Source organism: Lutaonella thermophila (genome assembly GCF_055387725.1).
The window spans coordinates 2,304,818-2,362,488 of record NZ_AP043783.1; the positions used below are offsets into that span (position 1 = coordinate 2,304,818).

Consider the following 57,671-nt stretch of genomic DNA (forward strand, 5'->3'; position numbering starts at 1 on the left):
GATTTATTTATTGTTTATAACGATAATTACTTTACTAACACTATTATGCCTAAAAATCGTTCTATAAACCTAAAATTAACCTATTGGTTAAACATATAAATAGCACAAATTTTACTGTTTGGGTGTAGGCCATTTTTTGTATTTTGGCAAAAACTTTTTTCTATGGATAAAACTACACCTTTATTTACTCAAGATACAATTACCCTTGGTGTACTTATGCTAACCTTGGGTTTTGTTTTTTACACATCGTCAATAAAAAGTGGATTTTGGCAAAAGTTTTACAACATTGTACCAGCACTTTTAATGTGTTACTTACTTCCGGCCATCTTTACATCTCTTGGAATAATTTCAGATGAGCATTCGCAACTTTATTATGTAGCAAGTAGATTTTTGTTACCGGCATCGTTGGTTTTAATGACTTTAAGCATAGATTTAAAAGCGGTTTTTAATTTAGGTCCGAAAGCATTAATCATGTTTTTTACCGGTACTGTAGGCATTATAATTGGTGGGCCCCTTGCAATTTTATTAATTTCTTTAGTTTCTCCTGAAACCGTTGGTGGTGTTGGTTTTGACGCTGTCTGGAGAGGATTGGCAACGCTTGCAGGAAGTTGGATTGGTGGCGGAGCAAACCAGGCCGCCATGTTAGAAATTTTTCAATATAATCCACAAAAATACGGAGGAATGGTATTAGTAGATATTGTAGTTGCTAACTTATGGATGGCCATAATTTTACTCGGAATTGGCAAAAACAAACGAATAGATAATTGGTTAAAAGCAGACACAAGCGCAATCGAAGAGCTTAGAATAAAAGTTTCTGAATTTGCAGAAAAGGTTTCAAGAAATCCTTCCTTAAATGATTTAATGATTATTCTATCAATTGCATTTGTAGCTGTTGGAATAGCCCATTGGGGTGCTAACAATATTTCAGAATGGTTGGCTCAAACATTCGAAGCGGTAAGAGATAAACAAAGTGCGCTATCTTCTTTTGGGTCTCAATTTTTCTGGATGATAACTATAGCTACTGCTATTGGCATTGCGCTTTCTTTTACCAAAGCCAAAAACTATGAAGGAGCAGGTGCAGGTAAAATTGGGAGCGTTTTTATTTATGTACTTGTTGCCACAATTGGTATGAAAATGGATTTAGGTAAAATTTTAGAAAATCCGGGGTTAATTGCCATTGGTTTAGTATGGATGACCATTCATGCCGTATTACTAATTGTTGTAGCCAAGCTAATTAAAGCTCCGTACTTTTTCTTGGCTGTTGGAAGTCAGGCAAACGTAGGTGGTGCTGCTTCTGCACCAATTGTAGCAGCTGCTTTTCATCCTTCTCTTGCTACAGTTGGAGTACTTTTAGCTGTATTTGGATATGTAGTTGGAACCTACGGAGCAATGTTTTGTGCTTATTTAATGGAAATTGCTTCTAAAGTTTAATTTTTAATTAAGATTCTTGATATTTGCCACCCTTAACAAATAAGTAAACATGAGAAACTTTATTGCGTATTTTATTGTATTAGTTACGTTGCTATCTTGTGGAAATGATGCCACCACAATGAATGTAAAGGGCACTATTAAAGGACTAAAAAAAGGAACGCTTTACTTACAGAAAATAGAGGATACTGCTCTTGTGGTTGTAGATTCTATTGTTATTAATGGTAAAAGTGATTTTGCTTTTTCTACTACTTTAGAAAGTCCAGAGGTGTTTTACCTTTATTTAAATAAAAAAGATGGAAACGAGTTAAATGATCGTATTTTGTTTTTTGGAGAACCTGGAGAAATAACCATTACTACAAGCAGAGAGAATTTTGAAGTAGATGCTAAAATTGAAGGTTCTGAAACCCATAAAGTATGGGAACAATACAGCAAAGGAAAATCTAGATATACTAACCAAAACTTAGATTTAATTAAAGCAACCTTCGAAGCCCAACGTGATAGCAATCTTGTTGCTTTAGACTCTTTAAATAAACTCGCAGAGAAAAACACACTAAGAAGCTACTTATACACAATTAATTTTGCATTAAATAACAGCAACTCTCATGTAGCTCCTTACATTGTTCTGGCAGAAGCGTATGATATGCAAGTAAAGTACTTAGATACCATACACAAAGCATTAACTCCAGAAGTTGCAAATTCTAAGTATGGCAAAATGCTAACAGAGTTTATAAATAAGGTAAAGCAAAAAGAAAGCAACAGCAAGTAAACTTGCTTAATTACCTTGTAAAAAAACAAAAACCCCTCGGCATTACCGAGGAGTTTTTTTAAGTCCATAAAAGTAAAATAAAAAAGCCCCTGATCTTTAAGAAAGGGGCTTTTTATATATGAGCCGGTAGAGGGACTCGAACCCACGACCTGCTGATTACAAATCAGCTGCTCTAGCCAGCTGAGCTATACCGGCAATAAATTTTCCGCAAATATAAATTTCAATTTAAAAACTACAAGGCTTTTTGCGAAAAAAATTATCCTAACTTGTTAATTTTTTCAACAAGCTTGTTTGCTTCTTTCTCTAATTCTACGTTAACTTGCTTTAAATGAGCGCTTCTGTTTTCTACAGTTCTGTCGTTTACTTTGGTAATTAAATCATCAAAAACCTCAATAGCCTTATCTATAATAGCATTACCTTCTTTAGAGTTAGGTTTATTATTAACCATCTCCCATAAATAAACCGCATCTATAATATCACCTAAAACGTAATTAATATCTTTTTTAAGATTTCTTATGCTAGCCATAATTTTAAAATTTTTCGCAAAAATAAAGTATTATTAAATATAAACCTCCAGTAAGGTAGCTTTTTTAGCTTCGATAGTTATATTTGGTAGCACTGCCGGAATTAATACCGTTTGCCCTACAGAAAGCTCTACAGATCCTGATATGCTTTTTATTGTAGCTGAACCCTTAACACACATATAAATGGTAAACGAGTCTCTGTCTTGTAAATTATAATTTATTTCACCGATTACCGGTAAATAATTCGTTATAAAATAAGGTGAGGTTACCATATTATTACTGGTATTTATCTCTTGTTTATAAATTACCTTAAAGTTTTGGTTATTGGTATAATTAATAGCATCTAAAGCTAAATCTGTGTGAAGTTCTCTTAGTTTACCGTTTTTATCCCTTCTATCAAAATCGTAAATTCTGTATGTTATATCTGATGTTTGCTGTATTTCTGCTAATAAAATACCAGAACCTATTGCATGTACTGTGCCGGGTTCTATAAAATAAGTATCACCAGGGTTTACTTTTTCATAATTTAAAATAGTGGTTAATGTTTTGTTCTCTAAATTTTTTAAATATTCTTGTTTAGTAACAGTTTTATTAAATCCAACTATCAAGCGTGCATCTTCATCAGCTTGCATTATATACCACATTTCTGTTTTCCCAAAAGAATTATGTCTTTTTTGTGCGAGAGTATCATCAGGATGCAATTGAATAGATAAATCTAACCTGGCATCTATAAACTTTATTAGTATAGGAAATGTTGTTTTAAATCTATTATAAACGCGTGTACCAAGTAACTCTTGTTTATAGGTATTTATAAGCTCTTGTAGTGTTTTTCCTTTTAAACTACCGTTAGAAACAACAGAAACATCTCCAGGTACAGCAGATATTTCCCAGCTTTCACCAACATTATCTAAATTTATTTGTTTTCTAAGAAGGTCTTTTAATTTATTACCTCCCCAAAGTCTTTCTTTAAATATTGGTGCAAATTTTATTGGATATAAATTGTTATTCTCCATTGTAGGTAACAAAATTTCTTGGTGTTTCATATAATATAACCTCTAGCTCTTTTTCTTCACTAATATGTGGCCTTAATTTATTGTAAATTACTACTGCAATATTTTCTGCAGTAGGGTTAAGCTCCTTAAATTCAGAGACTTCTATATTTAAGTTTTTATGATCAAAAGCTTGTTCTATTTCCGTGTAAATTAAGTTTTTTAAATGCTTCATGTCTATAACAAATCCCGTTTCGTGATCTATTTCCCCATAAACACTTACAATTAACTCATAGTTATGACCATGGTAGTTTGGGTTACTACATTTACCAAAAACTTGTTCATTTTTTTTAGCATCCCAATCCGGCCTATGCAATCTATGTGCTGCGTTAAAATGTGCTTTTCTGCTTACTTTAACCCTCATTTTTTTGGTTTTGAGTGAAATGAGTATAAAATTTATCAAAAATAATTTTAAACCATGCTGTATACCTTTCCGGATACTGCTCAATATCTTCTTTAATTGCCTCTGGACTCATCCATTTCCAATCGGCTACTTCATCTTTATTAATTAAAGGATTTTCATTATAGTAACCAACCAAAACATGGTCAAATTCGTGCTCAGTTAATCCATTATCAAAAGGAGCTTTATATATAAAAGAAAATAGTTCTTTAAGCTCTGTTGTAAACCCCATTTCTTCTTGTAACCTTCTTTTTCCGGCTTCTATATTAGATTCTCCTTCTCTTTGGTGGCTACAGCAGGTGTTTGTCCAAAGCCCTGGTGAATGATATTTACACATAGCTCTTTGTTGGAGCATAATTTTATTTTCGTTATTTATTATAAAAACTGAAAATGCTCTGTGTAATAAAGCTTTTTCGTGCGCCATTAGTTTGGGCATAACGCCAATCTCTTGGTCTTTGTTGTTAACCAGAATAACTTTTTCTTCTAATTGCATATACAAAAATAAGGGAATAAAATAAGCAATAATATAGCTAAAGTGCTAATAAATGGTTAAAGCCATTATTCTATAATTGAGTTTCCTTTTATTTTTCTAACAAAGCAAGGAATACCTCTATTGGTAAGTTGATGCATTTTATTAATTGCCTCTGCCTTTGTTTTAAATTCGCCGGAGTAAACTCTTGTAAAACCATCTTTATAGGTTTTACTAAACACCTCGGCAAAAGTTCTGTATTTTTTTGAAGTATTTGCAGATGCTAAAGCTGCTAATTGCAATGTATAGGTTGCTACATCTACCGATTTAAAATTAGGATCGTTAATTAAATTAGATTCTGGATCTGGATTTTCTTCTATGTAAAGTTTTCTAATAAAGCCTTCTACTCCTTTGTCTTTTAAATCTTTTAAATGTTGCTGTGCCTTGTCTTCAGAGTCAAACATTCCTGAGTAAATACGTGTAAAACCATCATCATATTTGTAACTAAACAAGTTCGGAATATTATTATATGCGTTTAAATTAGGTTCTTTTTTTACTGCTGCAATCTGAACGGTGAATATTTGCTCGTTAGCTATAATAAATTCAGATCGTCTGTTTAATTGATGGTCATGCTTAGAGCATTTAACCCCATTAGAGCATTCGTTAACCAATTGAGTTTCTCCATAGCCTTTAGCAGTAAGCCTGATGGCTGCAACTCCTCTTGCTTTTATGTATTCTAATGTGCTTTGAGCCCTTTTTTCTGATAAAATCATATTATAATCATCAGAGCCACGGCTATCTGTATGTGATTTAATATCTACCAATAAATCCGGATTATTTATTAAAACTTCGGCAATTTTATTAAGCTCTTTTCTTGCACTTAAACGAATGTTATATTTATCAAAATCAAAATAAATAGGATTTAGTTTTATAAGTTTTGCAAGATCGTATCCGCCCACCGGCGATTTAAGTTGCTTTATTAATTCTAAGTTTACTCGTATTGTGTCTGACTTTTTCTTGCCTGATATTAATACGTTTTTCTCTGTAGGAAGGTATCCTATTTTTGTTCCTAACAATCGCTTCTCATCTTCTTCACAACTAACTTCAAAATAGTATTTACCTTCTGCATCTGTTTTTATTTCTTCAATCTCTTTGTTTTCGTGAATTAATGCTACTACTGCATCTTTAATTACTTCATTGGTTTCAATGTTTTTAACAATTCCGGTGATATGTTTTTTACATAAAATGAAACTGTTATCTATTTGAAACACATAAATATCATCGCCACCTTTTCCTCCTCCTCTATTAGAAGCAAAATATCCGGTTTTGGTTTCATCGTTTATAACAAAAGTAAAATCATCATAAGAACTGTTCACCGGTTTTCCTAGATTAACTACCGGACCGAACGAACCATCTTGCCTTATTTCTGAAACAAAAATATCTAATCCGCCAAACCCTAAATGCCCGTCTGAAGCAAAATATAGATTGTTATGATCACTTACATACGGAAATGTTTCTCGGGATTCTGTATTAATCTCAGGTCCTAAATTTCTGGGTTTACCAAAAGTTCCATCCGGCAAAATATCTACTACATAAATGTCAGACATTCCATAGCCTCCGGGCATATCTGATGAAAAATATAATTTGGTCTCATCAGGACTTAATGCTGGATGAGCAACAGAGTAACTATCGTCATTAAACGGAAGTTCTTCAATATCTGTCCAAGTACCATTACTATATTTTGCCCTGTAAATTTTTAATCTTGTGGTGCCTCTTTTGTCTTTTTTGCGCTTTCCGTTTACCACATTATTTCTAGTAAAATAAATGGTTGTTCCATCTTTTGTAAAAACAGATGTAGATTCGTGGTATCTTGTATTTATTGTACTAGAAAAGCGCTTTACGTTATTTTTGGTTAAATCATCTAATGGTGCTTTGTATAAATCTAAAAAAGACTTGTTAGTCCATCTATGAGTAAACTTTTCAAAAACACCTGTGTCTCTTGCAGATGTATATACAAGCGATTTATTTAGTATTGATGGTGCGAAGTCTGACTCTTCAGAATTTATATCTAAGTTTTTAATATTATATAAACTGGTTTGGGTTTTAACAGAATCCAGATAATTTGGAGAGGTTTTTAATAATTGTGATCTAGAATCATTGGGTTTTAAATTTTGAAAGGTCTCTAAAATATTCGAAGCTTGTTCGTAAAGTTTTTGAGACCTTAATGTTTGTGCATATTTAAAATAATACTCAGGTTCTATTTCAGAATTTGTTTTGAAGAGTTTATCGTACCATTCGTAAGCCTCCCTATAGTCTGAATTGTAATAATATGAGTCGCCCAGTTTTTTATATATCTCGGGATTATTATACCCTTTCTTAAGTGCTTTTAAGTAAAACTTAGCCGCTACGGCATAAGCTAAATTATTGAAGTTTTCATCACCTTTTCTTAACTGGCGTTTTTGTGAGAAAGCACTGCTACAAACAAAAAAGCTACATAACAGAATTATAAAAATTCTTAGCCTCATTTAGTGTCTATTTTAATAACTAAAATACTTATTTATACTTCAGTTTTTATGACACTTAAAAGCAGTTTTCAAATAGTTTTTAACAATTTTTAGAAGAATCTTGGAGTAATAATTCTGTCGGCACTACTAAAGAGCTCAAACCTAAGTAAAACCTCAAAAGAGCCATTATTAAACACAGCATTTCCAAGCTCTGTAATCTCTCTGTCGTAGGCCAAGCCAACCATTAATGCCCTTGAAATCTGGAACCCGGCTAATCCACTAACTGCTGCATCCCAACGGTAAGCCGCACCTAAAATAAATTTTTCTTGTATTAAAAAGTTTGCAGATAAATCTACCTGTAAAGGCGCTCCAAATACAGCTTTTGTAAGTAATGCCGGTTTAAATTTAATTGATGGGTTTAAATCAAAGACATATCCTGTGATAAAGTAATAATGTATGTCTTCTTGTACTTCAGATAAACTTGATTCATCAAAGTGTTTTGTTTCTAATAAATTTGGTGCTGATAATCCAACATAAAATTTATCGGTATGAAAATAAATACCAGCACCAATATTTGGTGAAAACCTATTATCAATGTTAGCTTGCGTTAATGGGTCGTCTGAGTATTTTTGGTTGAGTTCATTAAAATCAACATTAAGTAAATGCCCTCCTGCTTTTAACCCAAAAGAAAGTTTAGCTGTTTCTGATGTGTTAATTGTATATGAAAAATCAATATCAAAATAGGTTTCTTGAGTAGGACCAATCTGATCGTTAACAATTGATAGTCCTAAACCCATATTTTTGTACAATCCAATAGGTGAATGAATATTTAATGTTTGAGTAACCGGAGCTCCTTCTAAGCCAACCCATTGTGATCTGTGCAATCCTGTAATACTTGCAACACCTCTTGAGCCGGCATAAGCCGGGTTAATACTTATTGTATTATACATGTACTGTGTATACTGTGCATCTTGCTGGGCAAAACAGAACACCGTTACAAAAACAAATACTATTGATAAGATTTTTTTCTTCATTAACTACTAATTTATTAAGCCTTCTATCTGTTTAAGTATAAATAGTTGGCTAAAGAAACTTTCTTTCCTTCACTATTAACGTATTCTATCACATAATAGTACGTACCCGTTGGTAACATTTCGTCTTGTTTAACTGTAACTCTACCTTTAGACATTCCTCTAAAGTTGTTGTTAATGTTGTTATAAGACTCTGTTTCATAAACCATTACACCCCACCTGTTAAATATCTTCACTGTATTTTCAGGGAAATCTTCTATACCTTCTATTTCTAAGAAATCGTGCTTACCGTCTCCGTTTGGCGTAACAATGTTATACACAATTAACCCTTCTGTTACACCCAATACATCTAAATCATCTCTGTAATCAACATCTCCTGTATTGTTAGTATTTGGTAGCATAGATGCCGGATCTTCTATTTCATCATTAGGATCAGTATCTAAAGCACTTTCCCCTTCGTATCCATCATCTAAACCGTCTCCATCTTTATCAGAGCCTCTAAACGTATTTTCTGGCTCGCCGTCGTTATCAAAATCATGTCCCTCAATATTATCCGGGCTACCATCATTATCACTATCTTCATCCAAATAATCTGGTATAAAATCATCATCAGTATCTTCAGGAAGCAATCCTTCATTTCCACCAAATTCATACACATCTAACAATCCATCTCCATCAGAATCTCCCGGTGTTGGAGGAATATATCCTTCTGTAGGCTGTGCCTCTACATTATCAGGAATACCATCGTTATCAGAGTCTATATCTAAATAATCTGGTACACCATCTCCGTCTGTGTCTGTAGGTGTTGTAGACGGATCATCATCTCCATCCATATTTAAATCTTCATCAACGTCTAAAATACCATCGTTATCATCGTCTATATCAACCGCATCAGGCACACCATCACCGTCTGTATCCATGTTATTAACAGGATTTACTGTAATTACAACTGTTGCAGTATCACAATTAGATGATGTATCACATATTGTATATGTAAAGGTATCTGTACCCGAATAATCAGCATTTGGTGTGTAAGTAACGGTATCATCACTAGGATCGCTAGGCGTACCATTGTCGTTAATAACTACCGTTCCGTTTGCAGGAGCAGTTACTGTTAGTGTTCCATTAGTTGGTACATTTACATCATTTGCTAACACATCTATTGTTACTGCTACATTTTCATCTGTGGTAGCTACATCGTCTTCTGCATTTAATCCAGCGTTAACCGTAACTGTAAATGTTGCAGTTTCTGTTGTAGTGCTACCATCTGCATGAGTTACCTGAACTGTATATGTAAAGCTATCTGTCCCTGTAAAGCCTGCATTTGGGGTATAAGTTACTGTTCCATCTGTCTCTATTGTTACATTTCCGTTTGATGGATTACTTGTACTAATAACAGCTACTGTGCTCGAAGCATTAAAGGTATCATTTGCTAACACATCAATAGTAACCGGCGTACCCTGATCTGTTACGGCTGTATCATCTTGTGCATCTTGTACCGGATTAACCGTTACCGTTACTGTTGATGTCTCTGTTGTTACACTACCGTCACTATGAGTTACTTCTATAGTGTAGGTAAATGTATCCACACCATTAAAGTCAGGATCCGGAACATACGTTATTGTTCCATCTGCTTCTATTGTAACAGTTCCATTAGCCGGATCTGAAGCAGCAACTACAGAAACAGTATCATCGCTTCCATAAGTATCATTAGCCAACACATCTATAGTTACTGATGTATCCTCATCTGTTGATGCTGTATCATCTTGAACATCTGCATCGTTATCTGTTATGGTTCCTATTCCCGTAGCATCGGATATCGTTACACTACTTGGTGTAGTACTGCTTAAGGTAATGGTAAAGTCTTCCGTAGGCTCTACCAAGGTGTCGTCTGTGGTGCTTACCGTTATGGTCTGGGTCTCCCCATCGGTACCCGTAAAGGTTAGCGTGCCGCTTACCGAGGTATAGTCCGATCCGGCTACTGCCGTATTATCTGAACTTACGTAGTCTACCGATACACCGCCCTGTACATCGCCCGTTAGGCTGACCGTAAAGACTAAATCGCCCCCTTCGGTAACCGTTACATCGTCAATCGCCAGTGAGGCGCTATCGTTATCTGTTATGGTTCCTATTCCCGTAGCATCGGATATCGTTACACTACTTGGTGTAGTATTGCTTAAGGTAATGGTAAAGTCTTCCGTAGGCTCTACCAAGGTGTCGTCTGTGGTGCTTACCGTTATGGTCTGGGTCTCCCCATCGGTACCCGTAAAGGTTAGCGTGCCGCTTACCGAGGTATAGTCCGATCCGGCTACTGCCGTATTATCTGAACTTGCATAGTCTACCGATACACCGCCCTGTACATCGCCCGTTAGGCTGACCGTAAAGACTAAATCGCCCCCTTCGGTAACCGTTACATCGTCAATCGCCAGTGAGGCGCTATCGTTATCTGTTATGGTTCCTATTCCTGTAGCATCGGATATCGTTACACTACTTGGTGTAGTATTGCTTAAGGTAATGGTAAAGTCTTCCGTAGGCTCTACCAAGGTGTCGTCTGTGGTGCTTACCGTTATGGTCTGGGTCTCCCCATCGGTACCCGTAAAGGTTAGCGTGCCGCTTACCGAGGTATAGTCCGATCCGGCTACTGCCGTATTATCTGAACTTACGTAGTCTACCGATACACCGCCCTGTACATCGCCCGTTAGGCTGACCGTAAAGACTAAATCGCCCCCTTCGGTAACCGTTACATCGTCAATCGCCAGTGAAGCGCTATCGTTATCTGTTATGGTTCCTATTCCCGTAGCATCCGATATCGTTACACTACTTGGTGTAGTATTGCTTAAGGTAATGGTAAAGTCTTCCGTAGGCTCTACCAAGGTGTCGTCTGTGGTGCTTACCGTTATGGTCTGGGTCTCCCCATCGGTACCCGTAAAGGTTAGCGTGCCGCTTACCGAGGTATAGTCCGATCCGGCTACTGCCGTATTATCTGAACTTGCATAGTCTACCGATACACCGCCCTGTACATCGCCCGTTAGGCTGACCGTAAAGACTAAATCGCCCCCTTCGGTAACCGTTACATCGTCAATCGCCAGTGAAGCGCTATCGTTATCTGTTATGGTTCCTATTCCCGTAGCATCGGATATCGTTACACTACTTGGTGTAGTATTGCTTAAGGTAATGGTAAAGTCTTCCGTAGGCTCTACCAAGGTGTCGTCTGTGGTGCTTACCGTTATGGTCTGGGTCTCCCCATCGGTACCCGTAAAGGTTAGCGTGCCGCTTACCGAGGTATAGTCCGATCCGGCTACTGCCGTATTATCTGAACTTACGTAGTCTACCGATACACCGCCCTGTACATCGCCCGTTAGGCTGACCGTAAAGACTAAATCGCCCCCTTCGCTAACCGTTACATCGTCAATCGCCAGTGAAGCGCTATCGTTATCTGTTATGGTTCCTATTCCCGTAGCATCGGATATCGTTACACTACTTGGTGTAGTATTGCTTAAGGTAATGGTAAAGTCTTCCGTAGGCTCTACCAAGGTGTCGTCTGTGGTGCTTACCGTTATGGTCTGGGTCTCCCCATCGGTACCCGTAAAGGTTAGCGTGCCGCTTACCGAGGTATAGTCCGATCCGGCTACTGCCGTATTATCTGAACTTACGTAGTCTACCGATACACCGCCCTGTACATCGCCCGTTAGGCTGACCGTAAAGACTAAATCGCCCCCTTCGGTAACCGTTACATCGTCAATCGCCAGTGAGGCGCTATCGTTATCTGTTATGGTTCCTATTCCTGTAGCATCGGATATCGTTACACTACTTGGTGTAGTATTGCTTAAGGTAATGGTAAAGTCTTCCGTAGGCTCTACCAAGGTGTCGTCTGTGGTGCTTACCGTTATGGTCTGGGTCTCCCCATCGGTACCCGTAAAGGTTAGCGTGCCGCTTACCGAGGTATAGTCCGATCCGGCTACTGCCGTATTATCTGAACTTACGTAGTCTACCGATACACCGCCCTGTACATCGCCCGTTAGGCTGACCGTAAAGACTAAATCGCCCCCTTCGCTAACCGTTACATCGTCAATCGCCAGTGAAGCGCTATCGTTATCTGTTATGGTTCCTATTCCCGTAGCATCGGATATCGTTACACTACTTGGTGTAGTATTGCTTAAGGTAATGGTAAAGTCTTCCGTAGGCTCTACCAAGGTGTCGTCTGTGGTGCTTACCGTTATGGTCTGGGTCTCCCCATCGGTACCCGTAAAGGTTAGCGTGCCGCTTACCGAGGTATAGTCCGATCCGGCTACTGCCGTATTATCTGAACTTGCATAGTCTACCGATACACCGCCCTGTACATCGCCCGTTAGGCTGACCGTAAAGACTAAATCGCCCCCTTCGGTAACCGTTACATCGTCAATCGCCAGTGAAGCGCTATCGTTATCTGTTATGGTTCCTATTCCTGTAGCATCGGATATCGTTACACTACTTGGTGTAGTACTGCTTAAGGTAATGGTAAAGTCTTCCGTAGGCTCTACCAAGGTGTCGTCTGTGGTGCTTACCGTTATGGTCTGGGTCTCCCCATCGGTACCCGTAAAGGTTAGCGTGCCGCTTACCGAGGTATAGTCCGATCCGGCTACTGCCGTATTATCTGAACTTACGTAGTCTACCGATACACCGCCCTGTACATCGCCCGTTAGGCTGACCGTAAAGACTAAATCGCCCCCTTCGCTAACCGTTACATCGTCAATCGCCAGTGAAGCGCTATCGTTATCTGTTATGGTTCCTATTCCCGTAGCATCGGATATCGTTACACTACTTGGTGTAGTATTGCTTAAGGTAATGGTAAAGTCTTCCGTAGGCTCTACCAAGGTGTCGTCTGTGGTGCTTACCGTTATGGTCTGGGTCTCCCCATCGGTACCCGTAAAGGTTAGCGTGCCGCTTACCGAGGTATAGTCCGATCCGGCTACTGCCGTATTATCTGAACTTACGTAGTCTACCGATACACCGCCCTGTACATCGCCCGTTAGGCTGACCGTAAAGACTAAATCGCCCCCTTCGGTAACCGTTACATCGTCAATCGCCAGTGAAGCGCTATCGTTATCTGTTATGGTTCCTATTCCCGTAGCATCGGATATCGTTACACTACTTGGTGTAGTATTGCTTAAGGTAATGGTAAAGTCTTCCGTAGGCTCTACCAAGGTGTCGTCTGTGGTGCTTACCGTTATGGTCTGGGTCTCCCCATCGGTACCCGTAAAGGTTAGCGTGCCGCTTACCGAGGTATAGTCCGATCCGGCTACTGCCGTATTATCTGAACTTGCATAGTCTACCGATACACCGCCCTGTACATCGCCCGTTAGGCTGACCGTAAAGACTAAATCGCCCCCTTCGGTAACCGTTACATCGTCAATCGCCAGTGAGGCGCTATCGTTATCTGTTATGGTTCCTATTCCTGTAGCATCGGATATCGTTACACTACTTGGTGTAGTATTGCTTAAGGTAATGGTAAAGTCTTCCGTAGGCTCTACCAAGGTGTCGTCTGTGGTGCTTACCGTTATGGTCTGGGTCTCCCCATCGGTACCCGTAAAGGTTAGCGTGCCGCTTACCGAGGTATAGTCCGATCCGGCTACTGCCGTATTATCTGAACTTACGTAGTCTACCGATACACCGCCCTGTACATCGCCCGTTAGGCTGACCGTAAAGACTAAATCGCCCCCTTCGCTAACCGTTACATCGTCAATCGCCAGTGAAGCGCTATCGTTATCTGTTATGGTTCCTATTCCCGTAGCATCGGATATCGTTACACTACTTGGTGTAGTATTGCTTAAGGTAATGGTAAAGTCTTCCGTAGGCTCTACCAAGGTGTCGTCTGTGGTGCTTACCGTTATGGTCTGGGTCTCCCCATCGGTACCCGTAAAGGTTAGCGTGCCGCTTACCGAGGTATAGTCCGATCCGGCTACTGCCGTATTATCTGAACTTGCATAGTCTACCGATACACCGCCCTGTACATCGCCCGTTAGGCTGACCGTAAAGACTAAATCGCCCCCTTCGCTAACCGTTACATCGTCAATCGCCAGTGAAGCGCTATCGTTATCTGTTATGGTTCCTATTCCCGTAGCATCGGATATCGTTACACTACTTGGTGTAGTATTGCTTAAGGTAATGGTAAAGTCTTCCGTAGGCTCTACCAAGGTGTCGTCTGTGGTGCTTACCGTTATGGTCTGGGTCTCCCCATCGGTACCCGTAAAGGTTAGCGTGCCGCTTACCGAGGTATAGTCCGATCCGGCTACTGCCGTATTATCTGAACTTACGTAGTCTACCGATACACCGCCCTGTACATCGCCCGTTAGGCTGACCGTAAAGACTAAATCGCCCCCTTCGCTAACCGTTACATCGTCAATCGCCAGTGAAGCGCTATCGTTATCTGTTATGGTTCCTATTCCCGTAGCATCCGATATCGTTACACTACTTGGTGTAGTATTGCTTAAGGTAATGGTAAAGTCTTCCGTAGGCTCTACCAAGGTGTCGTCTGTGGTGCTTACCGTTATGGTCTGGGTCTCCCCATCGGTACCCGTAAAGGTTAGCGTGCCGCTTACCGAGGTATAGTCCGATCCGGCTACTGCCGTATTATCTGAACTTGCATAGTCTACCGATACACCGCCCTGTACATCGCCCGTTAGGCTGACCGTAAAGACTAAATCGCCCCCTTCGCTAACCGTTACATCGTCAATCGCCAGTGAAGCGCTATCGTTATCTGTTATGGTTCCTATTCCCGTAGCATCGGATATCGTTACACTACTTGGTGTAGTATTGCTTAAGGTAATGGTAAAGTCTTCCGTAGGCTCTACCAAGGTGTCGTCTGTGGTGCTTACCGTTATGGTCTGGGTCTCCCCATCGGTACCCGTAAAGGTTAGCGTGCCGCTTACCGAGGTATAGTCCGATCCGGCTACTGCCGTATTATCTGAACTTACGTAGTCTACCGATACACCGCCCTGTACATCGCCCGTTAGGCTGACCGTAAAGACTAAATCGCCCCCTTCGCTAACCGTTACATCGTCAATCGCCAGTGAAGCGCTATCGTTATCTGTTATGGTTCCTATTCCTGTAGCATCGGATATCGTTACACTACTTGGTGTAGTATTGCTTAAGGTAATGGTAAAGTCTTCCGTAGGCTCTACCAAGGTGTCGTCTGTGGTGCTTACCGTTATGGTCTGGGTCTCCCCATCGGTACCCGTAAAGGTTAGCGTGCCGCTTACCGAGGTATAGTCCGATCCGGCTACTGCCGTATTATCTGAACTTACGTAGTCTACCGATACACCGCCCTGTACATCGCCCGTTAGGCTGACCGTAAAGACTAAATCGCCCCCTTCGCTAACCGTTACATCGTCAATCGCCAGTGAAGCGCTATCGTTATCTGTTATGGTTCCTATTCCTGTAGCATCGGATATCGTTACACTACTTGGTGTAGTATTGCTTAAGGTAATGGTAAAGTCTTCCGTAGGCTCTACCAAGGTGTCGTCTGTGGTGCTTACCGTTATGGTCTGGGTCTCCCCATCGGTACCCGTAAAGGTTAGCGTGCCGCTTACCGAGGTATAGTCCGATCCGGCTACTGCCGTATTATCTGAACTTACGTAGTCTACCGATACCCCGCCCTGTACATCGCCCGTTAGGCTGACCGTAAAGACTAAATCGCCCCCTTCGCTAACCGTTACATCGTCAATCGCCAGTGAAGCGCTATCGTTATCTGTTATGGTTCCTATTCCCGTAGCATCGGATATCGTTACACTACTTGGTGTAGTACTGCTTAAGGTAATGGTAAAGTCTTCCGTAGGCTCTACCAAGGTGTCGTCTGTGGTGCTTACCGTTATGGTCTGGGTCTCCCCATCGGTACCCGTAAAGGTTAGCGTGCCGCTTACCGAGGTATAGTCCGATCCGGCTACTGCCGTATTATCTGAACTTACGTAGTCTACCGATACACCGCCCTGTACATCGCCCGTTAGGCTGACCGTAAAGACTAAATCGCCCCCTTCGCTAACCGTTACATCGTCAATCGCCAGTGAAGCGCTATCGTTATCTGTTATGGTTCCTATTCCCGTAGCATCGGATATCGTTACACTACTTGGTGTAGTATTGCTTAAGGTAATGGTAAAGTCTTCCGTAGGCTCTACCAAGGTGTCGTCTGTGGTGCTTACCGTTATGGTCTGGGTCTCCCCATCAGTACCCGTAAAGGTTAGCGTGCCGCTTACCGAGGTATAGTCCGATCCGGCTACTGCCGTATTATCTGAACTTACGTAGTCTACCGATACACCGCCCTGTACATCGCCCGTTAGGCTGACCGTAAAGACTAAATCGCCCCCTTCGGTAACCGTTACATCGTCAATCGCCAGTGAGGCGCTATCGTTATCTGTTATGGTTCCTATTCCCGTAGCATCGGATATCGTTACACTACTTGGTGTAGTATTGCTTAAGGTAATGGTAAAGTCTTCCGTAGGCTCTACCAAGGTGTCGTCTGTGGTGCTTACCGTTATGGTCTGGGTCTCCCCATCGGTACCCGTAAAGGTTAGCGTGCCGCTTACCGAGGTATAGTCCGATCCGGCTACTGCCGTATTATCTGAACTTACGTAGTCTACCGATACACCGCCCTGTACATCGCCCGTTAGGCTGACCGTAAAGACTAAATCGCCCCCTTCGGTAACCGTTACATCGTCAATCGCCAGTGAGGCGCTATCGTTATCTGTTATGGTTCCTATTCCTGTAGCATCGGATATCGTTACACTACTTGGTGTAGTATTGCTTAAGGTAATGGTAAAGTCTTCCGTAGGCTCTACCAAGGTGTCGTCTGTGGTGCTTACCGTTATGGTCTGGGTCTCCCCATCGGTACCCGTAAAGGTTAGCGTGCCGCTTACCGAGGTATAGTCCGATCCGGCTACTGCCGTATTATCTGAACTTGCGTAGTCTACCGATACACCGCCCTGTACATCGCCCGTTAGGCTGACCGTAAAGACTAAATCGCCCCCTTCGCTAACCGTTACATCGTCAATCGCCAGTGAAGCGCTATCGTTATCTGTTATGGTTCCTATTCCCGTAGCATCGGATATCGTTACACTACTTGGTGTAGTATTGCTTAAGGTAATGGTAAAGTCTTCCGTAGGCTCTACCAAGGTGTCGTCTGTGGTGCTTACCGTTATGGTCTGGGTCTCCCCATCGGTACCCGTAAAGGTTAGCGTGCCGCTTACCGAGGTATAGTCCGATCCGGCTACTGCCGTATTATCTGAACTTGCGTAGTCTACCGATACACCGCCCTGTACATCGCCCGTTAGGCTGACCGTAAAGACTAAATCGCCCCCTTCGCTAACCGTTACATCGTCAATCGCCAGTGAAGCGCTATCGTTATCTGTTATGGTTCCTATTCCCGTAGCATCCGATATCGTTACACTACTTGGTGTAGTATTGCTTAAGGTAATGGTAAAGTCTTCCGTAGGCTCTACCAAGGTGTCGTCTGTGGTGCTTACCGTTATGGTCTGGGTCTCCCCATCGGTACCCGTAAAGGTTAGCGTGCCGCTTACCGAGGTATAGTCCGATCCGGCTACTGCCGTATTATCTGAACTTACGTAGTCTACCGATACACCGCCCTGTACATCGCCCGTTAGGCTGACCGTAAAGACTAAATCGCCCCCTTCGGTAACCGTTACATCGTCAATCGCCAGTGAAGCGCTATCGTTATCTGTTATGGTTCCTATTCCCGTAGCATCGGATATCGTTACACTACTTGGTGTAGTACTGCTTAAGGTAATGGTAAAGTCTTCCGTAGGCTCTACCAAGGTGTCGTCTGTGGTGCTTACCGTTATGGTCTGGGTCTCCCCATCGGTACCCGTAAAGGTTAGCGTGCCGCTTACCGAGGTATAGTCCGATCCGGCTACTGCCGTATTATCTGAACTTACGTAGTCTACCGATACACCGCCCTGTACATCGCCCGTTAGGCTGACCGTAAAGACTAAATCGCCCCCTTCGCTAACCGTTACATCGTCAATCGCCAGTGAAGCGCTATCGTTATCTGTTATGGTTCCTATTCCCGTAGCATCGGATATCGTTACACTACTTGGTGTAGTATTGCTTAAGGTAATGGTAAAGTCTTCCGTAGGCTCTACCAAGGTGTCGTCTGTGGTGCTTACCGTTATGGTCTGGGTCTCCCCATCGGTACCCGTAAAGGTTAGCGTGCCGCTTACCGAGGTATAGTCCGATCCGGCTACTGCCGTATTATCTGAACTTGCATAGTCTACCGATACACCGCCCTGTACATCGCCCGTTAGGCTGACCGTAAAGACTAAATCGCCCCCTTCGCTAACCGTTACATCGTCAATCGCCAGTGAAGCGCTATCGTTATCTGTTATGGTTCCTATTCCCGTAGCATCCGATATCGTTACACTACTTGGTGTAGTATTGCTTAAGGTAATGGTAAAGTCTTCCGTAGGCTCTACCAAGGTGTCGTCTGTGGTGCTTACCGTTATGGTCTGGGTCTCCCCATCGGTACCCGTAAAGGTTAGCGTGCCGCTTACCGAGGTATAGTCCGATCCGGCTACTGCCGTATTATCTGAACTTACGTAGTCTACCGATACACCGCCCTGTACATCGCCCGTTAGGCTGACCGTAAAGACTAAATCGCCCCCTTCGCTAACCGTTACATCGTCAATCGCCAGTGAAGCGCTATCGTTATCTGTTATGGTTCCTATTCCCGTAGCATCCGATATCGTTACACTACTTGGTGTAGTATTGCTTAAGGTAATGGTAAAGTCTTCCGTAGGCTCTACCAAGGTGTCGTCTGTGGTGCTTACCGTTATGGTCTGGGTCTCCCCATCGGTACCCGTAAAGGTTAGCGTGCCGCTTACCGAGGTATAGTCCGATCCGGCTACTGCCGTATTATCTGAACTTGCATAGTCTACCGATACACCGCCCTGTACATCGCCCGTTAGGCTGACCGTAAAGACTAAATCGCCCCCTTCGCTAACCGTTACATCGTCAATCGCCAGTGAAGCGCTATCGTTATCTGTTATGGTTCCTATTCCCGTAGCATCGGATATCGTTACACTACTTGGTGTAGTATTGCTTAAGGTAATGGTAAAGTCTTCCGTAGGCTCTACCAAGGTGTCGTCTGTGGTGCTTACCGTTATGGTCTGGGTCTCCCCATCGGTACCCGTAAAGGTTAGCGTGCCGCTTACCGAGGTATAGTCCGATCCGGCTACTGCCGTATTATCTGAACTTACGTAGTCTACCGATACACCGCCCTGTACATCGCCCGTTAGGCTGACCGTAAAGACTAAATCGCCCCCTTCGCTAACCGTTACATCGTCAATCGCCAGTGAAGCGCTATCGTTATCTGTTATGGTTCCTATTCCTGTAGCATCGGATATCGTTACACTACTTGGTGTAGTATTGCTTAAGGTAATGGTAAAGTCTTCCGTAGGCTCTACCAAGGTGTCGTCTGTGGTGCTTACCGTTATGGTCTGGGTCTCCCCATCGGTACCCGTAAAGGTTAGCGTGCCGCTTACCGAGGTATAGTCCGATCCGGCTACTGCCGTATTATCTGAACTTACGTAGTCTACCGATACACCGCCCTGTACATCGCCCGTTAGGCTGACCGTAAAGACTAAATCGCCCCCTTCGCTAACCGTTACATCGTCAATCGCCAGTGAAGCGCTATCGTTATCTGTTATGGTTCCTATTCCCGTAGCATCGGATATCGTTACACTACTTGGTGTAGTATTGCTTAAGGTAATGGTAAAGTCTTCCGTAGGCTCTACCAAGGTGTCGTCTGTGGTGCTTACCGTTATGGTCTGGGTCTCCCCATCGGTACCCGTAAAGGTTAGCGTGCCGCTTACCGAGGTATAGTCCGATCCGGCTACTGCCGTATTATCTGAACTTACGTAGTCTACCGATACACCGCCCTGTACATCGCCCGTTAGGCTGACCGTAAAGACTAAATCGCCCCCTTCGCTAACCGTTACATCGTCAATCGCCAGTGAAGCGCTATCGTTATCTGTTATGGTTCCTATTCCCGTAGCATCGGATATCGTTACACTACTTGGTGTAGTATTGCTTAAGGTAATGGTAAAGTCTTCCGTAGGCTCTACCAAGGTGTCGTCTGTGGTGCTTACCGTTATGGTCTGGGTCTCCCCATCGGTACCCGTAAAGGTTAGCGTGCCGCTTACCGAGGTATAGTCCGATCCGGCTACTGCCGTATTATCTGAACTTACGTAGTCTACCGATACACCGCCCTGTACATCGCCCGTTAGGCTGACCGTAAAGACTAAATCGCCCCCTTCGGTAACCGTTACATCGTCAATCGCCAGTGAGGCGCTATCGTTATCTGTTATGGTTCCTATTCCCGTAGCATCGGATATCGTTACACTACTTGGTGTAGTACTGCTTAAGGTAATGGTAAAGTCTTCCGTAGGCTCTACCAAGGTGTCGTCTGTGGTGCTTACCGTTATGGTCTGGGTCTCCCCATCGGTACCCGTAAAGGTTAGCGTGCCGCTTACCGAGGTATAGTCCGATCCGGCTACTGCCGTATTATCTGAACTTACGTAGTCTACCGATACACCGCCCTGTACATCGCCCGTTAGGCTGACCGTAAAGACTAAATCGCCCCCTTCGCTAACCGTTACATCGTCAATCGCCAGTGAAGCGCTATCGTTATCTGTTATGGTTCCTATTCCCGTAGCATCGGATATCGTTACACTACTTGGTGTAGTATTGCTTAAGGTAATGGTAAAGTCTTCCGTAGGCTCTACCAAGGTGTCGTCTGTGGTGCTTACCGTTATGGTCTGGGTCTCCCCATCGGTACCCGTAAAGGTTAGCGTGCCGCTTACCGAGGTATAGTCCGATCCGGCTACTGCCGTATTATCTGAACTTGCATAGTCTACCGATACACCGCCCTGTACATCGCCCGTTAGGCTGACCGTAAAGACTAAATCGCCCCCTTCGGTAACCGTTACATCGTCAATCGCCAGTGAAGCGCTATCGTTATCTGTTATGGTTCCTATTCCTGTAGCATCGGATATCGTTACACTACTTGGTGTAGTACTGCTTAAGGTAATGGTAAAGTCTTCCGTAGGCTCTACCAAGGTGTCGTCTGTGGTGCTTACCGTTATGGTCTGGGTCTCCCCATCGGTACCCGTAAAGGTTAGCGTGCCGCTTACCGAGGTATAGTCCGATCCGGCTACTGCCGTATTATCTGAACTTACGTAGTCTACCGATACACCGCCCTGTACATCGCCCGTTAGGCTGACCGTAAAGACTAAATCGCCCCCTTCGCTAACCGTTACATCGTCAATCGCCAGTGAAGCGCTATCGTTATCTGTTATGGTTCCTATTCCCGTAGCATCGGATATCGTTACACTACTTGGTGTAGTATTGCTTAAGGTAATGGTAAAGTCTTCCGTAGGCTCTACCAAGGTGTCGTCTGTGGTGCTTACCGTTATGGTCTGGGTCTCCCCATCGGTACCCGTAAAGGTTAGCGTGCCGCTTACCGAGGTATAGTCCGATCCGGCTACTGCCGTATTATCTGAACTTACGTAGTCTACCGATACACCGCCCTGTACATCGCCCGTTAGGCTGACCGTAAAGACTAAATCGCCCCCTTCGGTAACCGTTACATCGTCAATCGCCAGTGAAGCGCTATCGTTATCTGTTATGGTTCCTATTCCCGTAGCATCGGATATCGTTACACTACTTGGTGTAGTATTGCTTAAGGTAATGGTAAAGTCTTCCGTAGGCTCTACCAAGGTGTCGTCTGTGGTGCTTACCGTTATGGTCTGGGTCTCCCCATCGGTACCCGTAAAGGTTAGCGTGCCGCTTACCGAGGTATAGTCCGATCCGGCTACTGCCGTATTATCTGAACTTACGTAGTCTACCGATACACCGCCCTGTACATCGCCCGTTAGGCTGACCGTAAAGACTAAATCGCCCCCTTCGCTAACCGTTACATCGTCAATCGCCAGTGAGGCGCTATCGTTATCTGTTATGGTTCCTATTCCTGTAGCATCGGATATCGTTACACTACTTGGTGTAGTATTGCTTAAGGTAATGGTAAAGTCTTCCGTAGGCTCTACCAAGGTGTCGTCTGTGGTGCTTACCGTTATGGTCTGGGTCTCCCCATCGGTACCCGTAAAGGTTAGCGTGCCGCTTACCGAGGTATAGTCCGATCCGGCTACTGCCGTATTATCTGAACTTACGTAGTCTACCGATACACCGCCCTGTACATCGCCCGTTAGGCTGACCGTAAAGACTAAATCGCCCCCTTCGGTAACCGTTACATCGTCAATCGCCAGTGAGGCGCTATCGTTATCTGTTATGGTTCCTATTCCCGTAGCATCGGATATCGTTACACTACTTGGTGTAGTATTGCTTAAGGTAATGGTAAAGTCTTCCGTAGGCTCTACCAAGGTGTCGTCTGTGGTGCTTACCGTTATGGTCTGGGTCTCCCCATCGGTACCCGTAAAGGTTAGCGTGCCGCTTACCGAGGTATAGTCCGATCCGGCTACTGCCGTATTATCTGAACTTACGTAGTCTACCGATACACCGCCCTGTACATCGCCCGTTAGGCTGACCGTAAAGACTAAATCGCCCCCTTCGGTAACCGTTACATCGTCAATCGCCAGTGAAGCGCTATCGTTATCTGTTATGGTTCCTAGTTGTATTTTGAGAGGTTGAATTATTATTAGCATCACCACTTGTGGATTAGCTAATGTAAACTGAATGGTTTCTGATGGTTCTACTAAATTATCATCAGTAACACTAAATACACTTGTAGGTATGGTATATGTAGTAACTCCCGCAGGTATTGTTACTGTAACTGTGTTTGAAAAATCTGAGCCTGATGTTGCTGTACCTCCTGGAACTGTTAAATCTACAGTAAGAGGGCTACTTAAAGCCTGATTTAAAATTAAAACAGGACTATCTGTATTGCTTTCATCATCCTCATAAGAAGATGAAGCAAACTCAACTAAAACATTTTGAATAGTGACTCTATAATCTTCTACTTCGCCATCATAAGCAAAACCATCGCTTGTAGAAAGTGTTTGAGAGCTGTACCTGAATCTTGCAAAAGTGATTCCTGCTGTGGCTGTATCAGGTATGGTATAATTAATTGAGTTATTACCTACAGATAAAGATTGGTTGTCTATAATTTTTTCACCTGCATCGGCAAAATCACCATCACCGTTTAAATCTATCCATGCATTTAAGTATCCTGTTGTAGCATCTGAAGATCCTGCAACTACGGTGAATGTGATTGGTTGACCTGCATATAATATTTGATCTTGTAATGAAGATGCACCAATTAAAACTCCGTCGTCTTCTGCTCCATCTCCAGTTGCATCTGCTGAAGGCTGCCCGTCTGTTTCTGCATCAGGAATTGAAGCACCTAAATAAATACTATTACTTAAACCATGTCTTGGTCCGTTTGATGCTAGATTAGTGTTATATGAATTAGGCGCATCACCAAAATCTGTTCTTCTAACTACTTTAGATGATGAAAACTCTGAAGTTGAACCTCCTACTGTAGCAGTGGCTGTTAATAATGTGCCCGAATTTACTCCTGAAGGTAAACTAATAACAAACTCAAACTCATTAGTATTATCTGTATTTCCATCTACATCTGTGTATGATGAAGTAGCTGAAGACAAATCTGAACCTGAGCCTTCAGTTAAGGAAGCCAAAAATGTTTGTCCTTCTCCGTAGTCTTGAGACATTCCGAGTTGGTTGTCTCCAGGAGATGCTGTTCCGCTTGAAATATCAGTTATAAATAACTCTATAATTGCTCCAGGTCTAGCCCATCCTTTTATATATAACTGACTGTCATCTATAACTACTTTATCAAAAACCGGGAAGTTAACTAAATCGTTGCTTCCTGAGTCTGTGTCATTTAAATCATTTAAAGTAACTCCATCAAAAATACCCGATCCTCCTCCATGTAAATCTATACCTAAAAGGTTATTGTTATAAATACTGTTTTGAGTAATAGTATTTGCAGCTGTTGCTCTGCTTTCATCATTTACAGCAACACCAACTTCGTTACCGTATACTATGTTTTTAGAAATAGTGTTATTGTTTGCACCATTTCTGACATTAATACCAGCAGAAATATTATTATATATAGTGTTGTTATCTATGGTATTGTTTCCGGAAGCGACTGTGGTATTCCCTATTTCTATACCGCTTCCGCCATCAGAATCCGGGTTACCTGAACTTGTTTGCTGATTATAGATTAGGTTATATTGAACAAGGCTGTTGTCTCCATTAATTGCTACTGCATTAGCACTATTAGAGCCAGATCCGTTTTGGAAAATTTCATTATAGGTTACAGTTAATGAAGCATTGTTATTTGAGCCCAATACGCCTCCGTCTTGGTTATAAGCAATATATGATGATGTAACTGTTAGTTCTGAAGGGTTTACTAAACGAACTCCATACCCAGTATTTTGTAAAGAGCTACCAGGATCATTACCATTTGGCAAGGTCCCTAACAACATATTACTTACTACTCTGTTTGTTCCTGAACCTCCGTTGCCTGTTGCATTAATACCATGAACCGCATTATAAATAGCTAAGTTTCTAATTACAACGTTTGATGTTGCACCATTTAGCCTTAATCCATTTTTATTATCTGCATTTATTGCAATTTCAGGAAGTTGGTATGTTGGTAATGGTTCTGCATCTACACCAACAGTTCCTCCTGTACCTACTGTTCCTGTATTAGTGTCTCCAATATTAGCTGTTTGGGTTCTACCATCTATATGTGTATTATCATCTGTAATAACCGGTAAAATTGTTGTTGCTGTAATGGTAGCAACTCCTCCAGAGAAGTTAGGATCTGTAGTTCTTCCTAACGGATCGGAGTTAGAAGGTATCATGAATATAGAAACATCTTGCCCTGCTGCCGGATCAAAAATACTATTGGCTTCTATATTTATTCCGCTGTTTCCAAGATTGTTAGCATTCTCTATAAATTGAGCTAATGATCCTTGACCAGTTGCATTTGTATTAACAATTGTATTAAAGTTAAAACCAAAGTCTAAACCAACTGCTCCTTCACTATTTATGGTTACAACAGAAACGGACTGCGCTCCAGTTATAGTACCCGGCCCAGGATCTTGACCTGCAGGATTAGCTCCACCTACCTCGTTAGTTACATCTGTAAAACTACTAAGAGCATAATCCCTTCTGAATGTTTGTACCGGAATACACGTAGAGCAAGAGCTTCCTCCTGTTCTTGTAGATCTTACTGTATTGTTAACTACACGAATTCTATAGATTCCGTTTTGCATTCCTGCAAAAATGTATCTACCATTGTTATTGGTAACTTTAGTGTCTACCAAATTTCCTAAAACATCATAAAGTTCTACGGTAGCTCCCGGTATTGGCACCCCAGATGCTGTTACTCTATCTCTTCCTGAACCACCACCATAATTAACATCTTCGAACACTACACCAGAAATAATGTTAGATGGTACTTTTAAGACCACCGCATTCATTATTACAAGGTCTTGCCCGGTTTGTACATTTGTTGTAACTGATGATTCACCAGGTTGCACATAAGGAGAAACGTCGTAGGTGTCTAAGTCTAGTCCGTACGATGTAGTGTTATTTATGTTAGGGATAACAGTATTATCAAAAATAGTAGAGTTAAAAGGGTTTACTGTTGTAACTCCGTTATTATCTCCATCTCCAGATAATCTAAATGTTCCTAACCCGGTTGTAACAGTTAAATCTTCATTATTGCTCAGTGTTTGGTCTCCTTCCCAAGACATAACTGTTGTCTTAGAGCCATTTGAACCAATTGCAAAAAAACCGCTCAATGTAAATGATGATGATGAGTTATTTTCTGCATTAAATCCTTGGTATAAATTAATGGTAGAAGCAGGTAATGTTAAATCTTCATAAACAATAAAAAGGGCCCAACCACCCAACACTGTTTGATTATTACAATATGTTGCACTATTATCTACCGTTAAATCAGAAAAATCAAATGTATTGGTAGATAGATTGGATATGCCTGTTATAATGGAGGTTACATCACTAACTCCGCCATAAAATGTTCTAGAACCTAACGCTGTAGCGTAAACCCAATCTGCATTTACGCTATTACCCTCAAAAGTAACTTGAGTGTCTGGCGTTGCCCCTGAATGTGCCCAGTATAAATACGCTTTTTGAATAGTTGCACCAGCAGGAACCGGAGACGTTAACGTATTACTGGATGATGATGCTATGGCACATGCATTCACTCCATTTGGTTGTGTTCTAAGTGAGCCTCCCGTTGATGTATAATCTATATACCCATCAAACTCATCAAATAATACCAGTGGTTGGTTAAATTGTATGCTTGTTGCGAATGCCAGTATTTGAAGGTTATCAATAAAAACGTAATTGTTATTTTCCCAGTCACCACTACCCCATGTACTTAAATTTATAAACCTAATTGTAGTGTTATTAGATATAAACGCTGAAATATCTACATTAAATGTAGTCCAATTAGAATTATAAATTGTACCTACCGTAGTAAAATTAACACCGTCTGATGAAACCTGAACAGCTAAATTCTCACTTGTAGCATCATTACCTCCATTTAAAATTGCCCGATAATCAAAAGATAAAAATGCAGTACCATAACCCGATAAATTAGCAGATCTTGAAATTCTTTCATCATTTCTTGAAATAGCCTGAAAAGTAAGCACCCCGCTTTCAATCCTAATATTTCCACTATTAGGATTATTATTGTCGTTATCTTCATCCCAACTACCCGACCAATTTAGTGTACCGTCGTTATTATTATATGAAACTGTACCAAAATTATCTCGGTAAGTATCTTGTGCTTTTAAAGAAAAGGATACTAACAGTAGTAGTAAACTAACTATTGTAAAGTGTAGTTTTCTTGTAGGTGTTAGGAGATCACGGGCAGGTCTCATACGTTGCATTGTTTAGATTAAATTCGTTTTTAATACTAGTAACACAAGGGGCTTGGTACTTTATTAACTAAAATTTTATCACAAAATTATATTTATATAAAAAAAATACTACTTAAACATCAGTTTAACAGATGTTTAAACTAAACAAATTTATTTTTTTATTTAAATGTTAATATTCAATAAACACTATTTATGCAATAAACAAAACAAAAATAGCTTTACAAATGCAATTTTACCAAAAAATGTTGTGTAAAAAGGTTTTAGCGTAGTGTAACCACACTTAACCGTTGTGTTTTTTAACATTTTTTTGCTTAGCTTACAATTATAAGGTTTTAATCAAAAAAGCAGCAATGTATTATTACATTGCCGCTTTAATTTATTTGCTTTAAACACTTTATTATTGCATTATAACAAACTCTGATCTTCTGTTAAGTTCGTGAGCTTCTCTAGAGCATGGTACTCCATTGGCACATTCATTAACAAGCTCACTTTCTCCATAACCTTTTGCTGTTAGCCTAGAGGCATCTATACCTTTGCTAATTAAATACTGCATTGTTGCTTTTGCTCTACGTTCTGAAAGGGCCAAATTATAAGCATCATCTCCTCTGCTATCTGTATGAGAACGTATATCTATTTTTATAGATGGGTATTTTTCCATGGCTGCTATTACTTTTTGCAGCTCTACCTCAGCATCTTTCCTAATTATAGCACTATCAAAATTAAAGTAAATAGGTTTTAAGTCTAATAATTTTGCCAAATCGTCTCCTTGGGTAGCAGAAACCTTTTCTTTTTCTAACTCAAAATCTAATTTAAGAGCAGCCATATCATAAGAAGCATTAACATATTTTTCTTGGGTAATGTACCCTTGTTTTTCTGCTCTTATAAAGTGTCCTTTTTTGCAATCTATCACAACATTATATTGCCCACTATTATTTGAGCTTACAGTTGTTAAAACACTGTTGTTTTCATTAATTACACTTATTGATGCGTCTGCTATAATCTCTCTAGTTTCTTTATCTATAACAACCCCGTTAACCGATTTGTTACATTCAAAAATTACTTCAGTATTCTCTACAAAAGTGTAAATATCATCACTCCCTATTCCTCCGGGTCTATTTGATGCAAAGAATCCTATTTTAGTGTCTTCGTTAATTATAAAAGACAAATCATCGTGAGGAGAATTTACAGGTTCTCCTACATTAATAACCTCATCTACTTGGTTATATGATTTAAGTTTAGTTACGTAGATATCTAAACCACCTAAACCTTGATGACCATCTGAAGCAAAATACAACAACCCATTATTACTTACATACGGAAAAGTTTCTCTGGCCTCAGTGTTTATTGCTGTTCCTAAGTTTTCCGGTGTTCCGTACGTTCCGTCTTCGTTAATTGAAACTACAAAAATATCTGATTCTCCTACGGTTCCGGGCATATCGGAAGCAAAGTATAATTTGGTTTCGTCCGGACTTAGTGCCGGGTGAGCAACCGAATAACTATCACTATTAAAAGGAAGCTCCTGAATGTTAGTCCATTCATCACCGTTTCGAGTAGCTTTATAAATTTTTAGACGATTTATACCTTTTTCGTCTCTATTAACTTTACCATCTTGATAGTTGTTACGAGTAAAATAGACTGTTTTACCATCTTTAGTAAACGCTGTACTAGACTCGTGAAGTGGTGAATTTAAGTTGTCTGAAAACTTTTTAACACCTACAACTCTACCATCTTCGTTTAAGGCTCCTCCATATAAATCAAGAAAAGGCATATTGTTCCAGGTATGTCTTCTTTTTGTTAAAGAACCTGTATCTCTTGCAGATGAGAAAACCAAGCTTCCTTGGTAAAAAGAAGGTGCAAAATCTGAATAAGCAGAATTATTTTCGAATGGCTTAATTGTATACCTTCCCGATTGTAGTTTTATAAACTCTAAATACTCTTCTCTTGCTTTAAAAAGCTGTGCTCTAACATCTTTGTCTTTTATATCATTAAACTGCTGCATCATCTTGTTTGCTTCTTCATACATTTTTAAAGACTTAAGCGTTTGAGCGTACCTAAAGTAGTAGTCTGCTTCTATAACAGAATCTTTCATTTGTATTAACTTACCATACCATTTTGACGCATTTTCATAGTCTGCGTTAAAATAGTAAGCGTTTCCGAGTTTTTTAAGCATCTCGGCAGTTACGTATCCTTTGTTTGCTACATTTTCATAAATATCTATTGCTTTAACAAAAGAATACTCTTCGTATTTTTTGTTACCCTTCTCTGCTTGTTTTTCTTGGGCTGATACAACTTGAATTGAAGCCAGAGCAATGATGAAGAGAATTCGAGTAATTTTAATCATAATTGTATTTTTTTAGAAAAATCTTGGGGAAACAGTCTTCTTAACTTTTTTAAACAGCTCAAATCTAAGCAAAACTTCAAACGAACCATCGTTAAATTCTGTTTTTCCTAAATCTGTTGTCTCTCTATCATACGCTAATCCTAGCAGTAGCTGGTCTGTAACTTGAAACCCGACCATTGCACTAACGGCCGCATCCCAACGGTAAGCTGCACCAAGGATAAACTTCTCATTAAATAAGAAGTTAGCAGAAAGATCTACCTGAATTGGCGCTCCGGAAACCATTTTGGTTAGTAATGCTGGTTTTAATTTGGTGGTAGCACTCAAATCAAACACATAGCCTGTTATTACATATAAATTTACACGCTCTTTTGCTATTGATGAGCTTGAGTTATCAAAATGTTCCGTCTCTAACAAGTTTGGTGCAGATAAGCCCAAATAGAATTTTTGAGTATGATAATAAGCACCAATTCCTACATTGGGAGAAAACTTATTATCTATATTTAATGGGCTACCATCCGGATTAAACTCTGGATCGAAAATAGTGAGTTTACTAAAGTCTACATTAAGTAAGTGACCTCCGGCTTTAATACCTAATGAAAGTTTTCCTTTTTCTGATGTTGGTATAGTATATGAAAAAGAAATATCGAAATTAGTTTCTTGGTTTACACCATCTCCTATTTCATCATTTATAATAGAAAACCCTAAACCAACCCTGCTATTAGAAATTGGTGTATGCATATTTAAGGTTTGCGTTTTAGGTGCTCCGTCTAACCCAACCCATTGAGACCTATGTAACCCTGTTATGCTCATTACACCACGTGTACCTGTATAGGCAGGGTTTACACTCATGGTATTATACATATACTGGGTATATTGAGCATCTTGCTGTGCATACAATCCAAAGGCAGTAAATGCGATAGCTAAGACACTTAGAAAACGTTTATTTAATTGAAATATTAACATATGGTTTTGCTTAAATACTGAATTAATTTATTAACGACTTAGATAAAAATAGGTTGCTATTTGCCTGTTTGTTCCATTATCATCATAATTTATAATGATGTAATATACGCCCACCGGAAGCAACTCTGACTCGTTTACTGTAGCTCTACCGTTAGATCTGCCTCTAAATGCGTTTGATGTATTATTATAGCCAATAGCTTCGAATACTTTAATACCCCATCTGTTAAAAATTTGAACAGTGTTATCCGGATACTGATCTATATTACGAATAAGAATTTCATTACGATTATCCCCATTAGGTGTATATAGCTGATTTACTTGTACCGGTCTATCATCAAAAGCATCTAAATAATCAGGATCTCCGTCTCCATCGGTATCTCCCATATTCTCATCGGCTGTATCTACTCCGTCACCATCATCATCTGTATCTCTGTAATCTACATCTTCTGTTCCGTCTTTATCCGGTAAATCTGTAGCAGGATTATCTATTTCATCATTCACATCAAACCCATCATTAACATCGCTACCTTCGTAACCATCATCTAAACCATCGCCATCTGTATCAACTCCTGTAAATACTTGGTCTGGCTCTCCGTCAGCATTAAAATCGTTTCCTTCTATATTATCAGGAATGGTATCATTATCTGAATCTTCATCTAAATAGTCTGGTAAGTCTGTCCCATCTGTATTAACCGGATCTAAGCCCATGTCTCCACTTCCTTCGTAGGCATCGTCTAAACCATCGTTATCTGAGTCTGTACCTGATGGTGGTATGTATCCAGCAGTTGTTTGAGCCTCTACATTATCCGGAATACCATCATTATCTGAGTCTATATCTAAACTATCAGGGATTGAATCACCATCAGAATCTGAATTACCTTCTAAAACATCTAAAATTCCATCATTATCATCGTCTATGTCAATTCCGTCGTGCACTCCGTCTTGATCTGTATCAGGCACCACCACTATTGTTACAGAAGCTGTATCACAATTACTACTGTTTAACACTTCACAAATAGTGTAATTAATTGTATAAGTACCTTCTGCTGTTCCTGCAGGCACAGAAATATTACCATCTGAATCTACTGTAGCGCCTATGGTATTTGTACCGGCATCTAACGTAATTGTTATTTCGGTGTCGTTAACTGCTGAACCATTTAACAAATCGTTAGCTGTAATATCACCTGCAACACCTCCTGTAAATCCGTTTACCGGATTTGATGAGAAATCATCATCTACAGCATCAATAGCAGAAGAAACTACTTCTACTGTTACTGTAGCCGTATCACAGTTGGTTGGATTTAGCACTTCGCAAATCGTGTAATCTACTGTGTAAGTTCCTGAAGAAGTTCCGGAAGCAACATCTACTGTACCATCCGAATTAACAGTTAAAGGTCCGTTTGTAATCGGTGTAACTGTTACTTCTGTAGCATTTACCAACGTACCGTTTAATGTATCATTATCTAAAACATTAGCAATAGCTGTAGCTCCATCAGCTCCATTAACCGGTGTACCTGTAAGGTCATCATCAACAGCATCAATAGGTGCTGCTGTTACTTCTATGGTTATTGTAGCAGTATCACAATTGCTCGGGTTTAAGACCTCACAAATTGTGTAATCTATATTGTAAGTACCCGCTGCTGTACCTGATGGAATGCTTACATTACCATCGGCATCTACTGTTGCCCCTATGGTATTTGTTCCGGCATCTAACGTAATTGTTATTTCGGTATCGTTTACGGCAACTCCATTTAGCGTATCGTTTGTTGTGATATCACCAACTAATCCGCCATCATAACCATTTACCCCTGTGAAGCCATCATCTACAGCATCTATTGGTGCTGCTATTACTTCTATAGTTATTGTTGCTGTATCACAATTACTTGGGTTTGAGGTCTCACAAATTGTGTAGTCTATATTATAAGTACCTGCTGCCGTACCTGCCGGTATGCTTACATTACCATCGGCATCTACTGTTGCCCCTATGGTATTTGTTCCGGCATCTAAGGTAATTGTTATTTCGGTATCATTTACAGCAACTCCATTTAGTGTATCGTTTGCTGTGATATCACCAACTAATCCCCCATCATAACCATTTACCCCTGTGAAGTTATCATCTACAGCATCAATAACATTAACCACAGTTAAGTTAGCACTATTAGAGTATTGTTCACAAATTAAATCTGATTGAGAAATGACAACTCTGTAATCATAACCATTCATCGTTTCGGTTACTCCTGTTAGTGTTAACGTATTAGTTGTTGCTCCGGAATAAACACCTCCATCAGCAATATCATTCCAAGTTGAACCACCATTTGTACTTTCTTGCCACTGATAAAGCGTTGTTCCAGAACCTCCTGATGTTACAACTGTAAAAGAAGCATTGTCTCCAAAATTAGTTGTTTGATCTGTAGGTTGAGTATCTATAGTAGCTGCTGTTCCTGCATTAGTAACATTAGCATTAGTCCCTGCATAAGAAGCCCCAACCACAGTACCATCGGCATTTACAGCCGGTGGATTCCCTGAACCGTAATATCCATTACCATCGGCATCTGCTGAACTATCATTGTATGCTTCGTTTGCATCTACACAACCATCATTATCGCTATCACTATCAAGGTAATCCGGTGTACCATCGGCATCTGAGTCTACAGAAGGACAACCCCAGGTCATATCTGACAGTAGAATAGTGATTTGATTTGAGCTGTTATTATTTGTTAGATTAGTATAGGTAATTGTTATGTTATCTACCGGCTCAATAAAGTTTAAGTTTAAATTTCCATCATCCATTGCTGTAGCAGGAGGATTGGTAGGTACAAAATCTACTCCATCAAAAACACCCGGAGACACATTTATCTACGGCAGACCCTAATGAAAAGTTTAAATTAACAGGATTAGCTCCGTTAGAAGCCGATACTGTTACTCTTTCTTTAAACAGTTCATAATCTGCAATATCTGTACTCTCATCTATATCTACAATTTTAAAGCTTAAATCATGTACAGCTTGAGAGAATGAAAGTTGATAGGTTATTTGTTCTCCATTATCTAGCTCCTCAATTCTTCCTATAATTTGTAGACCAGGAGTACCGTTTATTGTAAAATATCGTGCAATAAAATTATTAGATATTCCTGCTGACACACTACTAGTAACTGTTACAGTAGTGCCGTCTATTGTTGTTGAGGCTACATTAGGATTCCCCGGTGTTGGATCGGCTTCCGGATCTCCTGTCCATGATGCAGTATCCCAGTCAAGTGTACTAGTAGTGGTACATAAGCCTTCATCTGCATCGGTGATACCATCGTTATCATCATCAAGATCTGAATCATCAGGCACTCCGTCACCATCTGTATCTGGAATAACAGTAATCCATACCGTTGCTGTATCACAAACTTGTGGAGCAACTGCTGTATTACAAACCTGGTAATCTACAGAAACTGTTGTTCCTTCTTCACCTGCAGCAGGTGTATAGGTTAATTCTCCTGTTAAATTATTAAATACAACTGTTCCTGAAGCAGTACCTGTGCCTAAATTTGTTAAAGAAGTATCACTACCAGGTAAAAAATCATCATTAGCAAGTACATCTACAGAATCTGATTGACCTTCACCGACTGTTAGAGCATCATTTTTAGCTGTTGGCTCTAAAGGATGCGGATCTGTACCATCAGGATTTCCATCATTATCATCATCAGGATCTGTTACATCTGGATCACCATCGCCATCTGTATCTACCTGAACAGTTATATCTACAGTTGCTGTATCGGTTAGAGAACCATCTGTGATTTCGTAAGTTATTTGTGGTACAGCCCCAGTAAATGCTGCATCTGGCGTGAATGTTATATCTCCGTTAGTGTTAATTTGAACAGTTCCAACACCAGTAATTGTAGCTGTATCTCCTGCAGAATAAACAGTTGCATCACCATTAATAGTAAAAGTTGTTACTGTAATAGTATCACCATCTGGATCGCTATCTGCTGTAGTTGGGTTAGCTGCAAGAACATTCTCATTCATTACAGTATTTTGTGTAACCGTAAATACATCATTAACGGCTATTGGCGCATTGTTACAATTAGACGCGCTTGATTTATTATTGTAGTCTATACTACCAGAAGTAACATAGTTTATAAAAACTTGATTTTCTGTTGAATTTACTTGCCCGGGTGTTCTTCCTGTTGCATCTGAACGAACAAAATTAGATGCGCTTTGCCAATCACCACACTGGAACGAAAATGTACAACCAACTCCTCCTGCTCCTAAATTAAATGACGGTCCGCCACATGGAAAGTTAGGAAAGTTAGTATCTACATTACCATATGAAAAACCATGGTAAAAACTACCATCTGGACGTCGCACTTGAATTGCATCACCGCTATTAGATAAACCTACTCTAGACCACCTTGGAGTTTCTGAAGTACAAGGCGAATAACTTGGATCTGTTGTAGAAGGTAAATCACTACAACCGTTTAAAGAAGCATGGTCTGCAGGCAAAATATAAACCCCGTCACCATTACTATCAGTTGGGTCGTCTGCAGGTATATTAGGATCTCTATCGTTTTGATTATAAATTAAAATTAAAGACCCCGGTGTTACACTATTAAAAGCCGAACCAAATATTATATGACCATCTGAAACACCTGTAGCAGAGGTGCCAAAATCTCCATTATTATCATCTATAATCCAACCTGTTAAATCTACGGGTGCTGTTGGATTTGTTGCATTTCCTATAACTAAAAGCTCTACCCACTCTTGTGCACCGGATGGACCATTAGACATTTCATTTACAATTAGTCCTGGCGCATCACACTCTAAAACGGTTATTCCTAAAGTTGCTGTATTAGAGGTAGCACCTAAATCGTCTTCTACTCTAAAATTAATACTTGCATCGCCAAAATAATCGGTAGCCGGAGTAAATGTTACATTCCCAGAATTATCTACCGTGTATGTACCTACTCCTGTTATAACTAACGGATTCCCAACAGAACCAACATTAGAAGAATTTGAAGGATCTATTAGCAATACGGTTGAAGGATCTAAATTACCTTCAGGGTCTGATGCTCCAGTTAGTACATTTATTGGAGGGTTAGAAGTAGAATTTTCTAAAACTGTATTCCCTAAATTATCTACAACCGTTGGCGGGTTGTTTGTTATTACGGTGTTTTCGTTTATAAAATTAACCTCTCCTAAAAAGCTAACAGAATTTTGACGTAACCCTCCGCTTATAGATCTACCATTTCTAAAAATTACTTTACTAACATTTGTATAATTTAACCTAACTACAAATTCTGTTCTGTCTTCGTTAATACCAGCAGAAAATGGTGTTGAACTTTGAAATCTAATATAATCACCATTGTTAGATACGGTTAATTCTGTAGGGCAACCTAAACTATTATCTGTTGCTGAAGAGCCTTGCGGACAGCCACCTGGTGTTGGTGATACTCCAGCTTCTAACGTATAACTTTCAGGCACAATAGCCTCAAAAAACTCATTTCCATCAACATCTATAGCTTCTAAAACATAAGAATCTAACGGTATTGGCACACCATCTGTAGAGGCATTAGCCGTACCGGACTCTACAAAAACAATCTCCCATTCAACATAGCCTCCTGCAGCTGTTGTTGTGGTAGATGGTTCAAATCTATTATCTACGCCTAAAGTAGTATCAACTTCATCAACAGTCATATTGTTAAGCTCATTAATCTTAACAACCGCATCGGCATTACTGCTGGTACCATTAACGTTAATAACTACATTGGTATATAAATAACGTGCACCTTGCTGTTTATCTGTACCCGATAAAAGTGTTGGCCCTTGACTGCTTCCAAACGTGGGACTAGATTGTGCATTTACCAATATTAGCCCTAAAAAAAACAGTATAAACGTTACTGTAATTTGTTTGGCTGCTTCATGTAAAGAGAAATTAATTGAGGTAGTAATAAATTTCATAAACTTAGAGGTTAAACTTTTAATACTTAATACAATAACCCCTGAACAAAACCTATTAAATCAACAAAACCGTGGGGCATAGTAATTAATTATATGCCACTAAACTAACCCTAATTGTTTGATTATGTTAAGAATAATCGTTGTGTTTTTTTATAATTTCGACAACAAGCACTTTTTATCGACTAAAAATATTGTAGTCCTTTACTTATCAATAATTTGCCAATTTGTATGGATTAAATTGATATTTTTGCCACCAAATTATGCTTCATGAGTCTTATAAAAGAAATTAGTAAAAGGAGAACTTTTGGTATTATTTCTCACCCAGATGCAGGTAAAACTACTTTAACAGAAAAGCTATTACTTTTTGGTGGAGCTATTCAAGAAGCAGGCGCTGTAAAAAGCAATAAAATAACTAAAGGTGCAACTAGTGATTTTATGGAAATTGAGCGCCAAAGAGGAATTTCTGTAGCAACATCAGTTTTAGCCTTTACCTATAAAGACAAAAAAATAAACATATTAGATACGCCGGGCCATAAAGATTTTGCTGAAGACACCTATAGGACCCTAACTGCTGTAGATAGTGTAATTGTTGTTATAGATGTTGCAAAGGGGGTTGAAGAACAAACCGAAAAGCTTGTTCAGGTTTGTAGAATGCGAAACATACCCATGATTGTTTTTATAAATAAATTAGATAGAGAAGGAAAAGATGCATTTGATTTGCTAGATGAAGTAGAGCAAAAGCTTGGCCTTAAAGTAACTCCGTTAAGTTTCCCAATTGGAATGGGTTACGAGTTTAAAGGAATCTATAATATATGGGAGAAAAACATAAATTTATTTAGCGGAGATAGTAAAAAAAATATAGAAGAAACCATTGCTTTTAACGATATAAGCGATCCTACATTAAGTGAAATTATAGGAGAAAAAGCTGCAGCTGAGCTTAGAGACAACTTAGAATTAGTTTACGAAGTTTATCCGGAATTTAATGCTAAAGAATACCAAGAAGGAAAGCTACAGCCCGTATTTTTTGGTAGTGCTTTAAATAATTTTGGTGTTCGAGAACTGTTAGATTGCTTTATAGAAATTGCGCCTTCACCATTACCTAAAAAAGCCGAGGAACGCTTAGTAAAGCCAGAAGAAGACCAATTTACAGGTTTTGTCTTTAAAATTCATGCTAATATGGACCCTAAGCATAGAGACCGTTTGGCTTTTGTTAAAATAGTTTCGGGTACTTTTAAACGCAATACCCCTTACCTACATGTTAGACACAATAAAAAAATGAAATTCTCTAGCCCAAATGCTTTTTTTGCCGAAAAAAAACAAGTTGTAGATATTTCATATGCGGGTGACATTGTGGGACTACATGATACAGGAAATTTTAAAATTGGTGATACTTTAACCGAAGGAGAGGTATTGCATTTTAAAGGAATTCCGAGTTTCTCGCCAGAGCATTTTAGATATATAAATAACAGTGATCCTATGAAAGCTAAGCAATTAGCTAAAGGAATAGATCAATTAATGGATGAAGGGGTAGCACAATTATTTACATTAGAACTAAACGGTAGAAAAGTAATTGGTACTGTTGGAGCATTACAATATGAAGTAATACAGTACAGATTAGAGCACGAGTATGGAGCAAAATGCAGCTACGAAAACTTTCCTGTTTACAAAGCTTGTTGGGTAGATCCTGAAGACCCTAAAAGTGAGGAGTTTAAAGAATTTAAACGTGTTAAACAAAAGTATTTAGCTCGAGACAAACAAGGACAATTAGTATTTTTGGCAGATTCCTCTTTTTCAATAGAAATGACTAAACAAAAATATCCAAGTGTTAAGCTTCATTTTGTATCAGAATTCAAATAATTAAATAAATACACTTAAAAAGCTTTTTGTTTTTTATAAGCATAAAGACTCAAAAGAAGCAACAAAACACGCTCTACGAGCCTAAAATAAAGCTAAGTAGAATTACAAAATATTATGATTTTTTAAATGTTTATAAATTATAACTATATAAGTGTTTATAACCATAATTTATATTAAAATAAAAAAGCCTCGCAAATTGCGAGGCTTTGATTTTATGCTTCTCCTGTAGGACCAAAATTTAGTGGTATAGGAGGTTGTTCATAATCTTTAATTTCACCATGAGACTGTTCAAACCGCTTTACATTATCATTCAAGGCTTTTAAAAGTCTTTTAGCATGTTGAGGAGTTAAAATAATTCTACTCTTTACCTTAGACTTTGGAACACCAGGCATAATATTAATAAAGTCTATAACAAACTCTGATACAGAGTGATTAATAATAGCTAGGTTAGAATAAGTACCATCGGCTACTTTTTCATCTAACTCTATATTAATTTGAGCTTGTTTTGGTTTGTCTTGGTTACTCATAATTACTTTTAAAAGTTAACCTCTTCTTTACTTGCCACAATTTCGTCGTACTCGGCTTTAGATCCTACGATTATATTCTCGTACTCTCTCATACCGGTACCTGCAGGAATTTTGTGTCCTACAATTACATTCTCTTTTAATCCTTCTAAGGTATCTACTTTACCACTTACAGCAGCTTCGTTTAATACCTTGGTTGTTTCTTGGAAGGATGCTGCAGAGATAAACGATTTTGTTTGAAGCGATGCTCTTGTAATACCTTGCAATATTGGCGTAGCAGTTGCAGGTACAGCTTCTCTGGCAGTTACCAAGTTCTTATCTGCACGACGTAAAATAGAGTTTTCGTCACGTAATTGTCTTGGACTAACAATCTGACCAGGTTTTAAGTTTTCAGAATCTCCGGCATCTTCTACTACCTTCATTCCAAAAATCTCATCATTTTCTTCAATAAAATCGTAAGTATGTACTAGCTGTCCTTCTAAGAAATTAGTATCTCCCGGATCTTCGATTTGTACCTTACGCATCATTTGTCTAACTACAACCTCAAAGTGTTTATCGTTAATTTTTACACCTTGTAAACGGTACACTTCTTGAATCTCGTTAACTAAGTACTGCTGTACAGCAGATGGACCTTTAATACGTAAAATATCATTTGGTGTAACTGCTCCGTCAGATAATGGCATTCCGGCACGAACATAATCGTTTTCCTGAACTAATATCTGGTTAGATAGTTTTACCAAATACTTTTTAATCTCTCCGGTTTTAGATTCTATAATAACCTCTCTGTTACCACGCTTAATTTTACCGAATGAAACTACACCATCTATCTCTGAAACTACTGCAGGGTTAGAAGGGTTACGAGCTTCAAACAACTCGGTTACACGTGGTAAACCTCCGGTAATATCTCCGGCTTTTGCCGATTTACGAGGAATCTTAACTAATACTTTACCTTCTTTAATTTTCTCACCATTATCAACCATTAGGTGCGCACCAACCGGTAAGTTGTACGAACGTAGGGTGTTTCCTTTAGCGTCTTGAATTAGTAAGGTTGGTATTAGTTTTTTATTTCTAGACTCAGTAATAACTTTCTCTTGGAAACCGGTTTGTTCATCGATTTCTACTTGATAAGTTACACCTTGCTCTATATTCTCGTAGGCAATCTTACCTGAGAACTCAGATACAATTACACCGTTGTATGGATCCCACTGGCATATTAAGTCTCCTTTAGAAACTGTATCGCCTTCTTTAACAAAAATATGCGACCCGTAAGGTATGTTATTAGTACTTAATACCATACCTGATTTTTTATCTACAACTTTAACCTCTGATGTTCTCGAGATAACAATATCTACCGGTTTACCATCGGCATTTTCTCCTTTAACAGTGCGTAGATCTTCTATTTCTAACACACCGTCAAATCTTGCTTCTAGTTTATTTTCTTCAGAGATGTTACCAGCAATACCACCTACGTGGAACGTACGTAGCGTTAACTGAGTACCAGGCTCTCCAATAGATTGTGCAGCAACTACACCTACAGCTTCACCTATCTGTACCATTTTTCCGGTAGCTAAGTTTCTACCGTAACACTTAGCACAAATTCCTTTTCTTGCTTCGCACGTTAATGGTGAGCGAACCTCTATTTTCTCTAGCGGAGACTCCTCGATTTTCTTGATGTGGTGCTCCATGATTTCTTCGCCCGACTTAACAATAACTTCTTCTGTAAGCGGGTTGTAGATATCATTTAATGATACACGACCAAGAATTCTTTCTCCAAGAGTTTCTACTACTTCTTCGTTTTTCTTAAGTGCTTCTACCTCTACCCCTCTTAACGTACCACAATCGTCTATATTAACAATAACATCTTGCGATACATCAACTAATCTACGAGTTAGGTAACCTGCATCTGCTGTTTTAAGTGCCGTATCGGCAAGACCTTTACGTGCACCGTGAGTAGAGATAAAGTATTCTAAAATAGATAGACCCTCTTTAAAGTTAGATAGAATTGGGTTTTCTATAATTTCTCCTCCTCCAACAGTAGATTTTTTAGGTTTCGCCATTAATCCACGCATACCGGTTAACTGACGTATCTGCTCTTTAGAACCTCTCGCTCCAGAATCTAACATCATGTACACAGAGTTAAATCCTTGTTGGTCTTCTCTAATACGCTTCATTGCAAGTTCTGTAAGCATTGCATTAGTAGAAGTCCAGACGTCAATTACCTGGTTATAACGCTCATTATTGGTTATAAGACCCATGTTATAGTTCATCATGATAGCATCTACCTGTTTGTTAGCATCATCTATCATGTCGTTTTTCTCTTCAGGAATAATAATATCTCCTAAGCTAAACGATAATCCTCCTTGGAAAGCAAACTTATAACCAAGGTCTTTAATTTTATCTAAGAACTCTGCAGTGGTAGGTACATCGGTAGCTTTTAAAATTTTACCGATAATATCACGAAGTGATTTTTTAGTTAATACTTCGTTTATGAATCCGGCCTCTTCTGGCACAAACTCATTAAATAATACTCTACCAACTGTAGTATCTATTATTTTAGTTACAAGGTTACCGTTTTCATCTAGATCTTTTGTGCGTACTTTAATTTGAGCGTTCAAGTGAACTTTCTTTTCATTGTACGCCATAGTAACCTCTTCTAAACCATAAAAAGTTAATCCTTCTCCTTGAATTGGATATTCTGGAGTAGACTTTCTTGGTTTGGTCATATAGTATAACCCAAGAACCATGTCTTGAGAAGGTACCGTAATTGGTGATCCGTTGGCCGGGTTAAGTATATTATGAGACGCCAACATTAAAAGCTGTGCCTCTAAAATAGCTTCATGCCCGAGTGGTAAATGCACCGCCATTTGGTCACCGTCAAAGTCGGCATTAAATGCAGTACACACAAGTGGGTGTAACTGTATTGCTTTACCTTCTATAAGTTTAGGCTGGAATGCCTGAATACCTAAACGGTGTAATGTGGGGGCACGGTTAAGTAGTACCGGATGACCTTTAATTACGTTATCTAAAATATCCCAAACAACAGGCTCTTTACGGTCTATAATTTTCTTAGCCGATTTTACAGTCTTTACAATACCTCTTTCTATTAGTTTTCTAATAACAAAAGGCTTGTAAAGCTCTGCCGCCATGTCTTTTGGTAAACCACACTCATATAATTTAAGCTCCGGTCCAACAACAATTACAGAACGTGCTGAGTAATCTACACGTTTACCTAATAAGTTTTGACGGAAACGACCTTGTTTTCCTTTAAGTGAGTCTGAAAGCGATTTTAATGGTCTGTTAGATTCTGTTTTAACAGCCGATGATTTACGGGTGTTATCAAACAAAGAATCTACAGCTTCCTGAAGCATACGTTTCTCGTTACGTAAAATTACTTCAGGGGCTTTAATTTCCATTAATCGTTTTAGACGGTTATTACGTATAATTACACGTCTGTATAAATCGTTTAAATCTGAAGTAGCAAAACGACCTCCATCTAAAGGAACAAGCGGACGTAATTCTGGCGGAATTACCGGAATTACCTTCATAATCATCCACTCCGGTTTGTTCTCTCTATTTTGGCGTGCTTCTCTAAACGATTCTACTACCTGTAAACGCTTAAGGGCTTCTGTTTTACGCTGTTTAGAGGTTTCGTTATGAGCTTTGTGTCTAAGCTCATAAGAAAGTGCATCTAAATCTAATCTTGATAATAACTCAATTAAACACTCTGCTCCCATTTTAGCGATAAACTTATTAGGATCAGAGTCTTCTAGGTATTGGTTTTCTGGCGGAAGGCTATCTAAAATGTTTAAGTACTCTTCTTCTGTTAAGAAATCCATTTTATTTAGCTCTTCGCCATCCGGACCTTTAGCAATACCCGGTTGGATAACCACATAACGCTCGTAATAGATAATCATATCGAGCTTTTTAGATGGTAATCCGAGTAAGTATCCAATTTTATTTGGTAGTGAACGGAAGTACCAAATGTGCGCTACAGGAACCACAAGGTTTATATGCCCTACACGGTCTCTACGCACTTTTTTCTCGGTAACTTCTACACCACAACGGTCACAAACAATACCTTTATATCGAATTCTTTTATACTTACCACAAGCACACTCGTAATCTTTTACCGGACCAAAAATACGCTCACAAAACAATCCGTCTCGCTCCGGTTTGTGTGTACGATAGTTAATAGTTTCAGGCTTTAAAACTTCGCCTCGAGACTCGGCTAAAATTGCCTCGGGTGAAGCTAAACCTATAGAGATTTTGTTAAACCTCTGAACTGTATTCTTATCTTTTGTTCTTGCCATAATTAGTATGGTGATAATGAATTAAGTAAAAATTGTTACAGTAGCAGGCTTAAGCCTGCTACTTGTTTATTCTTCTAATCTGATGTCTAAACCTAGACCTTTAAGTTCGTGCATTAATACGTTGAACGATTCTGGTAATCCAGGTTCTGGCATAGCCTCTCCTTTAACGATTGCCTCGTAGGTTTTGGCTCTTCCAATTACATCATCAGATTTTACGGTTAAAATCTCACGTAGTGTGCTCGATGCACCGTAAGCCTCTAACGCCCATACCTCCATTTCTCCGAAACGCTGACCACCAAATTGAGCTTTACCTCCAAGCGGTTGTTGCGTAATTAATGAGTATGGTCCAATAGAACGTGCGTGCATCTTATCATCTACCATGTGACCAAGTTTCAGCATGTAGATAACTCCTACTGTAGCTGGTTGATCAAAGCGTTCACCGGTTCCACCATCGTATAGATACGTATGACCGAATCTTGGAATACCAGCCTCATCAGTCAGTTTATTTATTTCTTCTAACGAAGCACCGTCGAAAATTGGAGTTGCAAACTTTTTACCAAGTTTTAATCCTGCCCAACCAAGTACGGTTTCGTAAATCTGACCAATGTTCATACGTGAAGGTACCCCAAGTGGGTTTAGTACAATATCTACCGGTGTACCATCTTCTAAGAATGGCATATCTTCTTCGCGTACTATTTTGGCAACAATACCTTTGTTACCGTGACGCCCAGCCATCTTATCTCCTACTTTAAGCTTACGTTTTTTAGCTATATACACTTTTGCAAGTTTCATAATTCCGGCAGGAAGCTCGTCTCCTACAGAAATGGTAAACTTGTCTCTTCTAAGTGCACCTTGTAAATCGTTAAGCTTTATTTTATAATTGTGTAATAAATCTGCAACTAGTTTATTGGTTGTATCATCAGTAGTCCAACTTCCGCTCACTAAGTGTGCAAAGTCTTCTACTGCATTTAACATTTTTAAGGTGTACTTTTTACCTTTTGGTAATACTTCTTCTCCTAAATCGTTCATTACACCTTGTGATGTTTTACCACCAACTAAGGCAAAGAGTTTTTCAACAAGCTTATCTTTTAATGCTTGGAATTTGCTTTCGTACTCAAGCTCTAACTTGTTGATGTCTTCTTTGTCTTGAGAGCGCTTACGCTTATCTTTAATAGATCTAGAGAATAATTTCTTATCTATTACAACACCATTTAATGATGGCGGCGCTTTTAATGAAGCATCTTTTACATCGCCTGCTTTATCTCCGAATATAGCACGTAATAACTTTTCTTCAGGAGTTGGGTCTGACTCTCCTTTTGGAGTAATCTTACCAATTAAAATATCTCCAGGCTTAACCTCTGCCCCGATTCTAATCATACCATTTTCATCGAGGTCTTTGGTTGCTTCTTCAGATACGTTAGGAATATCGTTAGTAAGCTCTTCTGCTCCTAATTTTGTATCTCTAACTTCTAAAGAATACTCATCTATATGAATTGATGTAAAGATATCTTCTCTAACAACTTTCTCTGATATTACAATTGCGTCCTCAAAGTTGTACCCTTTCCAAGGCATGAAGGCTACTTTAAGGTTTCTACCCAGAGCAAGTTCACCTTTCTCTGTTGCGTAACCTTCACAAAGCACCTGGCCTTTTTTAACTCTATCGCCTTTTTTAACAATTGGCTTTAAGTTAATACAAGTTCCTTGGTTAGTTTTACGGAATTTTACGAGTTCGTAGGTTTTAGAATCATCATCAAAACTTACTAAACGCTCTTCATCGGTTCTGTCGTACTTAATTGTGATGATATCTGAATCTACATACTCAACAACTCCGTCTCCTTCTGCATTTATAAGTACTCTTGAGTCTGATGCTACTTGGCGCTCAAGGCCAGTACCTACAATTGGAGATTCCGGACGTAATAACGGAACTGCCTGACGCATCATGTTTGATCCCATTAGTGCACGGTTTGCATCATCGTGCTCTAAGAATGGAATTAATGATGCAGAGATAGATGCTATTTGGTTTGGAGCTACATCTGTGTAGTGTACCTTATCTGGTTCTACAACCGGGAAGTCTCCTTCATCTCTGGCAATTACCTTATCTGTATCAATAGAACCGTCTTCTTTTAACGGAATGTTTGCTTGCGCTATGAGTTTATCTTCTTCTTCTTCGGCACTTAAGTAAACCATATCTTTAAGGTCTACTTTACCGTTTTCTACTTTTCTATACGGAGTTTCTATGAATCCCATGTTGTTCACCTTAGCAAATACTGCTAATGATGAAATTAGACCAATGTTTGGTCCTTCTGGGGTTTCTATCGGACATAAACGACCGTAGTGAGTATAGTGAACGTCACGTACCTCAAAACCGGCTCTTTCTCTTGAAAGACCTCCAGGACCTAAGGCAGATAAACGTCTTTTATGGGTGATCTCAGCTAATGGGTTTGTTTGATCCATAAACTGAGATAACTGGTTAGTACCAAAGAACGAGTTAATTACAGACGATAACGTTTTGGCATTAATAAGGTCTATTGGCGTAAACACCTCGTTATCACGAACGTTCATTCGCTCTCTAATGGTACGAGCCATACGCGCTAAACCAACACCAAATTGCTGTGATAATTGCTCACCTACAGTACGTACACGACGGTTAGATAGGTGATCTATATCGTCTATTTCTGCTTTAGAGTTAATTAACTCTATTAAGTATTTTACAATTGTAATTATATCTTCTTTAGTTAGTACTTGTTTATCCATATCGATATCCAAGCCTAACTTCTTGTTCATTCTGTAACGCCCAACTTCACCAAGATTATAACGTTGGTCAGAGAAGAATAATTTGTCTATAATTCCTCTTGCGGTTTCCTCATCTGGTGGTTCTGCATTACGCAACTGACGGTAAATGTGTTCTACCGCTTCTTTCTCTGAGTTTGTTGGGTCTTTTTGTAATGTATTGTAAATAATAGCGTAATCAGACTGTTGGTTGTTTTCTTTGTGCAACAGAATGGTTTTAACGCCAGCATCTAAAATTTGATCTATGTGTTCTTTCTCTAAAATAGTATCACGGTCTAGAACAATCTCGTTACGCTCTATAGATACTACTTCTCCTGTATCTTCATCAACAAAATCTTCATGCCAAGTGTTAAGAACACGGGCTGCTAGTTTTCTTCCTAATACTTTTTTAAGCCCTGCCTTAGACACTTTAACCTCTTCTGAAAGGTCGAAAATTTCTAAAATATCTTTGTCGCGCTCAAAACCAATAGCACGGAAAAGGGTTGTTACAGGTAATTTTTTCTTTCTATCAATATACGCATACATTACGTTATTGATATCGGTAGCAAATTCTATCCAAGATCCTTTAAAAGGAATTACTCTGGCAGAATAAAGCTTGGTTCCATTGGCATGGAAAGACTGACCAAAAAACACTCCCGGAGAACGGTGTAATTGCGATACTACTACGCGCTCTGCACCGTTAATAACAAAAGTTCCAGAAGGTGTCATGTATGGTATTGTACCCAAGTACACATCTTGAACGATGGTCTCAAAATCTTCATGCTCTGGGTCTGTACAATACAACTTTAACCTCGCTTTTAACGGAACACTGTAAGTTAGTCCTCTCTCTATACATTCTTGAATTGTATAACGAGGCGGATCTATAAAATAATCTAAAAATTCTAATACAAACTGGTTACGAGTGTCTGTAATTGGAAAGTTTTCCATGAAGGTGTTGTATAACCCCTCTTTCCTTCTCTCATCAGATTTAGTTTCAAGCTGAAAGAAATCTTGAAACGATTTGATCTGAATATCTAAGAAATCCGGGTATTCCGGAGTACTCTTAGCAGAAGCAAAATTTAGTCTTTCAGTCTGATTTGCGAACATCAATGGACAAAGTTTTTATTAAAGAATGTTTAAAAGGCGCATATACGTTTATATACGCAAAAGGGTTTAGGCCTTGAGGATTCTTATCCTAAGACCTAAACCAAGGTTTTACAGCCAGGTTAGCTTACTTAAGCTCAACCTCAGCTCCAGCCTCTTCTAAAGACTTCTTAAGACCTTCGGCCTCTTCTTTAGAAACTCCTTCTTTGATAGCTTTAGGAGCGCTGTCTACTATTTCTTTAGCTTCTTTAAGTCCTAATCCTGTAAGTTCTTTTACTAATTTAACTACAGCTAATTTAGAACCGCCTGCTGATTTTAAAATTACGTCGAATTCAGTTTTCTCCTCAGCTGCTTCACCACCACCAGCAGCACCAGCAGCACCAGCAACAGCTACAGCTGCAGCTGCAGGCTCAATACCGTATTCTTCTTTTAAAATATCAGCTAACTCGTTTACTTCTTTTACAGTTAAGTTAACTAACTTTTCTGCGAAATCTTTTAAATCTGCCATTTTTCTATCGTTTAAAAATTTTAAAATATAATTAGTTTAAGTGCGTACAAATTTTATTCTTCTCTTTCTGATAAGGTTTTAACAATACCTGCAAGTTTACCTCCTCCTGATTGAAGCGCAGAGATAACATTCTTGGCTGGTGATTGTAGTAAGCCAATAATATCTCCAATAACTTCTTCTTTAGATTTGATATTTGCAAGCGTCTCTAACTGATCATCTCCTATATAGATAGCTTCTTCTATGAAAGCTCCTTTTAAAATAGGCTTATCAGACTTTTTACGGAAATCTTTAATTAGTTTAGCCGGTGCATTACCTTTCTCGGCTATCATTAAAGAGGTGTTTCCTTTTAATACCGTTGGAAGCTCGCCAAAATCTTTATCTGCTGCTTCCATTGCTTTTGCAAGCAAGGTATTTTTTACCACTGCAAGCTTTATGTTTGCTTTAAAGCACGCTCTACGTAATTTAGAGGTGGTGTCAGCATCCAAACCTGATATGTCAGCCAGATAAATGTTGCTGTTATCAGTCAGCTTAGCAGTTAAGTCTTGTATTACGTTTAATTTTTCTTCTCTTGTCATGACTAAAAATTATAACTACTTTAAACTGCCTTTGGATCTATAGGTACACTCGGACTCATAGTACTAGACATATAAATACTCTTAATGTATGTACCTTTGGCTGCAGTTGGTTTTAATTTTATTAATGTTTGAATTAACTCATTGGCATTTCCGGCAATTTTATCTGCAGAGAATGAGGCCTTACCTATTGCTGCATGTACAATTCCGGTTTTATCTACCTTAAAGTCAATTTTACCAGCCTTAACTTCTCTAACTGCTTTAGCAACATCCATGGTTACTGTTCCAGTTTTTGGGTTAGGCATTAATCCTCTCGGACCAAGAATTCTACCTAACGGACCTAATTTACCCATTACACTTGGCATGGTAATAATTACATCAACGTCGGTCCAACCACCCTTGATCTTGTTTAAGTACTCATCTAACCCTACGTAATCTGCTCCGGCTTCTTTAGCTTCTTCTTCTTTATCTGGAGTAACTAATGCCAATACTTTTACGTCTTTACCAGTACCATGAGGCAAGGTAACTACGCCACGAACCATTTGGTTAGCTTTTCTTGGATCTACTCCTAATCTAACTGCTAAATCTACAGAAGCGTCAAATTTTACGTTGGTTATTTCTTTTATTAAAGCAGAAGCTTCTTCTATAGAGTAGAGTTTATTTCTATCTATTTTTGCTCTGGCTTCTTTTTGCTTTTTGGTTAATCTTGCCATTTTTAATGTCTTTTAAAGATTTAAAAAGGTTTCTGTCCTGTAACTGTGATCCCCATAGATCTGGCAGTTCCGGCAATCATACTCATTGCAGACTCTATTGTAAATGCATTTAGGTCTTGCATTTTGTCTTCTGCAATTGCTCTAATTTGATCCCAGGTTACTTTAGCAACCTTTGCACGGTTTGGCTCACCAGAACCCTTTTTAATCTTTGCCGCTTCCAATAGTTGTACTGCCGCTGGAGGTGTTTTCACAACAAAGTCGAAAGACTTGTCTGTGTACACAGAGATAACAACAGGCAATACTTTTCCTTGCTTGTCTTGAGTTCTAGCATTAAATTGCTTACAGAACTCCATGATGTTAACTCCGGCAGCACCTAAAGCGGGTCCAACCGGTGGCGACGGGTTCGCAGCACCTCCCCTAACTTGTAGTTTAACTACTTTACTTACTTCTTTTGCCATTGTTTTTTAATTATAAAAATTTAAAAACTTGCGAAGCATCTTTTAATTATTGGAAGCTAAAGACACTTCTTTTATATGCGTAACAATTTAAATTTTCTCTACTTGCATATAACTAAGCTCAAGTGGTGTTTTTCTTCCGAAAATCTTAACCATTACCTCAAGCTTACGTTTTTCTTCATTAATTTTTTCTACAGTACCGTTAAATCCATTAAACGGTCCATCTATAACCTTTACCGTTTCTCCTACTACATAAGGTATAGCAATACTATCTGTTTTTTCTGCTAACTCATCAACCTTACCTAACATTCTGTTAACCTCAGATTTTCTAAGCGGAACAGGATCTCCTCCTTTAACTTCACCCAGAAAACCAATTACTCCGGTTATAGATTTTATAACGTGAACTATTTCACCTCCTAGGTTTGCTTTTATCATTACATACCCCGGGAAGTAAACACGTTCTTTGTTTATTTTTTTTCCGTTACGTATTTGTACAACTTTTTCGGTAGGAACCAAAACTTCATCTACATAGTCAGAATAACCAAGTCTGGCAACCTCATTTTCTATATAGGCTTTAACCTTGTTTTCCTGACCACTAACGGCTCTAACTACATACCACTTTTTCTCTAATGTTTCGGCCATTGTAGATTGTTTAACTAATTAAATCAAAATATACTGTAATAAGTCTGCTAAAAAAAGTGTCTACTCCCCAAATTGCTAATGAGAATATGATTGAGAAGACAGCAACAACCACCATTAAATGTTGAGCTTCTGCCCATGATGGCCATTTTACATTTGATTTTAGCTCTTCTACCGATTCTTTTACGTAATTAACAATATTCATAACTCTTAGTTTGCACGGGTGGTAAGATTCGAACTCACGACCTTTGGTTTTGGAGACCACTGCTCTACCAGCTGAGCTACACCCGTATATTAAGCTGAAAGGCATCCCGCATTTGCGGGACACCTCAGCTCAGTTATGTAAGTTTTATTAGTCTAAAATTTCAGTTACCTGACCAGCACCTACAGTTCTACCACCTTCACGGATAGCAAAACGTAAACCTACGTTAAGTGCAATTGGCTGGATTAACTCTACAGTAATTGTTAAGTTATCACCAGGCATTACCATTTCAACTCCGTCAGGTAAGTTAATAGTACCTGTTACGTCAGTTGTACGTACGTAGAACTGAGGACGGTAGTTGTTGTGGAATGGAGTGTGACGTCCACCTTCTTCTTTCTTTAAGATATAAACCTCTGCTTTAAACTTAGCGTGAGGAGTAATTGAACCTGGCTTACAGATTACCATACCTCTCTTGATATCGCTCTTTTCGATACCTCTTAATAATAAACCTACGTTATCTCCAGCTTCACCTCTGTCAAGAATCTTACGGAACATCTCAACCCCAGTGATAGTCGAAGTTAACTTCTCTGCACCCATACCGATGATTTCTACAGGATCACCAGTGTTAGCAACACCAGTCTCAATACGACCAGTTGCTACAGTACCACGACCTGTAATAGTAAATACATCTTCGATAGGCATTAAGAAAGGCTTATCTATATCTCTTTCTGGAAGTTCAATCCAGCTATCTACAGCCCTCATTAACTCCATAACAGTTTCTACCCACTTAGGCTCACCGTTAAGCGCACCAAGAGCAGACCCTTTAATTACAGGAGCGTTATCACCATCATAGTCATAGAATGATAATAACTCTCTAATTTCCATCTCTACAAGCTCTAAAAGCTCCTCATCATCAACCATATCCACTTTGTTCATGAATACCACGATTCTAGGTACACCTACCTGACGACCTAAAAGTATGTGCTCACGAGTTTGTGGCATAGGACCATCAGTAGCAGCAACTACTAAGATAGCACCGTCCATTTGAGCAGCACCAGTAACCATGTTCTTTACATAGTCGGCGTGACCAGGACAGTCTACGTGTGCATAGTGTCTGTTTTCTGTTTGGTATTCTACGTGTGAAGTATTAATAGTAATACCTCTTTCTTTTTCTTCAGGAGCGTTATCAATTTGATCAAATGATTTAGCTTCAGATAAACCTGCTTCAGCTAATACTTTAGTAATAGCTGCAGTTAAGGTAGTCTTACCGTGATCTACGTGTCCAATAGTACCAATATTTAAGTGCGGTTTGGAACGATCAAATGTTTCCTTTGCCATGATTTAATAAATTTTAATCTTAGTTATATATTAGTGTACAAATTAATTCTAACTATGAGCCAATGACGAGATTTGAACTCGTGACCTCTTCCTTACCAAGGAAGCGCTCTACCCCTGAGCTACACCGGCTAGTAGAGCGGGAGACGAGATTCGAACTCGCGACATTCAGCTTGGAAGGCTGACGCTCTACCAACTGAGCTACTCCCGCCTGAAGTTTTGCGTAACTTATTTTGCAACGCTTAGTGGGGAGAGCAGGATTCGAACCTGCGAAGGAATAATCCAACAGATTTACAGTCTGTCCTCGTTGGCCGCTTGAGTATCTCCCCAAAAACATCAATTTAATGAACGTTAACCTTAAACTTACCCTCTTTGTTTTTTGAGCCGATAGAGGGACTCGAACCCACGACCTGCTGATTACAAATCAGCTGCTCTAGCCAGCTGAGCTACATCGGCCTTTGAGCACTTTTTTACGTCATTTTTTGACCATAAAAAAGTCCGCTATTTCTAACGGACTGCAAATGTATGATTTTAATTTTTTATTCAAAACATTTTTGAAAAAATTTTATCTAAATATGTGCTTTTAATTTTCCTTTTCGTTTTAACAACGCTCTTTCCAGCGAGTTAGCACATGTATCTATAGCTTCTTCAAATGTTTTACATTGTTTTTTTACAATTAAATCATCGCCCGGGATAGCTACTCTAACCTCAGCAATCTTATTTTCTTTAGCACTGGTATTTTCTACCTTTAAATACACATCTGAGTATATTATTTTATCGTAGAAGTTATCTAACTTGTTTAAACGCTTTTGAATAAATTGCAACAACTTACCATCAGCATTAAAATTTACAGATTGCGTGTTTACTTTCATGTTGTACGTTTTTAAATGGTTAGACATTTGGTTAACAGAACTTATTACTTGTTACGAGGGTGGGCTTTTTGGTAAACCTTTTTCAACTCTTCTATACTATTATGTGTGTAAACCTGAGTTGAAGCTAAACTTGCATGCCCTAAAAGCTCTTTAACCGAGTTTAAATCTGCACCTTCATTTAACAAATGTGTGGCAAATGTATGACGCATTATATGCGGACTTTTTTTTGCTTTTGAAGATGCTTTACTAAAATAATGATTTATTATTCTATAAACAAGATTTGGATACATTTTATTGCCTGTTTTCGTTAAAAAAAACCACTCATTTTTTTCGTCTTTTTTAACGCTCTCACGCATAGGCAAATACTGCTCTATTAATTGTATTGCTGACGGTAATAATGGCACAATTCTTTCTTTGTTTCGTTTACCTAAAATCTTAATGGTTTTAGATTGTAAATCTATACTGTTAATTGTAAGATGAATTAGCTCACTTCTTCGCATTCCGGTACTGTAAAAAAGTTCTATTATTAACCGATCTCTCACTCCTTCAAAATCCGGAGTAAATGGAAGCTCAAACAAAACGGTATTTACCTCTTCTTTAGAAAAAGGTATTTGAATGTTTTTGGTAGTTTTTAAACGAATGTGTTTAGCTAACGGATTAGCTTTTATAGTTTGCGTTTTAAGCAAAAATTTATAGTACGCTTTTAAAGATGATATTTTTCTGTTTACAGATTTTGCAGTTAAGCCCTGCTCTACCAAATTAACAATCCAGCTTCTTATAACTGCATAATTAGCATTGTCTATATTATTTACATTAAAATTTTCTTGACAAAATGTTTTAAACTGATTTAAATCTGTTTGGTATGCGGTAACTGTGTGTTGTGCGTATTTTTTTTCTAAAAGAAGATAATCTATAAATTTATGAATTGCCATAAATAAAAAACCGTTACTAAACAAAGTTACAACTTTATCAAGTAACGGTTAAAGTTTTATGAGGTAAGAAATATTAAATTTCTTCTTGATCTCTAAGGTGCTGAATGTAAGCAGCCTTTTGAATTTGATTTCTTCTCTTAACAGAAGGTTTTGTGTACTGCTGGCGCTCTCTTAGCTGACGCATTCTTCCGGTTTTATCAAACTTACGCTTGTAACGCTTTAGCGCTCTATCTATATTTTCTCCTTCTTTTACAGGTATTATTAACATAGCTTAACCACCTCCTTTCTTTTTGTGCGTGCAAATTTATTACATAATTAATAATTAGCAATAAAAATTAAAAAAAAGTTTAAAACTAGTCTGTTGCAGGCTTATACTGCTTATTGTCTATAATTATTTTTGCTAAAATTTCTCGTAAAATTTCAGAGGTTCCTCCTCCTATTGGGCCTAATCTACTATCTCTAAATAAACGTGCCAACGGATATTCTTCCATATAACCATATCCTCCTAACATCTGTAAGCATTCGTAAGCCACTTTATCGGCTATTTTAGTAGATAGTAATTTAGACATGGTTGCTTCTTTAACAACATACTCACCATCATTTAAACGTTTTGTAGTAGTATAGTTAAAGGTTTTGCACATTTCTACTTCTGCACTTAAATCGGCTATCCTGTGTCTGAGCGCTTGAAACTCTGATATACTTTTACCAAATGCTTTACGGTCTTTCATATACTGCAATGTGTATGCTAAAGCAAACTCGCTTCTGGCATGAGCATTAATTCCCATTACCAAACGCTCTAAAGCAAAATGTTGCATTATGTACGGAAAGCCTTTTCCTTCTTCTCCCATTAAATTTTCTGCCGGAACCCTAACATTATCAAAAGCAAGTTCTGCAGTATCTGAAGCTCTCCACCCAAGTTTGTCTAGTTTAGTAGCCGTTATACCCGGTGTATCTTTGTCTACCACAAAAATGCTAATGCCTTTATGATTAGCCTCCGGATTTGTTTTAGCCGCAACAACTAAATAATCTGCATAAACTCCGTTAGTTATAAAAGTTTTAGAGCCATTAATAACATAATAATCTCCGTCTTTTTTTGCAGTGGTTCTCATCCCGGCAACATCACTACCTCCAAAAGGCTCTGTAATACATAAACAACCAATTTTATCGCCTGATATGCTTGGAGCTAAGTAACGCTCTTTTATTTTATGATCTCCTTCTTTATTAAGATGTGTCATTGCCAAATAGGTATGCGCCCACATGGCTGCAGCAAAACCTCCTGAGTTTATTTTTTGAAGTTCTTCTAAAAAAATAACGGTATAAAAAAGATCTAAATCTAAACCGCCATATTTCTCAGGATAGTTTAACCCAAAATATCCCATTTCTCCGAATTTCTTCCAAATAAAACGATCTATAGTTCCTGTTTTTTCCCATTTTTCAATGTGTGGAACAACTTCTTTTTGAAGAAACTCTCTGAAACTTTTTCTAAATACTTTATGCTCTTCTGTAAAATACAGATTCTCCATCTTATTAAAGCTTTAACATCTGCTTACCGAATAACCGGCAAGGCAGTTTGTATTAAGTTAATTGAGTGTCAAATATAATTTAATTCTATCAATCTTATTGTTGGGTAATTCTTGAATTTTTGTTAATTCTTGAAAAGAAGAAAACTCACCAAGCTCATTTCTTAAATTAACAATTTTCGAAGCCAGCTTATAATTAATATATGGTATAGTGGCTAATTGCGCCTTTGTTGCATTATTAATGCTTATTTTTTGAATTTTAGGTAATGTCTGCACGGTATATTTTTTTAAAACTGTTTTTACAATGGTAGAATCTAACCCATATACATCGTACAGCTGATTATCAATTAAAAAACCTCCTAAAAGAGTTCTGAATTTTATTATTCTTGCAGATAGCTTATCTCCAATACCGTTAAACTTTTTTAGTTGTTGTATGGTAACCTTATTTAAATCTTCTTTAGTTAATTGTACCTGTTTAGCAATTGCAGACTTCTTAGGTGGTATTTTATAATTATTCTTAGAAAACTTAAGCAAATTCGCAATCCGTTTTACAGTTGTATCTGGTAGCTCTGAAACTTTTTTAAACTCTGCAAGAGTGGTTATGTATTCTCCTTTACTTCTGTAAGCTTTGATTTTAACAACTACATCGGTAGGGAGGTTTAAAACATATGCGCTGTATTCACTTATGTAATTAGGATTATATTTAAAGGTAGATTTGCTCTGCTCTCTAACTGCTTTAAGCGAATCTATTTCTTTATTAAATAACAACAATTGCTCTTGTTGTTTATCTGATAACTTAGGCTTTGGATGAAAATCAATTAAAAAAATTAATCCTTGCAGTACAACTATAATAAGTATTAAAAAGAAAGCCCCACGTTGTTGCTGTTTAGTAAACACAAAGTGAGGCTTTAAACTTTTCATTAAGTTGATTATTATTTATTCATACCTCTAATGGCTGCGAGGTATTTATTGAGTTCTTCTTTAACTTTCGGAAATAAAAATAATAGTCCAATCATGTTTGGGAATACTAAAGCTAAAATCATTGCATCCGAAAATTTTATAACTGCATTAAGTGTAGTTGAAGCGCCAATAACCACAAATATTAAAAACAATACTTTATAGGTTAAATCGGCCATTTTACCTCTTCCAAATAAAAATTTCCAAGATTGTAGTCCGTAATAAGACCAAGAAATCATGGTTGAAAATGCAAATAATATAATTGCAACGGTTAGTACATAAGAAAAATGCGGAATCACAGAATCAAAAGCCATCGATGTTAAATCTACCCCTCCTACATATTCTCCAGACGAGTTTATTAAAACAGCACTGTTAGCAGAGCTACCATAATTAAATATACTCTGCATGTTACCACCATCCATATTAAAGAAAATTATAACCATGGCGGTCATGGTGCAAATTACTACTGTATCTATAAAAGGTTCTAAAAGTGCTACAACACCTTCGCTGGCAGGATATTTGGTTTTAACTGCAGAGTGAGCAATAGCTGCAGAACCTGCACCGGCTTCGTTAGAAAAAGCGGCACGTTGAAACCCTACAATTAATACCCCCACAAGACCCCCAAGTCCTGCCATAGGCGTAAATGCTCCGTTAACAATCATACCAATGGCATCATCTATATAGCTAAAGTGTGCAAAAATTATTATTAAAGCTGCCAACACGTAAATTCCTGCCATAAATGGCACTATTTTTTCAGTTACGCTGGCAATACGCTTTATACCGCCAATAATTACAACCCCAACAATTGCCGCTAAAGCAACCCCAATCCAAAAACCAGCAGTTTCAAAGTTTAAACCTACTAAGGTAGATAATTGTGCTGCAGCTTGATTAGACTGAAATGCATTTCCTCCTCCAAATGATGCGCCAATACAAAGCACGGCAAAAAGTACTGCTAAAACTTTTCCAATAGTTCCAAATCCTCTTTCGGCTAATCCCTTTTTTAAATAATACATTGGTCCACCGTAAACTGTTCCATCCGGACCAACATCTCTATATTTAACACCAAGTGTACATTCTACAAATTTTGAAGCCATACCAATAAGCCCGCATACAATCATCCAGAAAGTAGCTCCGGGGCCACCTAATGCAATTGCAACGGCAACTCCGGCAATATTGCCAAGACCAACCGTTCCGGAAACAGCTGTTGCCAATGCTTGAAAATGACTTACCTCTCCTTCTTTGCTTTCATCTTTAATTGTTCCTTTTACATCGCCATCTATGGCCAAATCAGACTTTTCTGCTTCGTGATGATCTAATTCATCGTATTTTCCTCTCACCGTATTAATGGCCAACGGAAATCTTCTAACACTCGGAAAACCAAAATAGATTGTAAAAAATGTTGCTCCAAAAACCAGCAAAAGTAAAACAATAGGAATCTGAAATCCTGCAATTGAAACCGGGTATAAAACTATACCTTCCCAAGCATCTGCAATAGGTTGAAATTCTCTATCTATTTTTTGTCCCCAACTTAGTTCTTGGGTTGCATTTTGTGCTAAAAAAGTTAACGGAAAAATGAAAGACAAAAGGGTAAAAAATACTTTTTTCATAATTTAAAGAAGTTATATAAAATAAGTGTAGTTGGTTAATTAGTTTTTGTTATGAGGTTCACAATATCAATAAAATATATGGTATTCACTATTGTTTTTTTACTTTTTTAATTTAAACAAAAAGCCCGTTTGTACTTAAACTATGTACAAACGGGCTTAAACCAGAAAGTACAACTTAATTTAGTTGTTAAGCTGCCTCACTTTGTTTATTGGGTTTATTTTTTTTGAATAATTCTCCTTTTTTGTACTTGGCTAAGTAAGCATTTAAATCGGCTTTTACTTCTCCGCTCATTAAATATAAACCTATAATGTTAGGAAAAGACATAGCCAAAATCATCATATCTGAGAAATCTAATACTGCTCCTAAACTTACCGATGCTCCAATTACAACAAATACTAAAAATAATAGTTTATACACCATTTCGGTTTTAC

32 protein-coding genes and 6 tRNA genes (2 of these 38 running past the window's edge) are annotated in these 57,671 nt (G+C 38.9%); 4 read left to right on the forward strand and 34 right to left on the reverse strand.

All coding sequences use genetic code 11. From position 1 onward, the window contains the following. The 3 genes from ACZ5CF_RS10940 to ACZ5CF_RS10950 form a co-directional block, all read left to right on the forward strand. A protein-coding gene (locus tag ACZ5CF_RS10940; protein ID WP_464579452.1) for a DUF5916 domain-containing protein crosses the window boundary here: on the forward strand, nt 1-99 show its final stretch. It extends 2,091 nt beyond the left edge of the window; 99 of the gene's 2,190 nt are visible here — the last part of the coding sequence; its start codon lies beyond the left edge, outside the window; the stop codon is at nt 97-99. A 63-nt stretch (nt 100-162) separates the two neighbouring features. After that, nucleotides 163-1,431: a DUF819 family protein gene (locus tag ACZ5CF_RS10945; RefSeq protein WP_464579453.1), complete on the forward strand. Its 1,269-nt coding sequence runs from the start codon at nt 163-165 to the stop codon at nt 1,429-1,431. Nucleotides 1,432-1,480: 49 nt separating this feature from the next. Next, on the forward strand, nt 1,481-2,197 hold the full coding sequence (locus ACZ5CF_RS10950) for a DUF4369 domain-containing protein (RefSeq protein ID WP_464579454.1): 717 nt from the start codon (nt 1,481-1,483) through the stop codon (nt 2,195-2,197). A gap of 121 nt (nt 2,198-2,318) precedes the next feature. On the opposite strand, the gene ACZ5CF_RS10955 is transcribed toward ACZ5CF_RS10950, so the two are convergent. From ACZ5CF_RS10955 to ACZ5CF_RS11010, 12 genes are all read right to left on the reverse strand, one after another. Next, nucleotides 2,319-2,392: transfer RNA gene (locus ACZ5CF_RS10955), tRNA-Thr, on the reverse strand. Between the two features lie 61 nt (nt 2,393-2,453). After that, the gene (locus tag ACZ5CF_RS10960) at nt 2,454-2,723 is read right to left on the reverse strand and encodes a hypothetical protein (RefSeq protein WP_464579455.1); all 270 of its coding nucleotides are present in this window, start codon (nt 2,721-2,723) and stop codon (nt 2,454-2,456) included. A gap of 33 nt (nt 2,724-2,756) precedes the next feature. Next, on the reverse strand, nt 2,757-3,764 hold the full coding sequence (locus tag ACZ5CF_RS10965; RefSeq protein ID WP_464579456.1) for a type I phosphomannose isomerase catalytic subunit: 1,008 nt from the start codon (nt 3,762-3,764) through the stop codon (nt 2,757-2,759). Then, nucleotides 3,724-4,134, reverse strand: coding sequence for a 6-pyruvoyl trahydropterin synthase family protein (locus ACZ5CF_RS10970; protein WP_464579457.1), 411 nt, complete (start codon nt 4,132-4,134; stop codon nt 3,724-3,726). Before ACZ5CF_RS10970 ends, ACZ5CF_RS10965 begins: the two co-directional genes overlap by 41 nt. Continuing rightward, the gene (idi, locus tag ACZ5CF_RS10975; RefSeq protein ID WP_464579458.1) at nt 4,124-4,663 is read right to left on the reverse strand and encodes an isopentenyl-diphosphate Delta-isomerase; all 540 of its coding nucleotides are present in this window, start codon (nt 4,661-4,663) and stop codon (nt 4,124-4,126) included. The genes ACZ5CF_RS10970 and idi overlap by 11 nt, the downstream gene beginning before the upstream one ends. 65 nt (nt 4,664-4,728) lie before the next feature. After that, complete coding sequence (locus tag ACZ5CF_RS10980) at nt 4,729-7,164, reverse strand: OmpA family protein (RefSeq protein ID WP_464579459.1); 2,436 nt, start codon at nt 7,162-7,164, stop codon at nt 4,729-4,731. 89 nt (nt 7,165-7,253) lie between these two features. Further along, entirely contained in the window at nt 7,254-8,177 is a 924-nt protein-coding gene (locus ACZ5CF_RS10985) for a PorP/SprF family type IX secretion system membrane protein (protein ID WP_464579460.1), read from the reverse strand. 23 nt (nt 8,178-8,200) lie between these two features. Then, entirely contained in the window at nt 8,201-27,118 is an 18,918-nt protein-coding gene (locus ACZ5CF_RS10990) for a Calx-beta domain-containing protein (RefSeq protein WP_464579461.1), read from the reverse strand. Nucleotides 27,119-27,515: 397 nt separating this feature from the next. Then, nucleotides 27,516-29,459 carry an OmpA family protein gene (locus ACZ5CF_RS10995; protein ID WP_464579463.1) on the reverse strand — a complete coding sequence of 648 codons (1,944 nt, stop codon included), beginning with the start codon at nt 29,457-29,459 and terminating at the stop codon, nt 27,516-27,518. A 12-nt stretch (nt 29,460-29,471) separates the two neighbouring features. Beyond that, a complete protein-coding gene (locus ACZ5CF_RS11000; protein ID WP_464579464.1) occupies nt 29,472-30,422 on the reverse strand; it encodes a PorP/SprF family type IX secretion system membrane protein in 951 nt (316 codons plus the stop codon). Between the two features lie 30 nt (nt 30,423-30,452). Further along, on the reverse strand, nt 30,453-33,272 hold the full coding sequence (locus ACZ5CF_RS11005) for a T9SS type B sorting domain-containing protein (RefSeq protein ID WP_464579466.1): 2,820 nt from the start codon (nt 33,270-33,272) through the stop codon (nt 30,453-30,455). Further along, nucleotides 33,253-36,363, reverse strand: coding sequence for an Ig-like domain-containing protein (locus tag ACZ5CF_RS11010; RefSeq protein WP_464579467.1), 3,111 nt, complete (start codon nt 36,361-36,363; stop codon nt 33,253-33,255). Before ACZ5CF_RS11010 ends, ACZ5CF_RS11005 begins: the two co-directional genes overlap by 20 nt. A 267-nt stretch (nt 36,364-36,630) precedes the next feature. Between ACZ5CF_RS11010 and ACZ5CF_RS11015 the strand changes: the two genes are divergently transcribed. Beyond that, nucleotides 36,631-38,220, forward strand: coding sequence for a peptide chain release factor 3 (locus ACZ5CF_RS11015; RefSeq protein WP_464579468.1), 1,590 nt, complete (start codon nt 36,631-36,633; stop codon nt 38,218-38,220). Nucleotides 38,221-38,432: 212 nt separating this feature from the next. On the opposite strand, the gene ACZ5CF_RS11020 is transcribed toward ACZ5CF_RS11015, so the two are convergent. The 22 genes from ACZ5CF_RS11020 to ACZ5CF_RS11125 form a co-directional block, all read right to left on the reverse strand. Beyond that, complete coding sequence (locus ACZ5CF_RS11020; RefSeq protein WP_464579469.1) at nt 38,433-38,747, reverse strand: DUF3467 domain-containing protein; 315 nt, start codon at nt 38,745-38,747, stop codon at nt 38,433-38,435. 8 nt (nt 38,748-38,755) lie between these two features. Continuing rightward, nucleotides 38,756-43,054, reverse strand: coding sequence for a DNA-directed RNA polymerase subunit beta' (rpoC, locus tag ACZ5CF_RS11025; protein WP_464579470.1), 4,299 nt, complete (start codon nt 43,052-43,054; stop codon nt 38,756-38,758). Between the two features lie 66 nt (nt 43,055-43,120). Further along, nucleotides 43,121-46,930, reverse strand: a complete 3,810-nt coding sequence (gene rpoB, locus ACZ5CF_RS11030) for a DNA-directed RNA polymerase subunit beta (RefSeq protein WP_464579472.1) — start codon at nt 46,928-46,930, stop codon at nt 43,121-43,123. Nucleotides 46,931-47,054: 124 nt separating this feature from the next. Continuing rightward, nucleotides 47,055-47,435: a 50S ribosomal protein L7/L12 gene (gene rplL, locus ACZ5CF_RS11035; RefSeq protein WP_464579473.1), complete on the reverse strand. Its 381-nt coding sequence runs from the start codon at nt 47,433-47,435 to the stop codon at nt 47,055-47,057. A gap of 53 nt (nt 47,436-47,488) precedes the next feature. Continuing rightward, nucleotides 47,489-48,010: a 50S ribosomal protein L10 gene (gene rplJ / locus ACZ5CF_RS11040; protein ID WP_464579474.1), complete on the reverse strand. Its 522-nt coding sequence runs from the start codon at nt 48,008-48,010 to the stop codon at nt 47,489-47,491. Between the two features lie 20 nt (nt 48,011-48,030). Continuing rightward, nucleotides 48,031-48,720 (reverse strand): 50S ribosomal protein L1, encoded by a 690-nt coding sequence (gene rplA, locus ACZ5CF_RS11045; protein WP_464579476.1) that lies wholly within the window; start codon nt 48,718-48,720, stop codon nt 48,031-48,033. A 20-nt stretch (nt 48,721-48,740) separates the two neighbouring features. After that, nucleotides 48,741-49,178, reverse strand: coding sequence for a 50S ribosomal protein L11 (gene rplK / locus ACZ5CF_RS11050; protein WP_464579477.1), 438 nt, complete (start codon nt 49,176-49,178; stop codon nt 48,741-48,743). Between the two features lie 87 nt (nt 49,179-49,265). Beyond that, nucleotides 49,266-49,817 carry a transcription termination/antitermination protein NusG gene (gene nusG / locus ACZ5CF_RS11055; RefSeq protein ID WP_464579478.1) on the reverse strand — a complete coding sequence of 184 codons (552 nt, stop codon included), beginning with the start codon at nt 49,815-49,817 and terminating at the stop codon, nt 49,266-49,268. A gap of 10 nt (nt 49,818-49,827) precedes the next feature. Beyond that, a complete protein-coding gene (gene secE / locus ACZ5CF_RS11060; protein ID WP_464579480.1) occupies nt 49,828-50,019 on the reverse strand; it encodes a preprotein translocase subunit SecE in 192 nt (63 codons plus the stop codon). A 13-nt stretch (nt 50,020-50,032) separates the two neighbouring features. Beyond that, a tRNA-Trp gene (locus ACZ5CF_RS11065) sits at nt 50,033-50,105 on the reverse strand. A gap of 61 nt (nt 50,106-50,166) precedes the next feature. Then, entirely contained in the window at nt 50,167-51,354 is a 1,188-nt protein-coding gene (gene tuf / locus ACZ5CF_RS11070) for an elongation factor Tu (RefSeq protein ID WP_464579481.1), read from the reverse strand. 57 nt (nt 51,355-51,411) lie between these two features. After that, nucleotides 51,412-51,483: transfer RNA gene (locus tag ACZ5CF_RS11075), tRNA-Thr, on the reverse strand. 6 nt (nt 51,484-51,489) lie between these two features. Then, a tRNA-Gly gene (locus ACZ5CF_RS11080) sits at nt 51,490-51,562 on the reverse strand. 35 nt (nt 51,563-51,597) lie between these two features. Beyond that, nucleotides 51,598-51,680: transfer RNA gene (locus tag ACZ5CF_RS11085), tRNA-Tyr, on the reverse strand. Between the two features lie 53 nt (nt 51,681-51,733). Further along, nucleotides 51,734-51,807 (reverse strand) — tRNA-Thr (locus tag ACZ5CF_RS11090). Nucleotides 51,808-51,920: 113 nt separating this feature from the next. Continuing rightward, nucleotides 51,921-52,223, reverse strand: coding sequence for a ribosome hibernation-promoting factor, HPF/YfiA family (gene hpf / locus ACZ5CF_RS11095; protein WP_464579483.1), 303 nt, complete (start codon nt 52,221-52,223; stop codon nt 51,921-51,923). A 44-nt stretch (nt 52,224-52,267) separates the two neighbouring features. Continuing rightward, entirely contained in the window at nt 52,268-53,155 is an 888-nt protein-coding gene (locus ACZ5CF_RS11100) for a tyrosine-type recombinase/integrase (protein WP_464579484.1), read from the reverse strand. Between the two features lie 73 nt (nt 53,156-53,228). Next, nucleotides 53,229-53,423 carry a 30S ribosomal protein S21 gene (rpsU, locus tag ACZ5CF_RS11105; RefSeq protein WP_464579486.1) on the reverse strand — a complete coding sequence of 65 codons (195 nt, stop codon included), beginning with the start codon at nt 53,421-53,423 and terminating at the stop codon, nt 53,229-53,231. Between the two features lie 85 nt (nt 53,424-53,508). Beyond that, nucleotides 53,509-54,678: an acyl-CoA dehydrogenase family protein gene (locus tag ACZ5CF_RS11110; protein WP_464579487.1), complete on the reverse strand. Its 1,170-nt coding sequence runs from the start codon at nt 54,676-54,678 to the stop codon at nt 53,509-53,511. A 57-nt stretch (nt 54,679-54,735) separates the two neighbouring features. Further along, nucleotides 54,736-55,596 carry a ComEA family DNA-binding protein gene (locus ACZ5CF_RS11115; protein WP_464579489.1) on the reverse strand — a complete coding sequence of 287 codons (861 nt, stop codon included), beginning with the start codon at nt 55,594-55,596 and terminating at the stop codon, nt 54,736-54,738. 11 nt (nt 55,597-55,607) lie between these two features. Further along, nucleotides 55,608-57,239: an alanine/glycine:cation symporter family protein gene (locus tag ACZ5CF_RS11120; protein ID WP_464579490.1), complete on the reverse strand. Its 1,632-nt coding sequence runs from the start codon at nt 57,237-57,239 to the stop codon at nt 55,608-55,610. A 187-nt stretch (nt 57,240-57,426) separates the two neighbouring features. Further along, a protein-coding gene (locus ACZ5CF_RS11125) for an amino acid carrier protein (protein WP_464579491.1) crosses the window boundary here: on the reverse strand, nt 57,427-57,671 show its final stretch. It continues 1,840 nt past the right edge of the window; the window shows 245 of its 2,085 coding nt (coding positions 1,841-2,085); its start codon lies off the right edge, out of view — the gene reads right to left on this strand; it ends in the stop codon at nt 57,427-57,429.

Bases quoted from the DNA above. Each gene is read 5' to 3' on its own strand.
- ACZ5CF_RS10945 (WP_464579453.1), top strand. From the start codon at position 163: ATGGATAAAACTACACCTTTATTTACTCAAGATACAATTACCCTTGGT.
- ACZ5CF_RS10950 (WP_464579454.1), top strand. From the start codon at position 1,481: ATGAGAAACTTTATTGCGTATTTTATTGTATTAGTTACGTTGCTATCT.
- ACZ5CF_RS10960 (WP_464579455.1), bottom strand. From the start codon at position 2,723: ATGGCTAGCATAAGAAATCTTAAAAAAGATATTAATTACGTTTTAGGT.
- ACZ5CF_RS10965 (WP_464579456.1), bottom strand. From the start codon at position 3,764: ATGAAACACCAAGAAATTTTGTTACCTACAATGGAGAATAACAATTTA.
- ACZ5CF_RS10970 (WP_464579457.1), bottom strand. From the start codon at position 4,134: ATGAGGGTTAAAGTAAGCAGAAAAGCACATTTTAACGCAGCACATAGA.
- idi (WP_464579458.1), bottom strand. From the start codon at position 4,663: ATGCAATTAGAAGAAAAAGTTATTCTGGTTAACAACAAAGACCAAGAG.
- ACZ5CF_RS10980 (WP_464579459.1), bottom strand. From the start codon at position 7,164: ATGAGGCTAAGAATTTTTATAATTCTGTTATGTAGCTTTTTTGTTTGT.
- ACZ5CF_RS10985 (WP_464579460.1), bottom strand. From the start codon at position 8,177: ATGAAGAAAAAAATCTTATCAATAGTATTTGTTTTTGTAACGGTGTTC.
- ACZ5CF_RS10990 (WP_464579461.1), bottom strand. From the start codon at position 27,118: ATGAGACCTGCCCGTGATCTCCTAACACCTACAAGAAAACTACACTTT.
- ACZ5CF_RS10995 (WP_464579463.1), bottom strand. From the start codon at position 29,459: ATGATTAAAATTACTCGAATTCTCTTCATCATTGCTCTGGCTTCAATT.
- ACZ5CF_RS11000 (WP_464579464.1), bottom strand. From the start codon at position 30,422: ATGTTAATATTTCAATTAAATAAACGTTTTCTAAGTGTCTTAGCTATC.
- ACZ5CF_RS11010 (WP_464579467.1), bottom strand. From the start codon at position 36,363: ATGAAATTTATTACTACCTCAATTAATTTCTCTTTACATGAAGCAGCC.
- ACZ5CF_RS11015 (WP_464579468.1), top strand. From the start codon at position 36,631: ATGAGTCTTATAAAAGAAATTAGTAAAAGGAGAACTTTTGGTATTATT.
- ACZ5CF_RS11020 (WP_464579469.1), bottom strand. From the start codon at position 38,747: ATGAGTAACCAAGACAAACCAAAACAAGCTCAAATTAATATAGAGTTA.
- rpoC (WP_464579470.1), bottom strand. From the start codon at position 43,054: ATGGCAAGAACAAAAGATAAGAATACAGTTCAGAGGTTTAACAAAATC.
- rpoB (WP_464579472.1), bottom strand. From the start codon at position 46,930: ATGTTCGCAAATCAGACTGAAAGACTAAATTTTGCTTCTGCTAAGAGT.
- rplL (WP_464579473.1), bottom strand. From the start codon at position 47,435: ATGGCAGATTTAAAAGATTTCGCAGAAAAGTTAGTTAACTTAACTGTA.
- rplJ (WP_464579474.1), bottom strand. From the start codon at position 48,010: ATGACAAGAGAAGAAAAATTAAACGTAATACAAGACTTAACTGCTAAG.
- rplA (WP_464579476.1), bottom strand. From the start codon at position 48,720: ATGGCAAGATTAACCAAAAAGCAAAAAGAAGCCAGAGCAAAAATAGAT.
- rplK (WP_464579477.1), bottom strand. From the start codon at position 49,178: ATGGCAAAAGAAGTAAGTAAAGTAGTTAAACTACAAGTTAGGGGAGGT.
- nusG (WP_464579478.1), bottom strand. From the start codon at position 49,817: ATGGCCGAAACATTAGAGAAAAAGTGGTATGTAGTTAGAGCCGTTAGT.
- secE (WP_464579480.1), bottom strand. From the start codon at position 50,019: ATGAATATTGTTAATTACGTAAAAGAATCGGTAGAAGAGCTAAAATCA.
- tuf (WP_464579481.1), bottom strand. From the start codon at position 51,354: ATGGCAAAGGAAACATTTGATCGTTCCAAACCGCACTTAAATATTGGT.
- hpf (WP_464579483.1), bottom strand. From the start codon at position 52,223: ATGAAAGTAAACACGCAATCTGTAAATTTTAATGCTGATGGTAAGTTG.
- ACZ5CF_RS11100 (WP_464579484.1), bottom strand. From the start codon at position 53,155: ATGGCAATTCATAAATTTATAGATTATCTTCTTTTAGAAAAAAAATAC.
- rpsU (WP_464579486.1), bottom strand. From the start codon at position 53,423: ATGTTAATAATACCTGTAAAAGAAGGAGAAAATATAGATAGAGCGCTA.
- ACZ5CF_RS11110 (WP_464579487.1), bottom strand. From the start codon at position 54,678: ATGGAGAATCTGTATTTTACAGAAGAGCATAAAGTATTTAGAAAAAGT.
- ACZ5CF_RS11115 (WP_464579489.1), bottom strand. From the start codon at position 55,596: ATGAAAAGTTTAAAGCCTCACTTTGTGTTTACTAAACAGCAACAACGT.
- ACZ5CF_RS11120 (WP_464579490.1), bottom strand. From the start codon at position 57,239: ATGAAAAAAGTATTTTTTACCCTTTTGTCTTTCATTTTTCCGTTAACT.